Genomic DNA, 56,842 nt, shown 5'->3' with positions numbered 1-56,842 from the left:
GCTGCCCGAGTACCGCGAATATGAGCGCGGCATCGCCACCTGGCTCAACAGTTGGCTCGGCCCGCTGGTGTCCGACTATCTGGGCCGGCTCAGCGCACGAACGGCGCCGGCACCGCTCACCATCATGCAGTCATCGGGCGGTACCGTCGCCGCCGAGCAGGCCCGGCAGCGCGCCGTCAACCTGCTGCTGTCGGGTCCGGCCGGCGGCATGGCGGCGGCACGCCATCTGGCCGACACCCTCGGCGAACGGCAGTTGATCACCTTCGACATGGGCGGCACCTCGACCGATGTCGGCCTGCTCAGCGGGGGCGAGCTGACGCTGACCAATGAGGGGCGGATCGGCCCCTATCCGGTCGCGGTGCCGATGGTCGATCTGCACACCATCGGTGCCGGCGGCGGATCCATCGCCTTTCTCGATGATGGAGGCGGACTCTGGGTCGGACCGCGCTCGGCCGGCGCACTGCCGGGCCCGGCCTGTTATGGACGCGGCGGCCGCGAACCGACCGTCACCGATGCCAACCTGCTGCTGGGCCGGCTGCGGCCGGAACGGTTTCTCGGCGGCGCCATGCCGCTCGATGTCGCGGCGGCGCAGCGCGCCATCGCCACGCTGGCCGATCCGCTGGGACTGTCGCTCGAAGAGACCGCCGCCGGCATCATCGAGATTGCCAATGAGCAGATGATTCGCGCATTGCGGCTGATCTCGGTGGAGCGCGGCCACGATCCGCGCCAGTTCCGGCTCTGCTGCTTCGGCGGCGCCGGCGGTCTGCACCTGTGCCGGCTGGCCGAGGCGCTCGGCATCCGCCGCGCTCTGGTGCCGCTCGATGGCGGCGTCTTCTCGGCGTTCGGCATGTTGGTGGCACCGCAGGCGCGGCAACTGTCACGCAGCTGCATCCAGCCATTCGACGACGCCAGCGGCACCGCCATCGATGCGCTGCTGGCACGGCTCGATGCCAGCGGTGTGGCCGATCTGCGCGCACAGCGGGTCGATCCGGCCACGCTGCAACGGCTGGCCTCGGTCGATCTGCGCTACCGCGGGCAATCCTTCACGCTCAACCTGCCGTGGCAAGGCGTCGATGCGACCGGCAGCGCCTTTCATGCGCTGCATGAGCAGCGCTATGGCCACCGGCTGGAGATGCCGATCGAACTGGTGAATGTCCGGCTGCTGCTGCGCGCGCCGGCCCGACCCTGGCCGCTGCCACCCTGGCAGCCGACCGCCACGCCATCAGCGCAGTCGGCGCCGCTCGCCGGCTTTGCGCAGCCGGTGCCCATCCGCCAGCGGGAGTCGTTGCGGGTGCATGAAGCGATCGAGGGGCCACTGCTGCTCACCGAGCGCACCTCGACCACCCTGCTGCTGGCCGGCTGGCGGGGAGAGCTCGATCTTCAGGGGCATCTGCTGCTGAACCGGGAGTGACCTCCCGGCAGCAGGCATCAGAGGTCAGCCGTGGGCGGCGTTGTGGTCGCTCGGGCTGTGGTAGTAGAGGCTCTCTTCGGCCAGCTCGCGGACCAGCTTCAGCAGCGTCTGCAGCCGCAGTTCGGCGGTCGCCACCGGTGCGCAGTCATCACAGTCACGGTCGGGGCAGGGTTGGCGCGAAAAGAGCCAGTAGTGGATCGCCCCCGACAGCGTGCCATCGGCAATCTCCCACAGATCTGCATCGATCTGCCGCTCCGCCAGCTCATTGGCCAGATCGATCGACCGCTGGGCGGCCTGCTCAAAGGCATTGGATTCGTTGTGCATGAGGAACTCCCGCTGGCGCAGTCTGGTTGCAGCGGCGCAAGCATAGCAAGAATCGACCAGCAACGATAACGCAACCGCCTTGGCGAAGGGGCTTCCACCGGCACGATCGCAGCCGACGGGTGCCCCTCCTCGGTTCCTGACAGATCCTTCCGAACCTTCAGCGCCCACCAAGGATTGCAGCGGATCTTGTGCAGGGTGAAACAGCCTGCTACCGTTATGCACATATCTGCATAACGGTAGCAGGGCGATGCGCAAACAGCGGGCGAACAACAAAACGGTCGAGCCCGTTTCACCTCAGTGGAGCCTCCCTGACGACCGTCGAATGCAGTTGCTGGAGCAGATCGAGCAGACCGGCTCGATCACCCAGGCCGCCAAAAGCCTGAGCATGAGTTACCGCGCTGCCTGGAACGCGGTCGATGCGCTGCGCAATCTGGCCGGCGAGGCGCTGTTGGTGACGCAAAGCGGCGGCAGCGATGGCGGCGGCACGCGGCTGACGCCGGCTGGCAAACGGCTGCTGCACACCCACCGCGCGGTGCAGGAACAGCAGCGCCGCTTCATGAGCGGGCTGCATGCACAGCTCGACCACCCCGACATCCTGCCACTGCTGCGGAGGTTCGCCGTGAAAACCAGTGCCCGCAATCAGTTCTTCGGCACTGTGACCGGCATCCGCCTCGGTGCGGTGAATGCCGAGGTGACCGTCGCCCTGAACGACCGCGATCGTCTGGTCGCCACCGTCACGATGGAGAGTCTGGGTGAACTTCAGCTCGGCCCTGGCAGCGAGGTGTGGACGCTGGTCACGGCGCCCTCGGTGATGGTCATGCTCGACGACCCAGCCATCAAACTATCAGCCCGCAACCGTCTGTGCGGCACCGTCTCGCGCATCACCCGCGGCGCGGTCAACAGCGACGTCGTCATCGATCTGCCGGGCGGCAGCGCGGTCAGCGCCATCATCACCAACGACAGCCTCGACAGCCTGGCGCTCGCCGTTGGCACGCCGGCCTGCGCGGTGTTCAAGGCCGGCAGCGTGATCCTGGGCGTCAACGCCTGAGCCCCCCGACCAATCCACATATCCCGGGGAAGACACCATGCCACGCCCGACCCTCATCGCCGCAACGCTGGCGGCGATCTTCGCATTCAGCCAGGCACAGGCTGCCGATGCATCGGCCAACATCGAGTCCATGCAGCAGCGGCTCGACCAGCTCGAACGGCTGGTCGGCCAACTGCAATCCCAGCTCGATGCCGAGCGCCAGGCACGGCAAAAGGTCGAATCGGCCGCCGTGATCCGCCCGGTCACCGATGGCAAGAGCCTGAAATTCCAGTCGCCGAGCGGCGACTTCAGCTTCCAGGCCGGCGGCCGGATCGATGTCGACACCGCGCATTACGACCAGGACAAGCAGGATCTGGGCAACGGCACCGATTTCCGCCGCGCGCGCATGTACATGCGCGGCACGCTGGCGCGCGATTTCGACTACCTGTTCGAGTATGAATTCGTCGACTCCGCCGCGCGCAACAAGGGCATCACCGATGCCTGGCTGCGCTACAAGGGCTTCGCCCCGGCATTGCTCACGGTGGGCAACTTCAAGATGCCCTTCGGCATGGAGCAGCTCACGAGCGACAACACGACGATCTTCCTGGAGCGCGGCGTCAACGACATCCTGACACCCGGCCGCGGCATCGGCGCCGAATTGCGCAGCGCCGGCAGCAACTGGAGTCTGGCGGGTGGTCTGTTCGGCGAAAAGCCCGACGGCGACGTCGACAAGGAAGGCGACGAAGGCAGGGATGTCGCGGCCCGCACCACCTACGCGCCCATCCTGAAGCCCGATGCGGTGCTGCACCTCGGCGCCGGCGTTCGCCGACACGATCCGAACGACTCCAGCAACGCGCTGCGCTTTCGCAGTCGACCGGAGTCGAACCTGACCGGCGTCTATCTGGTCGACACCGGCATCCTCGCCAACACCGATGACTTCGTCTCCACCAATGCGGAACTGGCGAGCCGGTGGGGCCCGGTGACCTTCCAGTCCGAATACATGCACACGGCACTCGAACGCGACGACACTGCGGGGGACGCGGACTTCTCGGGCTGGTACGCGCAGGCGGCATGGTTGATGACCGGCGAACGTCGCCCCTACAAAGTATCCGAAGGCGTGTTCGATCGCGTCACGCCGAACGGCAGCATCGGTCTTGGTGGCTTCGGCGCCTGGGAGCTCGCCGCCCGCCTCAGCGAGGTGGATCTGAACGACAGCGGCATCGTTGGTGGCCAGGAACGCAATTTGACGCTGGCAGTCAACGGCTACCTCACCTCCAACATCCGCGTCATGTTCAATTACATCCGCGTGCTGGAGCTCGACCGGCCCGGCAACGCGGCCAACCACGACGAGCCGTCGATCCTCGGCACGCGTCTGCACATCGATTTCTGACCCACACGACTCATCGAGGAGCTGCACCATGCCCTGTTCGATCCCGCGCCGCGTCGCGCTCACCGCCGTGCTGCTGCTCGCCCTGCCCGCCGCCTGCGCCGAGGAGGTCGTCGCCGCGGTGGCCGCCAACTTCGCCGCAGCGATGGCACGCATCGAACCCGCCTTCGAGCAGGCCAGCGGCCATCAGCTCACCGTGGTGCTGGGCTCGTCCGGCAAGTTCCTGCAGCAGATTCAGCAGGGCGCACCGTTCGACGTGCTGCTGTCGGCGGACGCCGAGCGGCCCGAAGCGCTCGCCAAGTCGGGTCTCGGCGTGCCGGTGTCGCGCTTCACCTACGCGATTGGGCGCCTCGTGCTGTGGAGTCCGCAGCCGGGCGCCTTCGGCGACGGCGAGGCGTACCTGAAAGCCGGCGCGTTCCGGCATCTGGCCATCGCCAACCCGGCGGTCGCGCCCTACGGCGCGGCGGCGCAACGCACCCTCGAGCAGCTTGGCCTGTGGGCCGGCCTGCAGGAGAAGATCGTCCGCGCCGAGGACATCGGTCAGGTGTACGCCATGATCGGCAGCGGCGCCGCCGAGGTGGCGTTCGTGGCCTACTCGTCGGTGCTCGCCGGCAACAAGCCGGGCAGCCAGTGGCTAGTACCGCAAACTCTCTATCCGCCCCTCAGGCAGGACGCCATCCTGATCACGCGTGCCAAGAGCAACCCGGCCGCCAAGGCGCTGCTCGACTACCTCAAGACGCCCGCGGCGCGAGAAGTGATCGAATCGCTCGGCTACGACCTGCCACCCCCTTGAACCTTGCCCCTTGAAATGATCGACCTCGCCCCGGTCTGGCTCACGCTGCGCCTGGCGGCGGTGACGGTGGCGCTGCTGCTCATCGTCGGCACGCCGCTCGCCTGGTGGCTGGCGCACACCCGCACACGGGTGAAGCCGCTCGTCGAGGCCGTCACGGCGCTGCCGCTGGTGCTGCCGCCGACGGTGCTCGGGTTTTATCTGTTGGTGCTGTTCGCACCGGGCGGCGCGCTCGGCGCGCCGTGGCTCGCGCTGACCGGAGAAACGCTCACCTTCTCGTTCAGCGGCCTCGTGCTGGCGTCGATGCTCTACTCACTGCCGTTCGTGGTGCAGCCGCTCCAGGCCGCGTTCGAGGCGGTCGGCCGCGGGCCGCTGGAAGCCGCCGCGGTGCTCGGCGCCCGCCCGCTCGATGCCTTCTTCACGGTGGCGAGTCCGCTTGCGGCGCGCGGCTATCTCACCGCCATCGTGCTCGGCTTCGCCCACACGCTCGGCGAGTTCGGCGTGGTGCTGATGGTGGGCGGCAACATCCCCGGCCGCACGCGGGTGATCTCGATCGCCATCTACGAGCAGGTCGAGACGCTCAACTTCGCCGCCGCGCATGTGCTCTCGGCCGGCCTCCTGGCGTTCTCGTTCGCGGTGCTGGTGCTGGTGTATGTGTTGAACCGCCGCTACCCGGTACACGCCGCATGAGGCTCGACGTCGCCCTCGCGCTGCACCGCGCCGGCTTTGCGCTGGAGCTGGACGAAACGCTGGAGCTGACCGGCATCACCGCCGTGATGGGCGCGTCGGGCAGCGGCAAGAGCACGCTGCTGCGCGCGCTGGCGGGTCTGGAGACGCCGCAGCGCGCGCGCATCGCGCTCGGCGGCGCGCTGCTCGCCGACAGCGCGGCCGGCGTGAATCTGCTGCCATACCGGCGCGGCATCGGCTACGTGTTCCAGGACGCGCGCTTGTTCGCGCACCGCCGCGTGCGCGGCAACCTGCGCTTCGCGCAACAGCGCGCCCGGCCGGCCAACGGCGGCGCGCCGGCACCGGCGCTGGACGAGGTGATGTCTGCGCTCGATCTGATGCCGCTGCTGGAGCGGCGCACGGCCGGCCTGTCCGGCGGCGAGCGCCAGCGCGTGGCCATCGCCCGCGCGCTGCTCGCCAACCCGCGCCTGCTGCTGCTGGACGAGCCACTGTCGGCGCTGGACCTAAAACGCAAGGCCGAGCTGCTGCCCTACATCCGCGCCCTGCCCGCTCGCTTCGGCATACCACTGATCTACGTCTCGCACGCCGTGGAGGAAGTCGCCCAGCTCGCCGACGAGGTACTCATCCTCACCAATGGGCGCGTGGTGGCGCGCGGCGAGGTGCACAGCGTGCTGGAGCGCCCGGAGGCCGAGGCCGTGTCCGGCCACTTCGAGGCCGGCGCCCTGCTCGACGCCACCGTGCAGCGGCAAGTGGCCGACTACGCGCTGACCGAACTCGACCTGTCCGGCCAGCACCTGACGCTGCCGCAAATCGACGCCGCGCCCGGCACACGGGTGCGCCTGCGCGTGCGGGCGCGGGATGTCGCCATCGCGCTCGCCCGCGTCGAGGGCGTCAGCATCCGCAACCAACTGCAGGCGCACGTGCTGCGTATCGATGCCGCTCCGGCCGACGCCTACGCCGAGGTGCTGCTCGAACTCGCCGGCACCCCGGCCCAGCACGTGCGCGCGCGCATCACCCGCGAGGCGGTGGCGAGTCTGGGGCTGTCCGTCGGCATGCCCGTGTGGGCGTTGGTGAAGGGCGTGTCGTTCGATCGGCGGGAGTCGGGTGGAATCTGAACCCGCTCAACAGTGGCCGCGCCACGACTGATTCGTGGCACACGACATCAAGGCGTGATCACGTGCTGCCGCGGCCCCATACTTTTATATTGAATCTATACCGCCTCCCATCACACCGATCCTGCGTGCTCGAAGTCATCGATTCATCTCACTTGAGTCTTGAACGGGCAGCAGATAATGTTTACATTCCCATACATATGAATATTTTTTGTAAACCTCATCAACCACACTCTCAGGTTTGAAAAAACGGTCATGTTCAGCATTCGGCTGCATCGGGCTCGAAAAGCGGCTGGGCTATCCCTGCGTGATCTAGGGGAACGCGTCGGGGTGTCGCACGCGGCCATCAAAAAATATGAAGACGGCATCGCCATGCCATCGAGCGATATCCTGATCGGGCTGTCGCGGGCGCTTCAGGTGCGTACCGAATATTTCTTCCGCCCAGAAACGGTCGATCTTGACGGCATTGAGTACCGTAAACGTAGCTCCTTGCCCAAAAAACGGCTGGACACGATTACTCACGAAGTGATCGATCAAATCGAACGCCGCGTCGAATTGGAGAACCTTTTTCCACAGTCTCCCGTAAAGGCCTTCGACACGATCGAGGTGCCGGACCTCCTCATCACTGCGATGAATCAGATCGAGGAGGAGGCCGACCGTGTCCGCGAGGCATGGGAGTTGGGTTTTGATCCCATCCCTGATTTGATCGACGTTTTGGAGACTCACGGCATTCGAGTTTTCATGATCGACGCCGATGCCGACATTAAATTTGATGGGCTCGCGGCCCGAGTGGCCGGCATGCCCATTGTAGTCGTCGGGCGTCATTGGCCAGGAGATCGTCAGCGTTTCACGCTGGCACACGAGCTCGGACATCTCATACTCGAAGGCCGTCTTGGCGATACTCTGAGTGAAGAAAAGGCGTGCAACCGCTTTGCCGGCGCCTTCCTGTTTCCGCGTGCGTCTGCACTAGAAAAACTCGGAAATCCACGCAATGCCATTGAATTCAAAGAGTTGGCGTTACTTAAGGAAGAGTTCGGTCTGTCGATGGCCGGAATTCTGTATCGAGCCCTAGATCTCGAAATCATCTCGCCCGCCTATCGCAATAACCTGACCAAGCTATTTCGGTCCAAAGGCTGGCACATCAAGGAGCCCGGTCGGGGCTATCCCGCCGAGAAAACGCACATCTTCGAGCAACTGGTGTTCCACGCGCTGGCTGAAGAATACATCGGCGAGTCGAAGGCCGCTGAGCTGATGAACATGCCACTGCAACAGTTCCGGCGCGTCCGCTCGATGGAAAGCGGCGATGCTGCTGTTGATCAGTGATGCCAATATCCTGCTGGATATGGAAGTGGGCGATCTGGTCGCGCCAATGTTCAGCCTTGGGTATCAGTTCGCAGTGCCTGACGTTCTTTACTTCGAAGAACTGCAAGAGCAGCACGCCCATTGGCTGGATATGGGCCTGCAGACCCGCACGTTGTCGGCCAGGAGTGTCGAGCGTGTTCAGGCGCTGAGCCAGATCCATACCAAGCCGGGGAGGAATGACCTGTTCGCACTGGCATTGGCCGAGGTCGAGAAATGTCCCTTGCTGACAGGTGATGCCGCGTTGAGGCAAGCGGCAGAAGCAGAACAGGTCGAGGTCAAGGGCACGATCTGGCTGATCGTGGAGATGGTGCGCGAGCAGTGCATCACCGTGGCGGCGGCTAGGGCGGCCCTGGATAGCATGAGAGCGAACGGACGGCGACTGCCGTGGAAAGTCGCAGAAGAAATGCTTGATGGCATTGAATAACAGGGTAAATGCAATTTTCTGCCACTGTTTCATGATGTGACGGCTCGCTCGGGCAGACACACGTCCAGCGCATGCAGGAAACTGTGACCTGTCCCCAAGACTGCCCAGTCCTGTTCCCGGTGCATGCCGCAGATGTAAGATGACAAAACGTGACTCCAAGCTCCCCAATTCTGCTGGCGTCAATCGAGGAGGAACAATGAGAAAGTATCTCTACGAACTTGCAGAGGCCGCCAAAGGGGCCGCTGCCACTGCTGTTGAGGTTACCGAGGCTGCTACTGCTACCGCCACCGAGGCCACCAAAGCTGTTATTACCACTGCCACTGAGATCGCTATATCTGCGGCTGATTGCGTAAAGAATTCAGCCGAAACCGTGATCACCACCGTCTTGGATCAGGACGGTGACGGGAAGCTTGATCAGGAAGACCTTCGTATCCTCACTCAAAAGGGCACCGAGATCGGCAAGGTCATGGGTACGAAGGCAGCTCTCCTGGCATCCGAGGCAGCTAAATCAGAGATTGTGAAAGACGCTGTCGCTGCAGCGGCGGTGGGCGCTGCGATTGGCGTGGCTTTGCCGCTTGTTGGTCCTGCGGCAGGCGCAGTTGTAGGTGCGACGCTTGGCGCCCACAAGAATCTCACCAAGAAATGAAGCTTCCTCTTGGCAGGAAAAATGAAGAGGAACAGCATTGAGGGCCACGGTTTTACGAAGCTGATCCAAGCGATCTTTTTTCTCTATCACGGATGGCTGCTCCAACAAAAGTGCGCCTCGCCCGCACCGCGCTCAACTCCACCGAGCAATATGGCCCCAGCCAGCCGCTGTCGCGCTCGATCAGCGTGGTGGAACAGATGTCACTTGCCGATGCAAAACGATGAAAAAATTCTTGAAAGCAGTGCCTCGCTGCCGAAGCGGCCGGTGATCTCATCGAGCTGCTGCTGGGCTTCGCGCAGATCTTCCGCCAACAGCTCACCCTGACCCGTTGCGGCAAAGGCCCGTTGGCCCTGTTCGAGCAGCGCCTGCGCCCGCAACAGGGCATCGAGGTGGCGTCGGCGCGCCAGAAAGCCGCCCTCTTCGCTGGGCCGGAACTGGATGCGCTCCAGCAGGTGCTGTTTGAGCAGGTCGATGCCGGCTGCCGTCTTGGCCGAGAGGGCGATGACCGGCAATATGAGTGATCGCTCACCTTCGGCAAAAAAAGCTTCTCGCGTCATCTTTGGCACTTCATCCAGCAGATCGATCTTGTTGCGCACGAGGGTGAGCCGCTGCCAGAGCGGGTCGTTGCGATCGGCGTCGATCGGCTCGAGCCAGTGGCTGCGGTCGGCGGTGGCATCGACCAGCAGCAGGACGCAATCGGCTTGGTCGGCCTGCTGGCGGGCGCGGCGGATTCCCTCCTGCTCGATCGGGTCGCTGGCCTGCCGCAGTCCGGCGGTGTCGGTGAGATGCAGCGGCACCCCTTGCAGCGTGATCTCTTCGTGCAGCAGGTCGCGGGTGGTACCGGGGATGTCGGTGACGATGGCGCGGTCATGCTCGGCGAGTTGGTTGAGCAGGCTCGACTTGCCGGCATTGGGCCGACCGATGATGACGACCGACATGCCATCACGCAGCCGCTGGCCATCCTTCGCCTTGCTGAGGATGGCGCGAAAGTGATTGCTCACATCAAGAAGCTGCTGGCCGATCTGCGGGTCGGCCAGCAGGTCGAGCTCTTCATCGGGGAAGTCGATCGAGGCTTCGATGTAGACCCGCAGCCGGATCAGCCGTTCGACCAGTTGGTTGATCTGCCGTGAGAACTCGCCCTGCAGCGATTGCAGCGCCGAGCGTGCCGCTGCCACTGAGCTGCTGTCGATCAGGTCGGCAATCGCCTCGGCCTGCAGCAGGTCGATCTTGTCGTTTAAAAAGGCGCGTTCGCTGAACTCGCCAGGCCGGGCCAGGCGGGCGCCGAGCCGAAGCACGCGTTGCAGCAGCAGGTCGAGCACCACCGGGCCGCCATGGCCCTGCAGCTCCAGCACCTCTTCGCCGGTGAAGGAGTGGGGAGCGGGAAAGTAGAGGGCAATGCCCTGGTCGATGAGCCGACCCTGCTCATCGAGAAAATCGGCCAAGTGGGCATGGCGGGCGGTTGGCCTCTTGCCGAGAATTGCCTCGGCGATGCTCAGACTGAGCGGGCCGGAGCAGCGCAGGATGCCGATGCCACCCCGACCGGGCGGGGTGGCGATGGCCACGATGGTGTCGCGATCGATGCTGCCGATGACCGACATGGCGCGACCGAGCCCTCAGTTGGCGGCAGCCTCGATCTGCCGGGTGATGAACCACTGCTGGGCGATCGAGAGCAGGTTGTTGACCAGCCAGTAGAGCACCAGCCCCGAGGGGAACCAGAGGAAGAAGAAGGTGAACATGACCGGCATCAGTCGCATCACCTTGGCCTGCATCGGGTCGGGCGGCGCCGGGCTCAGCAGTTGCTGGATGAACATCGTGACGCCCATGACGATCGGCAGGACGAAGTAGGGATCCATCACCGACAGGTCATTCAGCCACAGGAAGCTGGCATGGCGCAGCTCGACACTCTCCAGCAGGGTCCAGTAGAGGGCGATGAAGACCGGCATCTGCACCAGAATCGGCAGACAGCCCCCGAGTGGATTGACCTTCTCCTTGCGATAGAGCTCCATGGTGGCCTGCGAGAGCTGCTGGCGGTCGTTGCCATGGCGGTCGCGCAGCTCCAACATCTTGGGTTGCAGATTGCGCATCTTGGCCATCGAGCGGTAGCTGGTGGCCGAGAGGTGAAAGAAGGCCGCCTTGACCAGCACGGTCAGCAGGATGATCGCCACACCCCAGTTCTGCACCAACCCATGAATCCAGTCCAGAATCCAGAACAGCGGCTGGGCAATGAACCAGAGCCAGCCATAGTCGACGGTCAGATCAAGGCCGGGCGCGATGGTTTTCAGACTTTTCTGGATCTTGGGACCGATGTAGAGGCGTGCACCAGCGCTGGCACTCTGCCCTGGCGCCACGCTCAGTTCGGTCGGCTGCTTGAAGCCGATGATGTACTGCTCCTTGCCGCCCAGCTTGCGGGTCTCGTAAAGAAAGCTGCTGTCGGGATCGGCCACCCAGGCAGAGATGAAGTAGTGCTGCACCATCGAGACCCAGCCACCCTTGATTTCGAGCGAGAGCGGCTCCTTGGCGATCTGGTCGAACGGAACCTTGGTGTAGGGCTTGTCGGGCGTATACAGGGCAGTGCCGAGGTAGGGGTTGACACCGAAACCCTGATTCCCGGCCGATGGATCGGGGCTGTTGTCACGCTTCAGTTGCGCGAAGAAGTTGCCCTGCCAGGGCTGCTGCGACGAATTGTCGATCAGGTAACGAACATCGATCAGGTAACTGCCCCGCGTCAGCGTGAAGCGTTTGGTGATGACGACACCGCTGGCGCTTTGGTGACGCAGATCGAAGATCAATTGATCCTGCCCTTCGGCCAGTTGATAGCTGCTGTGCTCGCTGCTGTAGAGCGGCCGGCCCTCCGGGCTGGCATCGGGCCCATCGGGGCCGATCAGGCCACTCTGCGCGACATAGGTGCGGCCATTGCGCGCCAGCAGGCTGAATGGCACATCGGGTGTTTCGATCCGCGCCGGGTAACGGTTGAGTGCCGCGGCAACGATGTCACCGCCAGTGGGGTCGATCTTCAGCGTCAGCAGGTCGCTCTTCACCTCGATCAGACCGCTGTTCTTGCCATTTTTCTCCGGGACGGTGGCCAGCGGGACGGCCGCCTTGGGCACGCTCTGTGGCAATTCCGCATTGGCGACCTTGCTGGTCGGTTGCTCCACCGCGCCGACATCCGTGCCTTGATTCTGTGGCTGTGTTATCTCGGGCACGGAAGCGGCTGGTTGCACATAGTCATTGCGCCAGGCATTGAGCAGCAGGTAACCGACAACGGCGAGCGCGGCGAGAATCAGATAGCGCGGGAGGTTGTTCATGACGTTCGGGATCTGTTCGAGGGGTCAAGGGAGTGGGGCACAGGGTCATGCCCACCGACGTGCCAGGGATGGCAGCGGCCGATTCGCTTCAGGGCGAGCCAGCCGCCGCGCAGCGGACCAAAGCGGGTGATCGCCTCTTCGGCGTAGCTGGAACAGCTGGGGTGAAAACGACAGTTGGGACCGAGCAGCGGACTGATGCAGTAGCGGTAAAGCCGGATCAGGCCCAAGATCACTGTTTGCATGTCAGCGATCGAGTTCCGGTGACGAATGCAGGCGCTTCAAGAGCCTCAGCCATTGCTGCTCCGCAAACCGATGATGCTGCTCTGACGGGAGTTCCTGAAAGGGAGCCCGCACCAGCGCGACAATGTCATGGCTGCCCAGCGCATGTTGTTGCTGCCTGAAGGTTTCGCGAAGAACTCTTTTTAGACGATTTCGGTCGACAGAACGGCGAACCTGCCGCTTGGCCACCACCAGACCCAGCCGCGGATGGCCCAGGTCATTGGGCCGCGCCAGCAGCAGAAGCTCCCGGCTCGAGGCCCGCTGGACATTGTGCTTGAATACCGCGTCAAACTCACCTGCCTTCAACAGGCGCAGCGGGCGAGAAAAACCGAACGCTCGCTCTGCAGCGGGTGGTTGATCAGGCACTCAGACGCTTGCGCCCCTTGGCACGGCGACGCTGGATGACCTGCCGCCCGTTCTTGGTGGCCATTCTGGCGCGAAATCCATGGGTGCGCTTGCGCTTCAATACGCTGGGTTGAAAGGTTCTCTTCATGACCTTGACCTGGAGATGACGTTGGACGATGTCAAGCGTGACTTCGCAAGGAGGGCGGCATTCTAGGCGAGTATCCACCCCATGGCAATTGCATGGCGGGTTCGCGGCGATGCAGACCACTCCAGCAGACGGCATCGCCACACCCGCCGCCCGGCACAGCGGCACTCACTCCCTTCAACCCGCACTGTCTTGATGAAAAAGACTTTCTAGCGGTTCCGGTAAAACGCATTCCATTTGTTGCCATCGAGATCACGGAAATAACCGCAATGAAAACTGTCCCCGCGCGGGCCCGGCGCGCCCTCATCACTGCCGCCCAACGCCAGTGCCTTGGCATGCAGCGCTGCGACCTGCTCCGGTGAGTCAGCACTCAGTGCCACCATGGTGCCATTCCCCGCCGTGGCCGGCTTGCCGTCGAATGGCTTCATGATCATCAGCATCGGCGCGCCCTTGGGCCCAACCCAACCGACCGAGCGCTCACTGGTCATGGCGCGTTTGCCACCGACCAGCGCCAGCAGTTCATCGTAAAACTTCGCTGCCCGCTCCAGGTCATTCGTGCCCAAGGTAATGTAATTGATCATCGGATCATCCTCCGCAGTCTGTTCTTGTTGACCGTTGATGGCCTTGTTATATCCAGCGACTCGCTCGGATGGCGGCGAGCATAGAGGCGTGGCCGGCAACAGCACAAGTCGGTGACCGCACACTGGCGAAAGAAATGATGGAAAACTGCTGCCTGTGCTGAAAAAAATCGCCGCTCGGCAACAAAGCGCTCACGGCTGATGCGGCCTGCCGCAAACAGCAAAGCGGGTCATGCAACTGAAATGAACAAGTTATCAACAGGTTGTGAAGCTGCTCTGTGAATCCACGCAAAAAGATTTTGGCGAGCCCGCTTGAATATTCTAATTCACTGAATAACAAAGTTTTTATTTCTCATGCTCGCATGGATTTTTGTGGATTAACGGTGGTGGTCTGACTAAAATGGGCCGCTCCCGCAGCAACATCAGAACACAGAACAGGGGGCCAGGTGGTTGCAGCATGGACCAGATGTGCCGACCAACTCCAGCGGGAGTTGAGTGCGCAACAGTACAACACCTGGATCAGGCCATTGCAGGCATGCGGTCGGGACGAGGCAAGAGAACTCTGCCTGCTGGCGCCCAACCGGTTCGTGCTTGATTGGGTGAGCGAGAAGTTCCTCGATCGGATTCGTGAACTGCTGCGCGAAGGTTGCGGCGGCACCGCCTGGCAGGTGGTGCTGGAGATTGGCAGCAGCGAAAAGCCGCCCCAGACCGCCATGAATGGGCAGCACCAGAGCATTGCTCCATCGCAGACTGCAACAGCAATCACGACATCGCCGCGCGCCAGACGTGGTGATGTCATTCAAGCCGAAGGGGCGGTGCACCACGAAAGTGGCCTGAATGCCGATTTCACCTTCGACACCTTCATCGAGGGCAAATCCAATCAGATGGCTCGTGCGGCCGCGCTGCAACTGGCGGTCAGCGGCGGCGGGATGGATGCCTACAATCCGCTCTTCATCTATGGCGGAGTCGGACTGGGCAAGACCCATCTGATGCATGCGGTTGGCATCGCACTGCTGCAGAAGAATCCCTCCGCACGCGTGGTTTACCTGCATTCCGAGCGCTTTGTCGCCGACATGGTGAAGGCGCTCAGACTCAACGCAATCAATGAGTTCAAACGCTTCTATCGGTCGGTGGATGCCCTGCTGATCGATGACATTCAGTTTTTTGCCGGCAAGGACCGTTCGCAGGAGGAGTTCTTTCACACCTTCAACGCGCTGCTGGAGGGAAGAAAACAGATGATTCTCTCCTGCGACCGCTATCCGAAAGAGATCACCGGCCTGGAGGATCGACTGAAATCACGTTTCGGCTGGGGGTTGACGGTCTGCATCGAACCGCCCGAACTGGAAACGCGGGTGGCCATCCTGCTGAAGAAGGCAGAGCAGATGGGCGTCCAGGTCGGTCATGATGTCGCTTTTTTCATCGCGCAGCGCATCCGTTCCAATGTCCGGGAGCTCGAAGGCTGCCTCAAACGGGTGGTCGCCAGCGCACGCTTCACCGGCAGGCCGATCGACCTGGAGCTGGTGAAGGAGGCGCTGAAAGATCTGCTGGCCCTACAGGAGCGACAGATCAGCATCGACAATATCCAGAGCACGGTGGCCGAGTACTACAAGATCAAGCGCTCCGACCTGCTGTCGAAACGGCGCAACCGCTCGGTGGCGCGTCCTCGGCAGGTGGCCATGGCACTGGCCAAGGAGCTGACCAACCGCAGCCTGCCGGAAATTGGCGAGGCCTTTGGCGGACGCGACCACACCACGGTGCTGCATGGTTGCCGCAAGATCAAGGAGCTGTGCAACAGCAGTGCCGATATCGCTGAAGATTACAAAAACCTGCTACGATTGCTCACCGTTTGAAACCAGCCATTCCGCCAGGGGATCACTGGCTGCACAACCCATAAAACCGAGGAAGATCATGAAGTTCGCGATAACGCGGGAAGCTCTGCTGCAGCCACTTCAACAGGTCATTGGCGTGGTCGAGCGGCGGCAGACGCTGCCGATTCTGGCCAATGTGATGCTGGAGGTGAACAGCGGCCTTCTCGCGGTCACGGCTACCGATCTCGAGGTGGAGCTGATTGGCAAGATCGCGCTGGAGCAGCCCCACGAAGAGGGAGTGACCACGGTCCCGGCACGCAAGTTGCTGGACATCTGCCGCTCGCTGCCCGATGGCGCGAGCATCGAGATTGAAACCGCAGAAGGCCGGCTCCATCTGCGTGCCGGGCGCAGCCGTTATCGCCTGGCGACGCTGGCGGCCGAAGAGTTCCCCAATGTCGATGAGGGACAGGCGCCTGCGCTGGCCGCCTTTGCAGTGGCACAGAGCATCCTCAAGCGGCTGATCGAGAAGACCAGCTTTGCGATGGCACAACAGGATGTCCGCTTCTATCTCTGCGGCATGCTGCTGGAGATCAGCGGCGGTGCGGGACAATTGCGGGGGGTGGCAACCGATGGCCATCGGTTGGCGATGTACACAGTGGAGAACATCGAATCGGTGGCTACGGGGCTGTTGTCGAACCGGGTGCAGGCCATCATTCCGCGCAAGGGCACTCTCGAAATCGCCCGGCTGCTCAAAGAGAGCGAGGAGCCGGTGCGAGTGCAACTGACCCAGCACCATCTGCGCATCGAGAGCAGCGATGTCGTGATCATCTCCAAACTGGTCGATGGCAAGTTTCCCGACTACGAAAAGGTCATTCCACGCGGTGGAGACAAGGTGCTACTGGGTGAGCGGCTGGCGCTGCGCGATGCATTCAACCGTGCGGCGATTCTGTCGAACGAAAAATATCGCGGCGTGCGCATGCAACTCGACCGCGACACGTTGCGGTTGATTGCCAGCAATCCGGAACAGGAGCAGGCCGAAGAGGAGCTTTCGGTCCATTACCAGGGCCCACAGATGGAGATTGGCTTCAACGTCGGCTACCTGACCGACGCCTTGGCTGCACTCGATCAGAATGAAGCCCGCTTCACCTTCAGCTCCGCGGAGAGCAGCGTTCTGATCGATGTGCCGAACGATGCCAGCGGCTGCTATGTCGTGATGCCGATGAAGCTGTGAGCGGATGCCGTCCTCCCTCTTCTGGATCTGGCGATGCAAGTCCCGGTACTTGAGGCATAACCACCCGTTTCGGCCACCTTTTTTCGCCGGATGGCGGCTGCTCCTGGCCTGATGCCATGTTGCTGACCCGGCTCCAGGTGACCCATCTGCGCAACCTCACCAATTTGGAGCTTGAGCCTGCCGCCGGCTTCAATTTGATCATCGGTGACAACGGCAGTGGCAAGAGCTCCTTGCTCGAGGCCATTCACCTTCTCGGCGCTGGACGCAGCTTCCGTCACACCAGCAGCAAGGCCAATCTCACGGGCCTGATCCAGCATGGCACAGAGCAGGCCCTCTGCGTCGGACGCTTTCTGGCCCCTTCAGATGATGTCGACAACATGTCGAATCTCCATCCTTTTTCCATTGGTGTAGCGCTGCATCGGCGCACTGGTATCACCGCCAAGGCGGCAGGCGAGCGGGTTGCAGTGGCTTCACACCTTGCGCGAACGCTGCCATTGATGGTGATCAACTCCTGGACGTTTCAACTGATCGAAGGGCCCAGCCAATTGCGCAGGCAATACCTCGACTGGGGTCTGTTTCACGTGAAACAGGATTACCTTGCCACTCTGCAAGGCTGGCGCCGCTGCCTGCGGCAACGCAATCAGTTATTGCGGGCACGGCATGGTAAAATTGCGGGCGAACTGACGCTGTGGAGCCGAGAGCTGGCGCGCCATGCCGAGGCGGTGGACGCCGCGCGGCGAGACTACACCGCCGCGCTGACACCCTGGGTGACCAGCCTCTCCGAACGGCTCGGAGCGGTGCCTGACCTTGAGTTGACCTATCAGCCAGGCTGGGACAACGCCATTCCGCTGCTTGAACAGATGGAGCGTGATCTGGAGAGCGACCGTGCGCGCGGTTTCACCACCCACGGACCGCACCGCGCCGATTTGCGACTCAAATGGAACGGGATCGCGGTGGCGGAACGACTCTCCAGGGGGCAGATCAAGAGCGTGGTGCTGACGCTCAAGCTGGCGCAGGAGCGGATGGTGCGCAGCAGCGGCAGCAAGCGGCCCGTTTTTTTGATCGACGACCTGGCAGCAGAGCTCGACAGCAGCCACCGGCAGCTGTTTTGTGAACTGCTGGCAGAGGAACGACCGCAGGCATTTTTGACCGCCCTGGAACGGGACAGTATCGATCTGAGCTGGTTCGGTCAGGCAGGGTCTCGCCTGTTCCACGTGGAACAGGGCCGACTTCGTGAATGCAGTGTGATTGACCGCGAACGGTAGAAACCTCTTTTTGGAGAAGATGATGAGCGATCAAGCGGAAGAGAATGTCTATGACTCTTCCAGTATCAAGGTGTTGAAAGGGTTGGACGCCGTCCGCAAGCGGCCCGGCATGTACATCGGCGATACCGACGATGGCAGTGGTCTGCATCACATGGTGTTCGAACTGGTCGACAACTCGATCGATGAGGCGCTCGCCGGCCACTGTTCGCAGGTCGATGTGATCATCCATCCCGACGAATCGATCACGGTGATCGACGATGGTCGCGGGATGCCGGTCGATATCCATGAGGAGGAGGGGGTGTCGGCTGCCGAGGTGATCATGACCGTACTGCATGCGGGCGGCAAGTTTGACAGCAACAGCTACAAGGTTTCGGGCGGTCTGCATGGCGTGGGCGTTTCGGTGGTCAATGCGCTCTCATCGACCTTTCGGCTGCGCGTTCGCCGCGATGGCAAGGTCCATGAGCAGATCTACCACGACGGTGCGCCCGAAGCACCGCTGCATGTGATTGGCGACACCGACCGCACCGGAACCGAGTGTCACTTTGCCGCTTCCAGCGAGATCTTCACCAATATCCACTTCTCCTATGACATTCTGGCCCGACGGCTGCGCGAGCTGTCGTTTCTGAACTCCGGCGTGTCGATCCGGCTGAAGGATGAGCGCAGCGGAAACTCCGAGGAGTTCTGTTATGAAGGGGGTTTGAATGCCTTCCTGACCTACCTGAACCAGCACAAAAGCGTGCTGAACCGCCCGCTCTACTTCTGCAAGCAGCGCGATGATGGCATCGGCGTCGAGGTGGCGCTGCAGTGGAACGACAGCTTTCAGGAGAACATCCTCTGCTACACCAACAACATTCCGCAGCGCGATGGCGGCACCCACCTGGCCGGTTTCCGCAGCGCCCTGACCCGCACGCTCAACCAGTTCATCGAACAGGAGGGGCTGGCGAAGAAGAGCAAGGTGACCACGGTGGGTGACGATGTCCGTGAAGGGCTGACCGCGATCATCTCGGTCAAGGTGCCAGATCCCAAGTTCTCATCGCAAACCAAGGAGAAGCTGGTCTCCTCTGAGGTGAAAGCTGCGGTCGAGCAGGAGATGGCCCGCTACCTGACCGACTACCTGCTGGAGCATCCGCAGGATGCCCGGTCGATCGTGCAGAAGATCATCGATGCCGCGCGGGCGCGAGAGGCCGCACGCAAGGCGCGCGAGATGACCCGCCGCAAGGGGCCGCTGGACATCGCTGGCCTGCCCGGAAAGCTGGCGGACTGTCAGGAGAAGGATCCGGCGCTCTCTGAACTCTTTCTGGTCGAGGGCGATTCCGCCGGAGGGTCAGCCAAACAGGGGCGCGACCGCAGGTTCCAGGCGATTCTGCCGCTGAAAGGCAAGATCCTCAATGTCGAGCGGGCCCGCTTTGACAAAATGCTCTCTTCTCAAGAGGTTGGAACCCTGATCACGGCGCTTGGATGCAGCATTGGCGCCGATGAATTCAACCCGGAGAAGTTGCGCTACCACCGCATCATCATCATGACCGATGCCGATGTGGATGGTTCGCACATCCGCACCCTGCTGCTGACTTTCTTCTTCCGGCAGATGCGCGAACTGGTCGAGCGCGGCCATGTCTACATCGCCCAGCCACCGCTGTACAAGATCAAGAAGGGCAAGCAGGAGAGCTATCTGAAGGATGAGCAGGCGCTCGATGGCTACCTGACCCAGGGCGCGCTGGACGAGGCACTGCTGGTGCCGGCAACCGGTATACCACCGATTCAGGGCGTGGCGCTCGAGCAACTGGTCAATGAGTACCAGAGCGTCAAGCGGACCATCGAGCGGTTGTCACGGCTCTACCCGCCCACGCTGCTGTGGGCGCTGCTCGAAGTGCCGCTGCTGCCGCTCTCCGCATTGCCTGCGGCAGATCAGGTGCAGACATGGGTCGAGCAGTTGCAGGGCCTGTTGCTCCACAAGGGTGGCGAAAGCCGCAACGAGCGTTGGGCGTGCCAGATCGCTGAAGACCGTGAGCGGCATCTCTTCTGCCCGCAGATCGACCTGACCGTGCATGGCACCACCCAGCGCTATCTGCTCGACCACGACTTTCTGGCGTCGGGCGAGTACCGCGCGATCAGTGCATTGCAGGTGAAACTGCATGGCCTGTTCAGCGATGGCGGCCATGTGCAGCGCGGCGAGCGCAAACAGGCGGTCACCGATTTCGGTCAGGCCCTGGAGTGGCTGATTGCCGAGTCACGGCGCGGTGCAACCATCCAGCGTTACAAGGGACTCGGCGAGATGAACCCGGAGCAGCTGTGGGAGACCACGATGGATCCGGCCGCGCGCCGGCTGCTGCAGGTGACGATCGAGGATGCGATTGCCTGTGACCTGATGTTCAACACGCTGATGGGGGATGAGGTCGAGCCACGCCGGCTCTTCATCGAGACCAACGCACTCAAGGTGTCAAACCTGGATGTGTAGATAATTTATTGAAAAATAATATATTTTTCAATTTTCCTCTCCAGGAAAGCCCGAATCCAAAACCCGGATTCGGGCTTTCCTGCAAACGGCAAGGTCGTATCGGCAGCCTCTGCCTGAATTGTCGCTTGCATTCTTTCGGATGAATTGGAACACCGCGCTCATGCAACGCTGAGAAATCCTGAAACTCTCGTCTCAACCGCCGAGAGGATAGATTTTAAACAGTCAAAGGCTCTCGAACCCGCGCCGGATGATGCCCGCCATCAGACGCCGCCGCGCAATGAGGAATTCAGAGTAGCCGAGCGTTTCCCAGTTCTCAGGTAGGGCGTGCAGCTCATGCATCCGCTGCCACTCTCCGGGGCTGAACCGCGGTCGGATCGTCGGGACGTAGTCACTCGGCGGGTCGTCGCTGATGCCGATGTTCTGCGGCCATTCAAGCAGCGCGAAGTTCGCCATCTGGTTGATGACCTTGAGGTCGGTTTCGCCCTGCGCTTCCTGCCAGGCGCGCGGGAACAGGTGGTGCCGTTCCAGTGGCTTCTTTTTCGTCTTCAACGCCGGGTCGATGAGATCGCTCACCTTCTTGTGCGAAAACAGCACCGGAGCGCCGAGACGGTTCTGGGCCGCCACGTAGGCGAAAAGTTCCGGATTGCGCGCTGACGAGCTTTCGAGCGCAGCCGGCAGCGTGATCATCCAAAAATCGTTCGTGAGGGCGCTGGCCATCAGCTCTTCGAGCACCGCGACGAAGGGCTGTGCCTCGCCGATGCCCCGAACCCGATTCAGGTCGCCGTCCATCACGGTTTCCGGTGAGCTGGTGTAGCGGCCGGTGAGGCTCGCAAAAAAGAACCAGCGCCCGATCAACCGTTGCAGTTGGTGCTCCGGCACGCCGCAGCGGATGCGGCCGATCAGGTAGAAGGCATAGGCATACAACAGCGCGTTCTGCGAAGAGATCATCTCGCCACTGCGGTAGCCCGCGCCGATTAAGGCGCTCAGGAATTGGTGCCAGTGCTTGAGGTCGAGCACCTGGCTTTGCGCTTTCTTCAACACGGCGAACTGCTGATCGCGCCGCTCCGGCGAGAAGACCCCGGTTTCCAGGTCTTTGCCACGGAGCACCTGGTAGACGCTCTTGAGCCGGCCTCGGTCGAAGCCGAACGCGACCGACACGCGCAGCAACTGGTCGGGATCGGGCTCGATGAAATGATTGAACGGCGATGCCCCCGAGCCAGCCGCAAGCGGCTGCCGTGATGATCGGCAGAAATCCTCAAGCGCTCTGCGTCCCTCGTCCCAGAACACCGACAGCAGCGTCAGGATGAAATCCGCCTGATTGAGCTTTACCCCCTCGCTGTTGATGCGGACAAAGATGTCCGCCACCTGCTCCTCATCGACCGACGAGGCGATTTCGAGCGCGGTGAAGGGATACTTCTGGAGATCGAACAGCCGATCGAGGTTGTGGCTGATCTGTTCCTCTTCTTCATCGGTCACGGTCACCCGGGTTTTCAGACCAGTGAGGAAGCCCTTGACCATCTGGTAGCTCGACTTGCCGGACGCCCACAGCTCCGAGATGTTCGCGATCCACTCGGGATCCTTGCGGATCGCTGCGTCGGCCACCTCGAACTTACCGTCACGAGGGCGGAAGGCGATCTCGATCTGGCGCTCACTGTAGTTCTCGTCCAGTACACGCTTTCCCCGAAACACCGCATACAACGACGTGAGGCGCTGCTGGCCGTCGACGATCAACCGCGACGACACTGGATGCTGCTTCGCGCCGACGCCGATCTGCTTGGCGCCGTTGGGCTGGGCGTTCTCCCAGAGCAGCAGGTAGCCGACCGGGAAGCCCCGATACATCGAGTCGAACAGGTCGCGAACCTTGGCGTTCTTCCAAACGAACGGGCGCTGGATGTCCGGCAGGCCGATGTCGCCGATGTCCAGGTAGTGCATTAAACCCGCGAGGTCGTAGTCGACGCGCTTGAAGCAGGTCTTGAGTTCACTCATGTAGCGGTGCCCCAATGGTTTTTCCGTTTTTCCGTTTTTACACGGATTTCTCCCAAAATCAGTTGCCGCAGCAGCCCGACCCCAACGCAGCGGCCAAACCCTCCATGCTCGCACTGTTCGGGCTGGGTCTGGCGGGCGTAGGCATCACACGCCCTCGACGCGGCTGATCCGCTCGACCGTCGACTCGATCCACTCGCGGGCCTGTTCGGTCAGTTGAGCGCTGCTGACATCGCTGCTCGGCAGCGCCGGGCCAATGACCACCCGGATGGTCCCGGGGTATTTCAAAAAGCCATGCGCCGGCCAGCAGAGGCCGGCGTTGAGCGCCACCGGCAGCACTGGCACCCCCATGCTGCAGGCGATGCTGGCGCCGCTCTTGGCATATTTGCCCTGCTGACCGGGCTCGATGCGGGTGCCCTCGGGAAAGACCAGAATCGACACCCCGGCGGCGAGCCGCTCCTTGCCCGCTTCCATCACCTGACGCAGCGCCTCGCGCGGCTTGTCGCGGTCGATCGGGATCGGGCGGATCAGCGCCAGCGCCCAGCCGAAGAAGGGAATGGACAGCAGTTCACGCTTGAGCACGGTGGAGAGCGGGCCGAACGGCAGTTGCAGGTAGATGGTGTCCCATGGGCTCTGGTGCTTGCTGAGCACCACGAAGGGCGCTGGAGGGATGTTCTCCAACCCCTCCACCTGGGTTTTGATGCCGCAGCAGATGCGCAGCCAGCAGAGGATCACCCGGTTCCAGTTGCGCAGGTAGTAGAAGCGGGTCAGCGGCGGCAGCAGCGGGACGAACAGCAGCGCAGTGCCGCAAAAGAGCACGGTGAAGAGGCTGTAGCCGAGGTAAAAGAGCCCACTGCGCAGTGCGGTGAGCCAGGTCGGTGGACGGCGCATGGGCGCTCTCCTCAGGCAGGGGTGTTGAGCAGGTCGTCGACCGCGGCGGCCAGGTCGGCGAACACCGGCAGCGTGGCCGCCAGTTCTGGATGTTGCATCAGTGTGCGCTCGCCCTTGCCGGTGCGCACCAGCATCGGCCGGCAGTTGACCGCGCGGGCGGCCTCGACATCCTTGAGCGTGTCGCCGATGAAGGGGACGCCGTCGAGCGGGAGGCCGAGCAGCCGGCCAATCTCCAGCAGCAGACCGGGCGCCGGCTTGCGGCAGTCGCAACCGGCATCGGGACCGTGGGCGCAGTAACGGATGGCCGCCAGCGTGCCGCCCTCGGCCGCGATCAACCGGCGCATCTTGGCGTGCATTGCATCGAGTGCCGCCTGATCGAACAGGCCACGACCGAGGCCAGACTGGTTGCTGGCCACCGCCACCTGGTAGCCATGCCGGCAGAGGCGGCCGATGGCCTCGATGCTGCCGGCAATCGGCTGCCACTCGTCGGCGGACTTCACATAGCTGTCGGAGTCATGGTTGATGACGCCGTCGCGATCGAGAATGACCAGCTTCGGTCTCATTTGCCGCCGCTGCGCAGTTCGGAGATGTCGGCGATCTGCACGAAGAGCGCGCGCAGCGCCGCCAACAGCCGCAGTCGGTTGTTGCGCAGCGCTTCATCCTCGACCATCACCATCACCTGATCGAAAAAGGCATCGATCTGCGGACGCAGGCCGGCCAGCAGTGTCAGCGCCTGGCTGTAGTCGCGTGCCGTCAGCAGCGGGGTGAGCGCGGCCGACTTGGTCGCCATTGCCGCAGCCAGTTGCTGTTCGGCGGCATCGACCAGCAGTGCGCTGTCGATGGCCCCTTCGGTCTGACCTTCCTGTTTGTTGAGCAGGTTGGCGACCCGCTTGTTGGCGGAAGCCAGCGCGGCCGCCGACTCCAGGGTGACGAAGTGGTTGACCGCCAGCAGCCGCAGATGGATGTCGTGCGGATTGGCATTGGGCCGCGCCAGCACTGCGCTGATCACATCGCTGCCGATGCCTTCATCCTGATACCAGGCGCGGAACCGCTCCAGCAGGTAACGGTAGAGCTCGGGCACGACGGTGGCGTGCTGCGGCAGTGTCGGATAGCCATCGCGGGCCGCTTCGAGCAGTGCCGGCAGGTCGAGGTCATGGCGGCCTTCGACCAGGATGCGCAGCGTGCCGAGGGCGGCACGGCGCAGCGCGAAGGGGTCGCGGGTGCCGGTGGGCGGCTGGCCGATGCCGAAAAGCCCGACCAGGGTATCGAGCTTTTCGGCCAGCGCCAGTGCGCTGCCAACCGGGGTGGTGGGCAGCGCATCGCCGGCAAAACGGGGGCGATACTGCTCCTCGAGGGCGATGGCCACCACCTCGGGTTCGCCGCTGTGGCGGGCATAGTAGCGGCCCATGGTGCCTTGCAGTTCGGGGAACTCGCCCACCATCGCGCTCAGCAGGTCGCATTTGGCCAGTTCACCGGCGCGACGCGCCAGGGCCGCATCGGCGCCCAGCGTGCCGGCGATGATCGCAGCCAACCGGGCGAGCCGCTCGCTCTTGTCATGCAGGGTGCCGAGCTGATTGTGGAAGATGATCTCGCGCTGCGGCGCACGCCAGCCATCGAGCGGCTGCTTGCGGTCGTTGTCGTAGAAGAAGCGGGCATCGGCCAGGCGCGGCCGGATCACCCGCTCGTTGCCGGCGATTACCTGGGCCGGATCACTGCTTTGCAGGTTGCTGAGGGTGATGAAGTGCGGCAGCAGTCGACCACTGCGATCGACCAGATGGAAATATTTCTGGTGCGCCTTCATCGAGGAGATCAGCACCTCCATCGGCACATCGAGAAAGAGCGGATCGAAGTTGCCCAGCAGCGCCACCGGCCACTCGACCAGGGCGGTCACCTCGTCGAGCAGCAGCGGGTCGATCTCGGCGCGGGCGCCGATGCGGGCGGCCTCGGCCTCGACCAGTTGGCGAATCCGCTCGCGTCGCTCGGCAAAATCGACGATCACCCATCCCTGCTGCCGCAGCAGGGCGGGATAGTGCTCGGGATGGGACAGCGCGATGGCGCCCGGTGCATGAAAACGGTGACCATGGCTGAGGTTGCCCGCTTCGACGCCGAGCAGGGTGCCCGGGACCACCTGGTCACCGAGCAGCATCACCACCCAGTGGACCGGCCGGACGAATTCGACCCGGCTGCTGCCCCAGCGCATCTTCTTCGGCACCGGCAGTTGTGCCAGCGCCTGGTTGAGCAGATCGGGCAGCAGCTCGGCAGTGGCGGCCCCCTCGATCTGCCGACGCTGCACCAGCCAGACCCCCTTGTCGGTTTCGAGCCGCTCCAGTTGTTCGACGGACACGCCGGCCGAACGGGCAAAGCCAAGTGCCGCCGGGGTGGCTGCGCCGCTGGCGTCGAAGGCGGCCGAGAGCGCCGGGCCGCGCCGCTCCTCGATGCGGTCGGGCTGGCGGGTGGCGAGCGCGCGCACCCGCACCGCCAGCCGGCGGGGGGTGGCGAAGGGTTCGATCTGGCCGTGGGAGAGGGCTGCCTGGCGCAATCCGGCGGCAACCAGATCGGCCAGCGCCTGCATCAGGGCCGGCAACGCCTTGGGTGGCAGCTCTTCGGTGCCAATCTCCAGCAGAAAATCGGCCTCAGCCATGGTGTGGCTCCTGTTCGGCGCGGTGCAGGGCCAGAATCTCCTGCCGCAGTGGTTCGGGCGCCAGCGGAAAACCGAGCGCCAGGCGACTGTGGAAGTAGCGCTCGGCCACGCCGCGGGCCAGGGTGCGCACGCGCAGGATGTACTGCTGCCGTTCGGTCACCGAGATGGCGCGGCGGGCATCGAGCAGGTTGAAGGTGTGCGAGGCCTTCAGCACCATCTCGTGCGCCGGCAGTGGCAGGTTGGCGTCGAGCAGCCGCTGGCAGGCCGCCTCGTGCTCGGCAAAGTGACGGAACAGCACCTCGGTGTTGGCCTGCTCGAAGTTGTAGGCCGACATCTCCACCTCGTTCTGGTGAAAGACATCGCCATAGGTGACCACCCCCTGCGGGCCGCGGGCCCAGACCAGGTCGAAGATGCTGTCGACCCCCTGCAGGTACATGGCGATGCGCTCCAGGCCATAGGTGATCTCGCCGCTGACCGGATGGCAGTCGAGTCCGCCGACCTGCTGGAAGTAGGTGAACTGGGTCACCTCCATGCCGTTCAGCCACACCTCCCAGCCCAGACCCCATGCGCCGAGGGTGGGAGACTCCCAGTTGTCCTCGACGAAGCGGATGTCATGCAGGGTGGGGTCGATGCCGAGCATCCGCAGGGAGTCGAGATAGCGCTCCTGAATGTCGAGCGGCGAGGGCTTCAGAATCACCTGGAACTGGTAGTAGTGCTGCAGGCGGTTGGGGTTCTCGCCATAGCGGCCATCGGTCGGACGTCGGCACGGCTGCACATAGGCGGTGTTCCAGCTCTCCGGGCCGATGGCGCGCAAAAAGGTGGCCCAGTGGAAAGTGCCGGCGCCCACTTCCAGATCGGTGGGCTGCATCACCACGCAGCCCTGGGCGGCCCAGTAGTGCTGCAGGGCGAGGATCAACCCCTGAAAGGTGGAGACATCAGCTTGAATGGCATTGACCAAGAGAGTGTCCTATGTCCTGATAAAGTGAGGAATTATACCCGCTCGCCCTGAAGGAGTGACATGAATCGGACCGAGGCGACCCCGCAACGCTGCCCCTGGTGCGGCGATGATCCACTCTATCTGCACTACCACGACCACGAATGGGGGGTGCCGCTGCATGATGACCAGCGGCTGTTCGAACTGCTGACGCTGGAGGGGGCGCAGGCCGGACTCTCCTGGATCACCGTGCTGCGCAAGCGCGAGCGTTACCGCCACTGCTTCGCCGGCTTCGATCCGCAGGCGGTGGCCCGGTTCGGTCCGACCGAGGTGGAGGCGCTGCTGGCTGATCCGGGCCTGATCCGCAACCGGCGCAAGATCGAATCGGCCATCCACAACGCCGGCAGGGTGCTGACGCTGCAGGCGCGACATGGCAGCCTGGCGGCCTTCCTGTGGGGGATGGTCGATGGCGTGCCGCAGGTCAACCGCTTTCGCACTGCGGCCGAGGTGCCGGCGACGACGCCATTGTCGGACCGGATGGCCAAGGCGCTGAAGCAGGCCGGCTTCAGCTTCGTCGGCAGCACCATCTGCTATGCCATGATGCAGTCGATCGGCATGGTGAACGACCACCTGGTCGACTGTTTTCGCCATCCCGACCACCAATGAACCGGCTCAGCGCTTTTCCAGCAGGGCGTAGTAGAAGCCATCGGGACCACCCGGCGTCGGCAGCAACTGGCAACCGATGGCGCTGGCGACCGAACCGGTGATCGGCAGCGGCGCTGTCCGCGCATCGGCATGGTCGGCCAGAAAATCCGCGACCACCGCTGCGTTTTCGGCCGGCAACACCGAACAGGTGGCATAGAGCAGCCGGCCGCCGCTGGCCAGCGTGGGCCAGAGCGCTTCGAGCAGTGCCCGCTGCCGGGCGGCCAGTGGCGCAATGTCACTCTCACGCCGCAGCAGCTTGATGTCGGGATGGCGACGGATCACGCCGGTGGCCGAACAGGGCGCATCGAGCAGGATGCGGTCGAAGGGGCGGCCATCCCACCAGCTGGCCAGATCGAGTGCATCGGCAGCCATCAGCGTGGCATCCAGCGCGCAGCGTTGCAGGGTGTCGCGCACCTGCTGCAACCGTGCCGCGTCGATGTCGATCGCCACCAGCTCCGCCAACCCCGGTTGCCGCTCCAGCAGCGCGGCACTTTTACCGCCAGGCGCCGCACAGGCGTCAAGTAAGCGCTCACCTGGTTGCGGGTCGAGCAGGATGGCGGCCAGTTGCGCCGCCTCATCCTGCACGCTGACCAGCCCCTGCTCGAAGCCCGGCAACTGGCTCACCGGACAGGCGCTTTGCAGCGTGATGGCGCTGTCGGCCAGCGTGCCGGGCACCCCTTCAAGACCCGCTTCGACCAGTCGCTGCAGGCACTGCGCACGGCTGATGCGTTGCAGGTTGACCCGCAATGTGAAGGGGGGATGGCCATTGTTGGCGGCAAGTAAGTGATCACTTGCATCGCCCCACGCTTCGCGCAGCAGCGCCAGCAGCCAGGCCGGATGGGCCGTGGCGGCCACCGGATCGTCATCGAGTTGCTGCAGCAATCGATCGCGGTGGCGGTCGAGGTTGCGCAGCACGCCGTTCACCAGCCCCTTGGCGTGAGGCTCACCCAGGCCAGTGACGGCCGCCACCGTCTCGTGAATCGCCGCATGGGGCGGAATGCGCAGGTTGAGTAGCTGATGAAAACCGACCAGCAGCAGCGCCTTCAACTTGGCCTGGCGCGGCTTCAGCGGCCGGTCGAGCAGCAGACCGAGCAGCCGGTCGAGGCGGGGATACCAGCGCAGCGTGCCATAGCTCAATTCGAGCAGCAGCGCCCGGTCGCGGGGCGCGCAGCGGGCCTCCAGTGGTGGCAACACGGTGCCGAGCGACTGCCCCTGCTGCACCACGCCGGCGACCGCCAGCGCGGCAAGCAGGCGGGGCGACTGTGCGCCCTTCATGACGACAGCGGCAGGCGCAACTGCCGTCCCGCAGCAAGTTGCTGGCGGCGGGCGTTCCAGATCTCGCCACTGGCGAGCGGCCGCCCACCCGGCCACTGCAACTGGGTGATGGCATAGCGGCCCTGGCCGCAGGCCACCTCCAGCCCCTGTTCACTGTGGCCGAGCAGCGTGCCGGGCAGCGCATCGGCCGAATGCTCCAGCGGCCGACCGGCCCAGACATTGAGGCGAATCTGATCCAGATGGGTGAAGGCGATCGGCGCAGGGTTGAAGGCGCGCACCTGGCGATCGATCGACCTGGCCGGCTCGCGCCAGTCGATCTCGGCCTCCTGCTTGCCGATCTTGGCAGCGTAGTTGGCACTTGCTTCGTCCTGAGGCTCGAACCGTGCGTCACCGGACTCCAGCAGATCGAGGGCGGCCAGCAGCGCCTCGGCACCGAGGTCGGCCAGCCGCTGGCTCAGGCTGGCGCTGCTGTCGTCGGCCTGGATCGGACAGCTCCGCCGCAGCAGCATCGGGCCGGTGTCGAGGCCGCGCTCCATCTGCATGATGGTGACGCCACTTTGCTGATCGCCAGCCAGAATGGCACGCTGGATCGGCGCGGCGCCGCGCCAGCGGGGCAGCAGCGAGCCATGCACATTGAGGCAACCGAGGCGCGGCAGCCCGAGCACCGGCTCCGGCAGCAGCAGGCCATAGGCGACCACCACCATCAGATCGGCCTCGAACTGGGCCAGATCGGCGACGACCACCGAATCGCGCAGCGTCTCGGGCTGGCGCAGCGCGATGCCGGCGCTGAGCGCCACCTGCTTGACCGCGCTCGGCTGCGGCTTGCGGCCACGGCCTGCGGGCCGATCGGGCTGGGTGAGAACGCCAACGACCGAATGGCGACTGGCAAGCAGCGCCCGCAGGCTGACGGCGGCAAATTCGGGGGTTCCGGCGAACAGGATGCGCAAAACGGAGCTCTCTGGATTGGGCAGGCGTCGATCTCGGCCGACAGGCAATGACGCAGTTCAGCGTCAAGAACCGCAGCCAACCGACTGTCTGGCATCGACAAAAGGTGACGCGCTTCAGACGCAGGGGTGGGGCAGCTTAGCCGATTCCGCTACAAAAGGCAGCGCGACGGTGCCGACAGACCGCAGGGTGGTTATTTGGGCAGCAATCCCAGCTTTTCGCGCTGCTGCAAGTGGTTGACGGGGCGTTCGCGCGGCGAGAAGTAGTCACGCGGGAACCAGACCAGCTTGACCTGAACCTCGTTGCGGCTGGCGTCGACGCGGTCGAGCACCAGCGAAAAACGCACGCCATCGGCCAGCAAGGTGTTATCGGTAAAGGGAAAATCGAACCAGGTGAGGGTGAAATCCTGTTCGGCCGAAACACGCTTGACCTGCTGACCCGTGCTGTTTCGGCCGGAGATGTACATCAGGGCATCGAAGGTCTGCTCCTGCCAGTTTTTCGGTGGTCGAAGAGTGAAGGCGAGGCTGTAGGCGCCATCGGGTGATTCAAGGCTGATCAGATCGCCGAAAAACTGATTGATCGGCTGGTCGGTGCAGGCTGGCGTGGGCGGCGCGACGGCAGTCTGGGCGGCCCGCTGCGCCGGGGCCAGTTTCAACCGATAGGTGTAGATGCAGCTCTTCTGCTCGGCCGGGGCATGGTCACCAATGGCGGTCAGTTGCGCCAACTGCCGCTGGGTGACGCGGCGGGCCACCGAGCGCAGCGATTCGCGTGCATCGATGCTCGGTTGCTGCCCGTTCGGTGCGGACTGCTCGCGCGCCAGACGGCCGTCGACATGCAGCATCAGCGGCTTCAGTTCGAAATGCTCGTTGAAGTTGAGTGCCAGCAGTTCGACCAGCAGTTGCTCCTGATCGAGCGGCATCTTGCCGAGATCCTTGCCCGAGGCGGTGATCGGATTGATCAGGTCACGCAACATGCCGGCACGCAGGGCACTGTCGGCCTGCTCGCGCTGGTTGAGCAGGTTGGCAGCGCTGTTGGCGGCCTGAAACTGGTTGGCAACGATGGCCGCGACCACCACGGCGGCCGCCGGCACCAGCTTGCTGATGACATCGAGCAGCAGCGTGACCCGGCTGCTGCCGTTTTTCTCAGGCGTGGCCTTGGCCTCCATGCGGCGGTTCCCGGTGTGCGAGGGTCTGGATCAGGCCTTGACCCAGGTGCCGTCGGCGGTACAGATGAAGCCGTCGATCACGGTGCCGGTCGGGTAGGCCTTGCCATCCTTGTAGCAGTCGGCCAGCGCGATGTTGCTGAAGAGGGTCAGCAGCAGCAGAAAGCGGGAAAGTTTCTTCACCTGGGCTTCTCCTGATGGTCGAAGAGTGCCGCCACCGCTGCCGGTGTGGCCGTGGGCTGACGGTCGGATCAATCGAACCACTTTATCGAACCGGGCACAAGCACGGCAGCACAATTGTCACCGCTGGCGGTCAGGCTTGGCGGTCACTACAATCCCCGGCTTTATCCTGCGAGGTCGAACGATGTACAGCCTGCTGAAGATGACCCACCTGTTGATGGTGGCACTGACCATTGGACTCTTTCTGGTGCGTGCTCGCTGGATGCTGTTCGATCCGCAGCGGTTGCAGACCCGCTGGGTGAAGGTGCTTCCCCACATCATCGACACCCTGCTGCTGGCCAGCGCCATTGGCCTCTGTGTGGTGATCGGCCAATATCCGCTGATCGATGGCTGGCTGACCGCCAAATTCCTTGCCCTGCTGCTCTACATCGTGCTGGGCACCATCGCCCTGAAGCGCGGCAAGACCCGGACGATCCGCACGGCGGCGCTGGTGGCATCACTGGTGACGCTCGGCTATCTGCTCTGGGTGGCCCGCACCCATCAGCCCTTTCCATGGCTGACACTGGCAGCCTCCTGAGGCTGCCGGAACCGGATGGCCGTTCGGCCGGCCCTTTTCATCCTTCCTTATTCAACGCAGGTGAAGCATGAGTGACATCCTGAGCGGGCTGCTGCTCGGCATCGTCGAGGGGCTGACCGAATTCCTGCCGGTGTCGAGCACCGGCCACCTGATCATCGTCGGCGACCTGCTCGACTTCAATGACGAGCGCGGCAAGCTGTTCGAGGTGGTGATCCAGCTCGGGGCCATCCTCGCGGTCTGCTGGGAGTACCGCCAGCGGCTCACCTCGACCCTCGGTCAACTGCACCGCGATCCGCAAGCGCAGCGCTTCGTGCTGAACCTGCTGCTGGCCTTTCTGCCGGCCGCGCTGCTCGGCTTTCTGTTCATCAAGCAGATCAAGCTCTATCTGTTCAATCCGCTGTCGGTGGCGCTGGCGCTGGTGGTCGGTGGCGTCTTCATTCTCTGGACCGAGCGGCGCGCCTTGCCATCGCACATCGATACTGTCGATGAACTGAAACCGCTGGATGCCTTCAAGGTCGGCTGCGCGCAGATGCTGGCGCTGGTGCCAGGCGTCTCCCGCGCCGGGGCCACCATCATCGGCGGACTCTGGTTTGGACTGTCACGCAAGGCCGCCACCGAATTTTCATTCTTTCTGGCGATTCCGGTGATGTTTGCCGCCACCGCCTACGACCTCTACAAACATGGCGCTGCCCTGCAGTTCAGCGACTGGCCGCTGTTTGCCACCGGCTTTCTCTGCGCCTTCTTCAGCGCCTTCGTCGCCGTGCGTGGCCTGCTGCGCTATGTCTCCAACCATGATTTCACCCTCTTCGCCTGGTATCGCATCGGTTTCGGGGCATTGATCCTGCTGACGGCGCAACTGGGCTGGGTCGACTGGTCGAGTGGCTGAGATGGGTGATGCAACCGAACCCTTCACTCTGATGCCGCTGTTGGTGTGATGAATCGTAAAGAGATCACGACTTCAGACAACGCAGTCGGTCAGATCGATCCGCCCCGGAGGCGGCCACCGCTGGTGCCCCCGCTGCTGTCGCGCCTGAAGCCGCACCTCTTCTCGCTGATCTCGCTGGGACTCTTCATCGCGGCCCTGTGGGCCATCCACCACATGCTGGCAGGCATCACCTCCGCCCATCTGCTGGAGGAGATCGGCAGCCTCAACCGGCAGCAGATTGGTCTGGCACTGTTCTTTGCCCTGGCCAGCTTCGTGGCGCTGATGGGCTATGACTGGTCGGCGCTCAACTACATTGGCCAGCGCCTGCCGGCTTCAACCGTCGCCTTTGCCTCATTCTGCGGCTATGCCTTCTCCAACACCCTGGGTCTGAGCCTGCTGTCGGGTGGTTCGGTGCGCTACCGCATCTATGTGGTCAAGGGGCTGGATGCGGCGGATGTCGGGCGGGTGACCCTGTTCAACATGCTCGCCTTCGGCATTGGCATCCACATCGTCGGTGCCGCGGCGCTGACGGTGCGGCCAGAGTTGCTGGTGACGCTCTCTGGCGTTTCGGCACCCTGGCTGCGCGCGATGGGTGCCGCAGTGCTCATTGCGGTGGCCCTGCTGCTGTCATGGGCCCATGGGCGCACCGCACCGGTACGGCTGGCACGCTGGTCGTTTCGACTGCCGAAGACGCGGCTCACCCTGTTTCAACTGGCCGTTTCCGTCGTGGATGTGCTCTGTTGCGGCGCCTGCCTCTATGTCTTGATTCCGTCGAGCGACCTGCACTTCGTCGAATTCATGGTGGTCTATGCGTTGGCGGTCATGGCCGGCATCACCAGCCATGTGCCGGGCGGGCTTGGGGTGTTCGAGGGCATCATGCTGTTGGCGCTCTCGGGCAAGGTCTCCGCCGAGGGATTGGGTGCGGGCCTGCTGATGTACCGCATCATCTACCATCTGGGCCCGCTGTTGCTGGCGATGCTGCTGCTGGCGCTCAAGGAACTCCGTGACCGGGCGTCGCCGACCTGAAGTGCCGTGCTCGACCATCTGCAGTCGCTGGGTGGCCGGTCTGTGCCCTATCTGGCTTCGGTGATGGTCTTCGCCAGCGGTCTGGTGCTGCTGCTCTCGTCGGCCACGCCAGCAACCCCCGAGCGGCTGGCGCTGATCAGGGTGTTTGTCGCACTGCCGCTGGTCGAGATCTCCCACCTGCTCTCTTCGGTCGTCGGTCTCGGGTTGCTGATCGTCGCGCATGGACTGTACCGCAAGCTCAATGGCGCCTATCTGTTGGCCCTGCTGCTCTGTCTGAGCGGGGCGCTGTTTTCGCTGATCAAGGGCATCGACTATGAAGAGGGGCTGGTGCTCTTCGCCACCGCGCTGACGCTGCTGCTGTGCCGACACGAGTTCTACCGCCACACCACACTGCTCGACTCGCCCTTCACCACCACCTCGCTGATGGCGATTCTGGGGGCTGTTGGTGCCATGGTGTGGATGATCTTCTTCAGTTACCAGCATGTCGAATATGCCAACCACCTCTGGTGGAAGTTTGCCTACGGCGCCGATGCCTCCCGTTCGCTGCGCTCGGCCTTCGGCGTCACGGTCACGCTGTTCGCGCTCGGCCTCTACTGGCTGCTGCGCCCACCCAGGCAGCCCGCCCAACACCCCTCGGCCGAAGCACTGGAGCAGGCCGAAGCGATCATTCAGCAGCAGGACAACACCACCGCCCAGCTGGCCCTGATGGGCGACAAGCGGCTGCTGTTCACCGAAACCTGTGATGCCTTCTTGATGTATGGCATCCGTGGCGCAAGCTGGATTGCGCTGGGTGATCCGGTCGGATCGATGGATACGGCCGAAGAGCTGGCCTGGCGACTGCGTGAAATGGCCGACAGCGCCGGGGGCCGGATCGCATTCTACCAGGCGCGGCCCGCCCTGCTGCCGATCTACCTCGACATGGGGCTGACGCCGATGAAGCTGGGCGAGGAGGGCGTGGTGCTGCTCGATCGCTTTTCGCTCGAGGGCTCCAGCAACAAGCATCTGCGCTATGCCTGCAACCGCGGCGAACGCGATGGCCTGGTCATGGAGGTGATCGACAAGGCGCAGGTGCCGCAGATGCTGCCAGACCTCGAAGAGATCTCCACCGCCTGGCTCACCTCCCGCAACACCGAAGAGAAAGGTTTTTCGCTGGGGGCATTCATTCCCGACTACATCTGCCGCAACGGTGTCGCCATCGTTCGTCAACAGGGTCGACCGATCGCCTTTGCCACCCTGATGACCACCGCCACCCATGCCGAGGCGTCGCTCGACCTGATGCGCCACCGACCCGATGCACCGTCCTTGACGATGGAGTTCCTGTTCATCCGGCTGATGCAGCACTTCAAGCAGCAGGGTTTTTGTCGCTTCAATCTGGGCATGGCGCCGCTGTCGGGGCTGGAAGCACACCCCCTGGCCCCGCTCTGGTACCGCTTTGGCGATCTGATTTACAACCGGGGGGCGCGCTTCTACAACTTTCAGGGTCTGCGCCAGTTCAAGGAGAAGTTCGATCCGATCTGGGAACCGCGCTACCTGGTTTCAGAAGGCGGCCTCAGCGCGTTGCTGGCGATCACCGACACCGCCGCGTTGATTGCCGGCAGTTACAAAGGGATCGTCATGAAGTGAAGCGGTTCTTTTCCTTTGCCATGCTCTGGCTGCTCTGCCTGAGCGGCGGATCAACCCTTGCCTTCGCAGCCGAACCGCTGCTGACACTCGAAGCCAGCGAACTGGGCAGCGTCGCGGTCCATGGTCAGAAGGGGCAGACGCAGCAGTTGGCGATTCTCTTTTCATCCGAAGAGGGCCTGGCCGATGTCGACCTGCAGGCGATCGATGACCTGGTGGCACAGGGGCTGACCGTGGCAGTGATCGACACCCGGCTGGCGCTGCAACGGCTACAGGGCTTCAATCAGGATTGCCTCTACCTGCCGGGCCCACTGGAGTGGATCAGCCACTCCGTCCAGCAGCAGCTGGGCTTCACCCATTACAGCAAGCCGTTGCTGCTGGGCCGTGGCGAGGGGGGCGTGCTGGTCTACGCCAGTCTGGTGCAGGCGCCGGCGCTGGCCTTCGCCGGCGGTGTCAGTGTCGATGTCGCATCATTCAGGCTCGGTTTCGGCAAGCCGCTCTGCAACCTCGATCGCAACCGTCTCGAACCACATGACCAACGGTTCGATCCGGGTTATGCGCTGGGAGGATGGTGGCAGGTCGGCACGACCACCGCACTCAAGAACGGGGTCGGCCAGTTCGTCAAGGCTGCCGATGAGGCCAGCCAGAACCTGGTCACCCTGCTGGAGCAGCCAGCCCCCTTGTCGCGCAGCTATGGCGAAGCCGCCCAACAAGTGCTGAAGAGCCCCAGCCAGAGCGAACTGGCGCAGACGCTGGAGGACCTGCCGCTGGTCGAAGTCTCGTCGCAATCGACGACCAGAACACTGGTGATCATCTACTCCGGTGACGGCGGCTGGCGCGATCTCGACCAATCGCTCGGCGAACTGCTCAAGCAGAAGGATCTGGCGGTGCTGGGGATCGATGCGCTGCGCTACTTCTGGTCGAAACGGACGGCCGAAGAGAGCGCCCTCGACCTGGCGCGCATCCTCATCCACTACCGCAAGGCGTGGCAGATCGAGAACGTGGTGCTGGTCGGATACTCCTTTGGCGCCGACATCCTGCCGGCCATCTACAACCACCTGCCGGCGCCGTTGCAGTCCTCGGTGCGGCTGATCTCGCTGCTGGTACCGGCCTTCAAGGCCGACTTCAGCATCCAGGTCAGCGGCTGGTTCGGCGCCGACGCCAGCGACGAAGCCATGCCGCTGGCGCCCGAGATCGCCCGCATCGATCGCACCAAATTGCAATGCTTCTACGGCACCGACGAAGCCGACGAATCACTCTGCCTCGACCCCGTCATGCAAGGCAGCGAAATCATCGCCCGCCCCGGCGGCCACCACTTCGATGAAAACTACGACATCATCGCCGAACAGATCAGCAGCGCCATTCAGCGCCGGCTGGCAGCAAAGCGCTGAAGAGGAGCGTTGGGGACCACGGTTTTCCTCAAGCACATCCTGCGCGTGATCGCGATTGGATCCGGTTCTACAACCACCGCCAGCCGCACCAGGCGCTCGGCGTGCCCCCGCCGAGGCCCATGCTTCAGCGGCCCGACCCGTGCAGAAACCGCCGGGCCATTGCGCAAACGCGTGACCGGCGTTCTGAACCCCGATGGCGCTTCGCCGGCAGGCTGCGCCTCTTCCTTGCGGATGACTGCCCCAAATGAAAACGGCTGCTTCACCAGGCTGACACAAACCTGTGACAACGTTGCTGCGTTTCTGGCACTCACTCATGGCAAAAATAACCGGGAGATTTTCGATGCAACGCTACGCAGCCACCCTGCTCGCCGCTTCTTTCGGCATGTTGTTCGCTTCCACCACCCAGGCAGCGCTGGTCGTGACCGAGGTCGCGCCGCAGACCGTCGCGGGCACCTGTCTGCAATCAATGGAGACTCTGTGGAACTGACCAACTTCGGCGCTGTCGGCGTCAATCTGCTGGGCTACAGGGGCCGATATCGAAGACGTGCGCGCTGCCCGGCATCGACAGCAACCTTTCGTGATCAACTCCCCGGTGAGTCGATCATCATTCTGGAAGAAGCCCGCATCGAGCAAAGATGCGTGGCGAACCAATTGGGGCATTGCGCCTCGGTGCGGGATTCTCGCACTGATGAAATGGTCGACGACCCGGACACCGGAGGGCGACACCTGGGCTGGGCAGCGCTGACGACGGCGTAGAATATTCTTTTACGGTCCGAACGGCGAATTCGTTGAGCAGCTATACCTACGCATCGACCGTGCGCGGCAAATTCCCGCCCGAGCAAAGCGGTGCAGGAGTGAATCTCGGACCCAGCCTGGTCGAAAAACGGGGCCCCCGGCCGCAAACAACAATATTGGTCGCCCGGCGTCGCTGTCGCGCCTAAAGCGGTGCCAGGACTCGGCATCGGTTTCGATAGCCACGACCGCTGTTTCCTGCAGCCGTCGCCGTCGCATCGCCACCCGAGTCCTGGAAGTCGGGAATTGGGAGGAATGAAAAGAAGGTCGGCGCTTCCGGCGCCGCCGACCCCTTTTGTCTTCACAACCTGCGGCGTGGTCGGTCTCTGCCATAGCCTCCGCACCAGCCTGTCGCTGTCGATTCGGCCATCTAGATGATGGCCGATCCCTGTCGGGACCAGGGCGCCATCAGGCGCCGGTACAGTCGGCGGCGGCGCACGGAAATGGCCATTACCAACCAGCGCGCTACCGAACATCCACACGGCTTCGCCGGAACGGGAACCGGCGCCGGAGGAGTGAGCACGAACAGGCGGGAATTGGCGTACCTGAATCCGGCCACCAGATAAAATGCGCATTCGAAGCCATCGACCGTCACGCTTCGATGGCCTGCGTCGTAAGCGCCGTCAGACCGAAGGCTCAGCACCGTGCCGGTACTGTCGATCTCGACGATCTTTGCGGGAATCCAGACTGAGGATGAGCAGGTTACTTTGCCGCGGAAATGGCCGATGAGTGCATCGATGGGAGAGAGAGTCTGACATCGGAGAGGTTGTTCAGTCCGAACAGGTCAGCAGAACCTGAGAATAGGTTGCTGGTCGTCGCAGAGCCACCGCCCACCAGAAAATTCAGTGTGCTGACACGAAGTTGCGCCGGAGTGTCCTGCTTGACCGTAGAACTGTCCGTTGCGAGGATCGACACTGGATACCTTCGGTACCGACATTTCCACGCTCGCGGTGCTGCCGGTGATGGCCACGCTGGGTGTTATTGAGCGCGATAGTGCCATCTTTCGCGTAGGTGAACCTGTACGCGATTTGTGGCTGCCCATCGACGACGACCGTACTCACTGTTGCCGAGGTAAGCGAGACCTTCGGCATCGTTAGGCTCTTCGATCCGGTGCCGGTCCAGTCGAACGCCATGGTCCCTAAGGTCTGACCACACTGCGCGAAATTTCGACGACCCCCGGAGCCCTGTCGCCACAAAGAACAGGGCTGCCGCGGTCACGCGCGCGTAAGTGACGGCAGAGGCCTCGAGGCCCATGCCGTTCAGCGTGTGTCCAGCGTATATAGCTGCTGTTCAGCGTGTGTAGCCGCTGATTGATCGACGTGATCTGCGCGTGTGCGGAAGTCGTGCAGGCGGCGGCAACGAGCGCATGAGCAGGATTGCGGGTCTTCGCGGCGGGTTCTCCAGATGCGGGTGAACGGACGGTAAAATGCCCTGGCCTGTCGCGCAGCGCGCGCAACAGACGAGGTATCGCGCAGACTACGAATCGACTGTTTCAGCACGATGAATCCGCAGCAAGCCCATGCATCCGCGAATGGACGACGGGGCATTGCAAACGGCGCCTGGCACCGGTACCGGCGCCACACGGAACTGGCTGACGATGACGAGATCTCTCGCAAGATGATTCCGCAGAGATCTTCCGGCGAGCCTGGCCGCCGTGACCTGCTCGTCGGTGAAGTGCGTGATGCCGTAAGTCGTGACGAGCAGTGCACGGTTCAGCCAGGTTTTCATGAATGTGAGCGATCACTTCTATCGCCACCCATCACCCCTCTCGGCCAGGATTACAATCAGCATCCACCTGCTCAAACAGCACCAGTTTATGCATCCAGCTCCGGCCCAGCGGGCCTTTGCTGCAGGCGGTCATGGCGCACTGTGTTTGAGAAAGCACCATTCATGATGGAAACAGAAAGAGATCGAGTCCATTTTTTAAGAAAATGTTAAAAGTTCACCATGCGAGCCGGTCGCTCCATGGCGGCAGTGGCGACACTGCGATCATCAAACAGGAAGGGTCATCGCTATGAGCGAATCCTTGCGAAACACGACTCGACAGACTCCAATTTGCGGATCAGGAACAATCCGCCGGTCGTCGCTTCGCTGATCATCCTGGGATCGATTGTCACGTTCTGTCGACCTTCACCAATGCGGCAAAACCTTTGATCTGGTCAAGGATCGAAAACTCTGGCCCAACATCACGGTGAATGGAAGGCCGAGATCACTTTTATGACTCGGATCAATGCAAAGTATTTCAGATTCACCTTCGACGGCGAAGGAAGAGGTCCATGGAACGGTTTCATTTCTCTGCGCGAAAAGAGAATTCTCGAAGGCAAGGTGAGCGAAGCAAACCCGATTCATTGCGAAAACACGCGAGTCTGGAGACTGGAGCAACACCAAAGAGGTGGTGCACCGTTACCATGGAAAGGTCTCGGACGATGAAATCCGGTTTGTCATGCAATCCGAAGGTGCGGTTTTTCTGGAAAGCACGTACCCATCGAGTTTCCACCGCCCACAGAGTGCCTGGCACTCGCGATAGCCGCCACCTTGCGCGCATGACTGGTTTTGTTTCGGGGAATGTTACAACCGCGGTCTGTCCCCACCCGCAGGTGGTTCGGTTCCCCAATTCGCACGTAATCGTGGTTCGTCCCACCTGCACGCAGCAATGCGAGTCGGGCGCTGAATTAAGCCGACCGGCGAAGCCGGTTCGGCTTGAATTAATTGTTAGGGGGCTCGCCCATACTTTTGAAAGGCTATGTCCCTTTTAAATATTGTTATATTCTGACATCAATCGAATCAACAGGATAGGTGCAGGCATGAGAGCGGAAGCCTTTCGACGATTGACGGCGGAGCTTGAGAAGCTGACGCCGCGCCAGAAGCAGTTGCTGGCGGATCGCTTGCATGCGCAGAGCCAAGCCACCGAGGTGCATGGAGTGATCGAAAGCCGGTTGGGTTCTGCGCCGGTCTGTCCGCATTGTGCGCATCCTCGGGTTGTGCGCTGGGGCAAGGTTTCCGGGCTGCAACGCTATCGTTGCGGCGCGTGCCATAATTGATTAGGGACAGACCACGGTTTCCTGTTCCTGATCAAGGCGCTTTCCAAAACTTCGATATTGAACGAACCGTGGTCTGTCGCTGTTTTCGTGCTCCGATCTGTTGGAACTGCGCGGCACACGAAACAGGCGCTCTCCTGCACAACCCCCCTCAACCCAGCGCATCATCCTGCAGCAGTGACCAGCAGGAGACGAAGAGCGCGGCGATCAGCGGGCCGATCACGAAACCGTTCATGCCAACCAGCACGATACCGCCGATGGTGGAGAGCAGCACCAGATAGTCGGGCAGTTTGATGTCCTTGCCAACCAGAATCGGCCGCAGCAGGTTGTCGACCAGACCGATGACGAACAGGCCAAACAGAATCAGCACGATGCCGCGCCAAATCTCACCGCTCAGCAGCAGATAGAGTGAGGTCGGCAGCCAGATCAGGCCGGAGCCAACCGCCGGCACCAGCGACAGGAACGCCATCAGCACACCCCAGAGCACCGCAGCCTCGATGCCAAGGATCGAGAAGATGATCCCGCCCAGCAGGCCCTGGGTGGCGGCCACGATCAGGTTGCCCTTGATGGTGGCGCGCACCACGGTGGCAAACATGCCGAACAGCCGGCTCTTTTTGGTCTCTTCGAGTGGCAGTGCCTGCCGGATGCGTTCGAGGATCGTCACACCATCACGGATGAAGAAAAACAGCAGGTAGAGCATCAGGCCGATGCTCAGGATGAACTTGAAGGCATTCTGGCCGATGCTGAGCGCCTGGTTGGCGATGAACTGGCTGCTCTGCATCAGCGCCTCGGTGATCTTGCTCTTCAGGTCCAGATTGTTCTCGAGCCCGTAGCGCTCGATCAGTGGTCGCAACCCCGTGGGAATCAGTCCGCGCACCTTGTCGAGGTAGGCGCCGACATTCACATTGCCCGACTGCACCTTCTGGTAGAGCAGTTGCCCCTCATTGACCAGCGAGATCGAGATCAGCACCACCGGGATGATCGCCAGAAACAGGCAGATCAGCAGCGTCAGCAGCGCAGTGAGGTTCTGATGCCGGGGGTGGCGTCTGATCAACATCCGCTGAATCGGCTGGAAGATGATCGCCAGCACTGCGGCCCAGAACAGCGCTCCATAGAAAGGCAGCAGCATCACCGTGAAGGCCAGCGTGACCAGCAACAGCACCAGCAGAAAGCTCTTGTTCTTGATGTTGGCGTCGGCCTGGTCACTGTTGCGCATGATGAGCTCGGATGATGTTCGGATTCGGTTGTGGACAAGCTGGGTAAAGCGCGGCTGTTTCGTTGTGGGCAACCGTTGCATCGATCGGTCACAGCGGGCAGTGCCAGCGATGCGCTGCGGTTATCCCCAACTCACCCCCACTGCAAAGGCCACTTTACCAACAACAGCCCAAAAGAGAAAAATTACTTGAAATCATGGTGTTGAAAACTTGCTCACAGGCCAGGGCGAGCCTAACAACCACAACCATCTTTTAAATCAAAACAGAATAATATCTGTCAGTCCGGCAATTTCGCTTTGGCTTAGCGGAGTTCTATAATCGCTGCCCTTTTGCTTTTCTCAGGTCGATGCGCGCCATGCAACACCCCAGCCGGTTCGATGTCATTGTCGTGGGCGGCGGTCATGCCGGCACTGAGGCGGCGCTGGCAGCCGCCCGCATGGGCTGCCGGACCCTGTTGCTGACCCAGAACATCGAAACCCTGGGGCAGATGTCCTGCAATCCGGCCATTGGCGGCATTGGCAAGAGCCATCTGGTGAAGGAGATCGATGCGCTGGGGGGCGCCATGGCGCAGGCAACCGACCGCGCCGGCATCCAGTTTCGTGTGCTCAACAGCCGCAAAGGTGCTGCAGTGCGGGCCACCCGGGCGCAGGCCGACCGCGTGCTCTACCGTGCCGCCATTCGCCAGACCATCGAGAACCAGCCCAACCTGCTGCTGTTCCAGCAGGCGGTCGATGACCTGATTCTGAGCGGTGACCGGGTGAGTGGCGTCATCACCCAGATGGGCTTGCGCTTCAGCGCCAGCACGGTGGTGCTGACCGCTGGCACCTTTCTGGGCGGCGTCATTCACATCGGCCTGCAGCACCACCAGGGTGGACGCGCCGGCGATCCCGCTTCGACCACGCTGGCTGCACGGCTGCGTGAGTACCCACTTCCGGTGGGGCGGCTCAAGACCGGTACACCGCCGCGCATCGATGGGCGCACAGTCGACTTCTCGGTGATGCAGCCGCAGCCCGGTGACCAGCCGACACCGGTGATGTCCTACCTGGGTCGTGCGGCGCAGCATCCAGCGCAGGTCTGCTGCCACATCACCCATACCAATGCCCGTACCCACGACATCATCCGCGGCGGACTCGACCGCTCGCCGATGTACACCGGTGTGATCGAAGGAGTGGGTCCACGCTACTGCCCGTCGATCGAGGACAAGATCACCCGCTTTGCCGACAAAAGCAGCCACCAGATTTTCGTCGAGCCGGAGGGGCTGAATACCCATGAGCTCTATCCCAACGGCATCTCCACCAGCCTGCCGTTCGATGTGCAGCTGGAGCTGGTCCATTCGATCAAAGGCTTCGAGAATGCCCACATCAGCCGGCCCGGTTATGCGATCGAGTATGACTATTTCGACCCGCGCGGCCTGCATCCATCACTGGAGACCCGCACGATCGAGGGGTTGTTCTTTGCCGGGCAGATCAATGGCACCACCGGCTACGAGGAGGCTGCGGCCCAGGGGCTGCTGGCCGGCATCAATGCGGCACTCAAGGTCAGGGAGCAGCCGGCCTGGACACCACGCCGTGACCAGGCCTATCTGGGTGTGCTGGTCGATGACCTGATCACCCGCGGCACCATCGAGCCCTACCGGATGTTCACCAGCCGCGCCGAATACCGCCTGCTGCTGCGTGAGGACAACGCCGACATGCGTCTGACTGCGATCGGGCGCCAGCTTGGCCTGGTCGATGAAGAGCGCTGGCGCCACTTCAACGAAAAGTGCGAGGCGATCGAGTGTGAACGCAGCCGCCTCACCACAACCTGGATTCGCCCGAACACCGCCGAGGCCAGCGCCATCGAGGCGCTGATTGGCGAGCCGCTGTTGCGAGAATACAGCCTGGCGACCCTGCTGAAGCGGCCTGAACTGGGTTATCAGGCTCTGCTGACCGTGCTCGGCGAGACGCCGCAGTGGGATGCGGCCAGCGAGCAGGTCGAGATCGAGATCAAGTACGAGGGCTACATCAAGCGGCAGCAGCAGGAGATCGAGCGGTTGCAGCGGCAGGAGTCGATGGTGATTCCCGACGACCTCGACTTCAACCAGATCACCGGATTGTCGAATGAAGTGAAGCAGAAATTGACCCAGGCCCGGCCCGACAGCCTGTCACGTGCATCACGGATACCCGGCGTCACGCCGGCGGCGATCTCGCTGCTGCTGATCCATCTGAAAAAGCAGGCCCTGCGCCAGAGCGCTGCGGGTTCCCGCTGAGGGTGTGATGACCGAGGCGCAGAACGAACGGCAACTGCTGAGCGAGGGACTGACCCGGATTCAGGGTGAGCCCCCCTTGCCGGCGGTGGTCGACCTGCTGCTGCAGTATGCACAGCGTCTGCGGCTGTGGAACCGGCGCTTCAACCTGATCAGCCGCGGTGATGAAGAGAAGCTGGTCTCACGCCATCTGCTCGATTCACTGATCCTGTTGCCCTTCATCGATCGGCAGCCGATCATCGACCTGGGCAGCGGCGCCGGTCTGCCCGGCATTCCGCTGGCGATCTGCCGTCCCGAGCTGTCGATCACGCTGCTCGACAGCAACGGCAAGAAAACCCGTTTTCTGACCCAGGTCAAAACCGAGCTGCAGCTGGAACAGTTGCAGGTGGTTCATGCCAGAATGGAGCAGCATCGATCGCCGGTTGCGTTCAATCTGCTGATGAGCCGTGCCGTTAGTGACGTGGCGACCCTGATTGAACAGAGCAGCCAACTGGCGGCGTCGGCGGCCCGCTATCTGCTTTTGAAGGGAACCTATCCGCAGCATGAGCTGGAAAACATTCCGCCAACCCACCAGGTGGTCGCGGTCGAATCCCTGAAGGTGCCAGGATTGAGCGCAACCCGCCACCTGGTGATCGTGCAAAAAAGAGAATAAATAACAGAGGCAATCAGGCCAGCAGATGACGCGCATCATCGCAATCACCAACCAGAAAGGCGGGGTGGGCAAGACCACCACCAGCGTCAATCTGGCGGCTTCGCTTGCCGCGACCAGAAAGCGGGTGCTGCTGGTCGATCTCGATCCGCAGGGCAACAGCACCATGGGCAGCGGCGTCGAGAAGAATCAGCTCGCCAGCTCGATCTACGACCTGCTGATGCGTGAGCAGCCGTTCGACCGGGTGGTGCTGGGCAACCTGCAGGTGGGCTATGACCTGATTCCCTCCAACGAGGATGTCACCGCTGCCGAGGTCGAGCTGATCCAGCAGCCCGACCGTGAGCAGCGGCTGCGCGAGAGCCTGACCGCGGTCAGGGACCGCTACGACTTCATTCTGATCGACTGCCCCCCCTCGCTCAGCATGCTGACGGTGAATGCGCTGGCAGTGGCCGATGGGGTCATCATTCCGATGCAGTGCGAGTACTATGCGCTGGAGGGGCTCAGCTCGCTGCTCAACACGCTGGACCGGATACGGCAGAAGCTCAATCCGCCACTGCAGATCGATGGACTGCTGCGCACGATGTATGACCCCCGCAACAGCCTGACCCAGGAGGTCTCGCGCCAGTTGCATGAACATTTCGGCGACAGGCTGTTGAGAACGGTGATTCCACGCAATGTGCGGCTGGCCGAAGCGCCCAGCCATGGCCTGCCTGTGTTGCTGTACGACAAGAACTCCAAGGGTGCGACCGCCTATCTGGCCCTGGCCGGAGAGCTGCTGCGCCGACTGGACGACACCGGGGATTGATCGACGATGACGAGCAAGAAGAGGCAGGGGCTGGGCCGTGGGCTGGATGCGCTACTGGGCAAGAGCGCCAGTATTGCCAGCGAGGCGACCGGCCAACAGGGCGAGCTGCGCGAACTGCCGATCGACCAGCTTCAGCGCGGACGCTATCAGCCCCGGCGCGAGATGGACCCTGAGGCACTGGAAGAGCTGGCGCAGTCGATCCGCAGCCAGGGCATCATGCAGCCGATCATCGTCCGTCCACTGACCCATGACCAGCATGAGATCATCGCCGGCGAGCGGCGCTGGCGCGCGGCCCGGCTGGCCGGTCTCGACACTGTTCCGGTGCTGGTCCGGGAGATTCCCGATGAGGCCGCCGTCGCGATGGCGCTGATCGAAAACATCCAGCGCGAAGATCTCAATCCGCTTGAAGAGGCGCAGGCCCTGCATCGGCTCAGCAACGACTTTCAGCTCACCCACCAGGAGCTGGCCGCGCTGGTGGGCAAATCGCGCGCGACCGTCACCAATCTGCTGCGACTGCTGGCGCTGGCTGATGAGGTGAAGAGACTGCTCGAAAATGGCGACCTGGAGATGGGCCACGCCCGGGCACTGCTGTCGCTCGATGCGGCCAGACAGCGCGAAGCGGCGCGCCTGATCGTCGCCAAGGGGCTCTCGGTGCGCCAGACCGAAGATCTGGTGCGCAGCCTCACCGACAATGCCGGCAACCACCGTGGCAAAAAGCTGCCAGCAGCCCAGGTGCAGCCGGACATCCAGCGGCTCGAAGAGAACCTCTCCGAGCGCCTCGGTGCTGCGGTGTCGATTCAGCACCGTCAGAGTGGCAAAGGCAGTCTGGTCATCCGCTACAATACCCTGGACGAGCTGGATGGCATCCTGGCGCATCTGCAGTGATGCATTCTGCTTGGCCGCCGCCGAGCACGAAGAAACAGCTGCAATGGCTTGAATCGCCAATTTCTTCCTTGAATGGGTCTGCCAATCCCTCTATAATCGCGGCCGCCTGAGCAGGGCACGACGCGCAGAGTGGTTCGATCATGATTCATGGCCAGTTGCGAGGCCGACAAAGGCGCTCGCATGGAACATCCACGATCGGCAAACCGGCATTCCAGCGCGTGGTTCTTGCCCAGAGCGTTGCCACCCTGGTGGCTGGCCTCATCGGCGCCGGTGTGGATTGGATCTGGGCCTATTCGGCCCTGCTTGGCGGATTCACCGCGGTGATTCCCAATGGCTACTTTGCCTTCAGGGTGTTCGCGCATCAGGGCGCGCAGTCTGCGGCAAGGATCGTCCGCGCATTCTATTGGGGTGAAGCGGCGAAGCTCGGTTTGACCGCGGCAATGTTCTGTCTGGTTTTTGTACTGGTCAGGCCGCTGAGCGTGGCTGCGCTGTTTGGCGCATTCGTGGTTGTGCAGGCGGTGGGCTGGGCTGCATCGGCAAGGCTGGCTGCGGTTGCCCCTAAACGAGATGTATAAGGTAAGTCATGGCAGAAGGCGCTCTCACATCCTCTGAATACATCAAGCATCACCTGCAGAACCTGGCCTTCGGTCGCTTCCCCGATGGCCATTGGGGCTTGGCCCACTCCGCGCAGGAGGCCGCCGATTTCGGCTTCTGGGCGATCCATGTCGACACCATGGGTTGGTCGATCGGTCTGGGGCTGCTGTTCATCCTGTTCTTTCGATCGGTGGCCAAAAAGGCTTCATCAGGCGTGCCGGGCATGGCGCAGAACATCGTCGAAATGGCGGTCGAGTTTGTCGACACCAGCGTCAAGGAGAGCTTTCATGGTCAGAGCAAGCTGATCGCGCCGTTGGCGTTGACCATCTTCTGCTGGATTCTGATGATGAACTGCATGGACCTGCTGCCGGTCGACCTGCTGCCAAGGATCGCCGGCCTGCTGGGTGTGCACTACTTCAAGGTGGTGCCCACCACCGACCTCAATGCCACCTTGGGCATGTCGATCTCCGTATTTCTGCTGATTGTTTTTTACAGCATAAAAATCAAAGGGCTGGGTGGGTTTGTCGGTGAGCTGACATTGCAGCCCTTTGGCAAGTGGATGATGCCTTTCAACCTGCTGTTGGAAGGGGTGGGTCTGCTGGCCAAGCCGGTCAGCCTTGGTCTTCGACTCTTCGGAAACCTCTATGCCGGTGAGTTGATCTTCATCCTGATTGCGCTGCTGCCGCTTTTTGCACAGTGGCCGCTGTCGGTACCCTGGGCAATCTTCCACATCCTGATCGTGGTGCTGCAAGCATTCATCTTCATGATGTTGACCATTGTCTATCTGAGCATGGCGCACGAGCACCACTGACCTTTTCTTTGACCACAAACGGGAGAAACCATGGAGACTGTAATTGGCTTTACCGCTATCGCTGTCGCACTGCTGATCGGTATGGGTGCCCTGGGCACCGCGATCGGGTTCGGCATTCTGGGTGGCAAGTTCCTTGAGGGCGCGGCCCGCCAACCAGAGATGGCGCCGATGCTGCAGGTGAAGATGTTCATCGTTGCGGGTCTGCTCGACGCCGTGACCATGATCGGTGTGGGTATCGCCCTGTTCTTCACCTTCGCCAATCCTTTCGTTGGTCAATTGGCGGCTGGTTGATCTCGCGTCATCAGTTTTCCCCTCTGCCTGCTGAGGTGTCGGTGTGAATATCAATGCAACCCTGCTTGGGCAAATGATTGCCTTCGCCCTCTTTACCTGGTTCTGCATGAAGTACGTGTGGCCGCCGATGATGGCTGCGCTGACGGAACGGCAGAAGAAGATTGCCGAGGGGCTCGATGCCGCTTCCCGCGCCGAGCATGACCTGGAGCTGGCCAAGCAGCGGGTGGTTGAGCAGCTTCGCGAAGGCAAGGATCAGGCAGCCGCGATCATCGAGCAGGCCAACCGACGGGGTATTTCGATCATCGAAGAGGCCAAGGAGCAGGCACGCCGCGAAGTTGACCGAATCAAGGAGGGAGCCCGTGCCGAGATCGAGCAGGAGCTGATGCAGGCCAAGGAGGCATTGCGCACCCAGGTGGCGAAACTGGCGGTGGCCGGTGCCGAGCGGATTCTGCAAAAGGCGGTCAACGACGAAGTCGATGCAGAGTTGATCGACCGTCTGGCTGGCGAGCTGTAACCGGAGTCACCCAATGGCTGAGCTCACCACCCTTGCCCGTCCCTACGCCAGAGCCGCTTTCGAGAGTGCGCTGGCTGAAACAAGTCTGGCCGACTGGTCGCAGGTGCTCGCCTTTCTGGCGGTGGCCAGCAGCGATCCGAAGGTCGGGCAGCTTCTTGGGTCGCCACGGCTCACCGCTGGCAACCAGGTGGCCATGCTGGTCGATCTGGCCAGCGAGCAGGTCACCATCAGTCAGTCGGTCAAGAACTTTCTGGGTCTGCTGGCTGAGCAGAAACGCCTGCCATTGCTGCCGCAGATCGCTGTGCTGTTCGAGATTCTGCGGGCAGAGCAAGAGAAGTCGGTCGATGTCACCGTCACCAGCGCCCATCCGCTGAGCCAGGCGCAGCTTCAGAAAATCACCGAGGCGCTGTACCGGCGCTTCAACAAATCCATTCATATTCAAGCCCATCTGGATTCGGCGCTGATCGGCGGAGTGACGATACGCGCTGGTGATCTGGTCATTGATGGCTCGGTAAAAGGCAAGCTCAGTCGACTTGCCGAAGCGATGAACACCTGATTTGAGGAAAAGAGCATGCAGCAGCTGAACCCAGCCGAAATCAGCGAGATTATCAGGCAGCGGATCGCCAAGTTCGACATTGGCGCCGAGGCCCGCAACGAAGGCACCATCGTGTCGGTCTCCGATGGGGTCGTGCGCATCCATGGTCTGGCTGACGTGATGTACGGGGAGATGATCGAATTCCCCGGGGGGCTCTATGGCATGGCCCTCAACCTGGAGCGCGATTCGGTGGGTGCCGTGGTGCTGGGTGAGTACAAGGGGCTGACCGAAGGTCAGACCGCCCGCTGCACCGGCCGCATTCTCGAAGTGCCGGTGGGTCCGGAGCTGATCGGCCGCGTCGTCGATCCGCTCGGCAACCCGATCGACGGCAAGGGTCCACTCAACCACAAGATGACCGATGCGATCGAAAAGGTCGCGCCCGGGGTGATCAGCCGCAAATCGGTCGACCAACCGGTGCAGACTGGTCTCAAGGTGATCGATGCCATGGTGCCGATCGGACGTGGCCAGCGCGAACTGATCATCGGCGACCGCCAGGTCGGCAAGACGGCGATTGCGCTCGATGCCATCATCAACCAGAAGGGTACCGGCGTCATCTGCATCTACGTAGCGATCGGCCAGAAGCAGTCGACCATCGCCAATGCCGTGCGCAAACTCGAAGAGCATGGCGCGATGGATCACACCATCATCGTGGCCGCCGGTGCGGCCGACCCGGCCTCGACCCAGTACATCGCCCCTTACTCTGGTTGCACCATGGGCGAATACTTCCGCGACCGCGGCCAGGATGCCCTGATCATCTATGACGACCTGACCAAGCAGGCGTGGGCCTATCGGCAGATCTCCCTGCTGCTGCGCCGTCCGCCGGGCCGTGAAGCCTATCCGGGTGACGTCTTCTATCTGCACTCGCGCCTGCTCGAGCGGGCGGCACGGGTCAATGCCGAATATGTCGAGCAGTTCACCCAGGGCGAGATCAAAGGCCAGACCGGTTCACTGACCGCACTGCCGATCATCGAAACCCAGGGCGGTGACGTCTCGGCGTTCGTTCCGACCAACGTGATCTCGATCACCGATGGTCAGATCTATCTCGAGTCCGACCTCTTCAACGCCGGCATCCGTCCGGCGATGAATGCCGGCCTGTCGGTGTCGCGGGTGGGCAGCGCGGCCCAGACCAAGATCATCAAGAAGCTGGGCGGCAACATTCGTCTGTCTCTGGCGCAGTATCGCGAACTGGCGGCCTTCTCGCAGTTTGCGTCGGATCTCGACGATGCCACCCGTGAACAGCTGGAGCATGGCAAGCGCGTCACCGAGCTGATGAAGCAGAAGCAGTACTCGCCGATGAGCGTGGCCGAGATGGGGATCGTGCTCTATGCGGTCAACGAAGGGTTCCTGAAGGACATTCCGGTCGATCAGGTGGTGAACTTCGAGGCCGCCCTGCTCTCCTACCTGCGTGCCGAGCAGAGTGCGCTGCTGAGCCAGATCAACGAAAAGGGTGACTACAACGACCAGATCGCCGCCAGCATTCGCAGCGCGATCGAGACCTTCAAGAAGACCCAATCCTGGTAACCAGCCAGGGCGTCACCCTCCAGAGACAGCTCAGCGATGGCCAGTGGCAAAGAGATTCGGAAGCAGATTTCCAGCGTCAAGAGCACGCAGAAGATCACCAATGCGCAGCAGATGGTGGCGGTGAGCAAGATGCGCAAGGCCACCGATCGAATGGCGGCCGGCAAGCCCTATGCGACCCACATTCGTGCGGTGATTGGCCATCTGGCCAATTCGTCGGCCGAATACCGTCACACCTACCTCGAAGAGCGGGAGGTGAAGCGGGTCGGCTACATCGTCGTCACCAGCGACCGTGGTCTGTGCGGTGGGCTCAACATCAACCTGTTCAAGGCACTGACCCAGGAGATGGCGCAGTGGAGCCGTCAAGGGGTGGGCATCGACCTTTGCGTCATCGGCAACAAGGGTCAGGCCTACTTCAACAGCTACGGCGGCAACCTGCTGGCCAGTGTCAGCCGGCTTGGCGACACCCCGGTGATCGCTGATCTGGTGGGTCCGATCCGGGTGATGCTCGATGCCTACACCGCGGGGAAGGTCGACCGGGTCGTGCTGGCCGGCAACACCTTCATCAACACCATGACCCAGAAGCCGACGCTGAACCAGCTCCTGCCGCTGCAGGCCGAGGATGCGCAGCAGTACAAGCACCGCTGGGACTACATCTATGAACCCGATGCCAAGGAGCTGCTCGATGGGCTGCTGACCCGGTTCATCGAGTCGCAGGTCTATCAGGCGGTGGTCGAGAATTTCGCCTGCGAGCAGGCCGCGCGCATGGTGGCAATGAAGAGCGCCAGCGAGAATGCCGCCGAGCTCATCAACGAGCTGCAGCTGGCCTACAACAAGGTGCGTCAGGCCGGCATCACCCAGGAGCTGGCCGAAATCGTCGGTGGCGCAGCCGCCGTATGAGGCGGATGAATTATTCAGATTTGATTGAGGAAACAAGCACATGAGCAGCGGAAAAATCATCCAGATCATTGGCGCGGTGATCGACGTCGAGTTTCCCCGTGACCAGATCCCCAAGGTCTACGATGCACTCACCATCGATGGCACCGACACCACGCTCGAAGTGCAGCAGCAGCTGGGTGATGGCGTCGTGCGCACCATCGCCATGGGCAGCACCGAAGGGCTGCGGCGCGGACTGGATGTGACCGACACCGGCCAGCCGGTGCTGGTGCCGGTCGGCAAGGAGACCCTGGGGCGCATCATGGATGTGCTGGGTCGGCCGATCGACGAGGCCGGCGAAATCGGCGAAAAGGCGCGGATGCCGATTCACCGTACCGCTCCCGGTTTTGCCGATCAGGCGGCGACCAACGAGCTGCTCGAAACCGGCATCAAGGTGATCGACCTGATCTGCCCATTCGCCAAGGGCGGCAAGGTCGGTCTGTTCGGCGGCGCCGGCGTCGGCAAGACCGTCAACATGATGGAGCTGATCCGCAACATCGCCATCGAACACAGCGGCTACTCGGTCTTCACCGGTGTCGGCGAGCGCACCCGCGAGGGCAACGACTTCTACCACGAGATGAAGGAGTCGAACGTACTCGACAAGGTGGCGCTGGTCTATGGCCAGATGAACGAGCCGCCCGGCAACCGTCTGCGCGTGGCTTTCACCGGTCTGACGATGGCCGAAAGTTTCCGTGACGAGGGGCGCGACGTGCTGCTGTTCGTCGACAACATCTACCGCTACACGCTGGCCGGCACCGAGGTCTCCGCGCTGCTGGGGCGGATGCCCTCGGCGGTGGGCTACCAGCCGACGCTGGCCGAAGAGATGGGCGTGCTGCAGGAGCGCATCACTTCGACCAAGGTCGGCTCGATCACCTCGATCCAGGCGGTCTATGTGCCAGCGGATGACCTGACCGACCCGTCGCCTGCCACCACCTTTGCCCACCTCGATGCGACCGTGGTGCTGTCGCGGAAGATCGCCGAGCTCGGCATCTACCCGGCGATCGACCCGCTCGACTCCACCAGCCGTCAGCTCGATCCGCTGGTGGTCGGCGAAGAGCACTACGAAGTGGCGCGTGGCGTGCAAAACACCCTGCAACGCTACAAGGAGTTGAAGGACATCATCGCCATTCTGGGGATGGATGAGCTCTCCGAGACCGACAAGCTGACCGTCTCCCGGTCGAGAAAGATCGAGCGTTTCCTGTCGCAACCCTTCTTCGTCGCCGAGGTCTTCACCGGTTCACCCGGCAAGTATGTCCCGCTGAAGGAGACCATTCGTGGCTTCAAGGGCATTCTTTCCGGCGAATATGACCACCTTCCCGAGCAGGCCTTCTACATGGTTGGCAGCATCGAGGAGGCGATCGAGAAGGCGAAGAAGCTCTGAGCTGCATCGGATGACCGCGGATAACCTTTTGCGCGAGAGAAACAAGCCATGGCAATGACAATCCAGTGCGAAGTCGTCAGCGCTGAAGAGCGGATCTTTTCCGGACTGGTGGAGTCGGTGGTGGCAACCGCCGCGCTGGGCGAGCTGGGTGTCAACTATGGCCATGCCCCGCTGCTGTCGACGCTCAAGCCGGGTCCGGTGCGACTGCTGACACCCGCCGGCGAAGAGCAGTTCATCTATGTCTCGGGTGGTTTCATCGAAGTGCAGCCTGGCATGGTGACCATTCTGGCCGACAGCGCCGTGCGCGCGGCCGATCTGGATGAAGCTGCGGCCGAAGAGGCGCGCAGACAGGCCGAAGAGGCGCTGGGTGGACGTCACGTCGAGTTCGACTACGCCCTGGCTGAGCTGACCCAGGCGGTGGCGCAGCTGCGCACCTTGCGGCGGATGAAGAAAACACCGGGTGGTTGAATCTGGCTGAAGCCTCAGCAAGATTCGATTTATCTCGTAAACTTGAAAGGGTGGCCACGGCCACCCTTTTTCGTTTCAGAGGCTCCTGCATGACATTGAATGTCGTCATCCTGGCTGCGGGCCAGGGAACACGGATGCGCTCGGCCAAGCCCAAGGTGCTGCATCCACTGGCGGGTCGCCCGCTGCTGGCCCATGTACTGGCCGCTGCCGAGGCGTTGCCACAACCTAAAATTCATCTGGTGGTCGGCCATGGCGCTGACCAGGTGCGGGCGAGTCTGGCCAATGCGCGTGTCGACTGGGTCGAGCAGGCGCAGCAACTGGGCACGGGCCATGCGGTGATGCAGGCGCTGCCGCTGCTCGATCCCGACGCACAGACGCTGATTCTCTATGGTGATGTGCCGCTGATCACGCCGGCCACCTTGACCGCCCTGCTCCAACAGCTCACCGCTGACGCAGTGGCGCTGCTGACGGTCAGGCTGCCGAATCCGACCGGCTATGGGCGCATCCTGCGCAATCCGGCGGGTGAGGTGGTCGCCATCGTCGAAGAGAAGGACGCCACACCGGCCCAGCGCGCCATCGACGAGGTGAACACCGGCATCATGGCCCTGCCCACTGCCCTGCTCGCCCGCTGGCTGCCGCAACTGAGTACCGGCAATGCCCAGGGCGAGTACTACCTGACCGATCTGGTGGCGATGGCGGTGGCCGAGGGCAAGCCGATTGCCACACTGTATCCGGCCAGTTTCGATGAGGTGACCGGCGTCAACACCCGGCAGCAGCTGGCTGAACTGGAGCGCAGCTACCAGCGCCAGCAGGCCAATGCCTTGATGGCTGCCGGGGTGTCGATCATCGATCCGGCCCGTTTCGACCTGCGTGGTCGCTGCCAGGCGGGAGAGGATGTCACCCTCGATGTCAATGTGGTGCTCGAAGGAGACGTGACCCTCGGCGACGGTTGCACCATCGGCCCCAACTGCCTGATTCGCAACAGCGTGCTGGCGGCAGGCGTGGTGGTCGAGGCCAACAGCCTGATCGATGGTGCCGTGATCGGCCCTGAATGCACCATTGGCCCCTTTGCCCGCATTCGCCCCGGCACCCGGCTGGCGGCGAAGGTGCGGGTCGGCAACTTCGTAGAGACCAAGAATGCCGTGGTCGAACAGGGCAGCAAGATGAACCATCTGAGCTACATCGGCGATGCCACCATCGGTGCCGGCGTCAACATCGGTGCCGGCACCATCACCTGCAACTATGATGGCAAATCGAAGCATCGAACCACCATCGAGTCGGGCGTCTTCGTTGGCTCCAACACTGCGCTGGTGGCGCCGGTGACGATCGGCCGCGATGCCACGGTGGCGGCGGGATCGACCATCACCAAGGAGGTGCCTGCCGAGGCGCTCGGCATCGCCCGTGGTCAGCAGCGCAACGTCGACGGCTGGAAATCGCGTCGCTGAAGCAGTCACTCAACCCCTTAGTGGAACAGAACCATGTGTGGAATCGTTGGAGCCGTGGCCGAACGGCCGGTGTCGGAGATCCTGATGGAGGGGCTGCGTCGCCTCGAATACCGCGGCTATGACTCCGCCGGCATCGCGGTGATCGATCCAGCCTGCGAAGCGGTTGGCCGCCATCGGCGTCAGGGCAAGGTGCAGAACCTGGCCGAGGCGCTGGCGGCGATGCCGCTGGCCGGCGTGGTCGGCATCGCCCACACCCGCTGGGCGACCCATGGCCAGCCCAATGAGTCGAATGCCCATCCGCACATGTCGGGCGAGCGGCTGGCGCTGGTGCACAACGGCATCATCGAGAACCACCAGACGCTGCGCCGCGAACTGATCGCCGAGGGTTACCGCTTCGATTCCGAAACCGACACCGAAGTGGTGGTGCACCTGATCCATCAGGCCTACCAGCAGCAGCCCGATCTGCAACAGGCGGTGCGCAGCGCGGTGGCGCGGCTGGAGGGAGCCTTTGCACTCGGTGTGATCCACTGCGACCAGCCCCATCTGCTGGTGGGGGCGCGCAAGGGCAGTCCGCTGGTGGTCGGTGTCGGCATCGGTGAAAACTTCATCGCCTCCGATCCGCTGGCGCTGCGCCAGGTGACCGACCGCTTCATCTACCTCGAAGAGGGCGATCTGGTGACCATCGGCGCCCACCACCTGACCATTCTCGATGAGGCCGGCACCCCGGTCGAACGCCCGGTCGTGCAACTGGAACAGCCGAGCGCGGCGGCCGAGAAGGGCCACTTCCGCCACTTCATGCTGAAGGAGATCTACGAACAGCCGGCGGTGATCAAGGCCACCTTCGACGGCAGGATCACCGAAGAGCAGGTGCTGACCCAGCTGTTCGGCGTCATGGCCGAGCAGCTCTTTCCCCAGGTGCGGGCGGTGCAGATCGTCGCCTGCGGCACCAGTTTCCATGCCGGACTGGTGGCCAAGTACTGGATCGAGGCATTGGCCGGCCTCCCCTGTCAGGTCGAGGTGGCCAGCGAGTACCGCTACCGCAAGCAGGCGGTGCGTCCTGGTGCCCTGCTGGTGGCCATCTCCCAGTCGGGCGAGACCGCCGACACCCTGGCGGCCCTGCGCATGGCGCGGCAGCTCGACTACCTGGCCACGCTGGCGATCTGCAACGTGCCGGCCAGTTCACTGGTCCGCGAGGCCGACCTGGTGTTCATGACCCAGGCCGGACCCGAGATCGGCGTCGCCTCGACCAAGGCCTTCACCACCCAGCTGGTCGGGCTGATGCTGCTGACACTGGTGCTGGCCAAGCACAACGGCCTGGAGCGGGCGCAGGAGCGCGAGGTGGTGCAGGAGCTGTGGCGGCTGCCGATGCTGGTCGAGGCCGCGCTCAACCTGGATGACGAGATCAAGGCGACCGCCGAGCACTTCGCCGACAAGCGCCATGCCCTCTTCCTTGGCCGTGGCCATCAATATCCGGTGGCGATGGAGGGGGCGCTCAAGCTCAAGGAGATCTCCTACATCCACGCCGAGGCCTATCCGGCCGGCGAACTCAAGCATGGCCCGCTGGCGCTGGTCGACAGCGAGATGCCGGTCATCACCGTGGCGCCCAACAACGAGCTGCTGGAGAAGCTGAAGTCCAACCTGCAGGAGGTGAAGGCGCGCGGAGGCGAACTCTACGTCTTTGCCGACCGCGCGGCGCGCGCCTTCGACGAAGAGAACTGCCACGTGGTCGCCGTGCCGGAGGTGAGCGACCTGCTGGCGCCGATCATCTACACCATCCCGCTGCAACTGCTGGCCTACCATGTGGCCGTGCTCAAGGGCACCGATG

General features: G+C 62.8%; 55 protein-coding genes (2 of these 55 only partly in view). 37 read left to right on the top strand and 18 right to left on the bottom strand.

What is annotated here, in order from left to right; genetic code table 11:
• Window positions 1-1,411: the 3' portion of a hydantoinase/oxoprolinase family protein gene (locus H7A13_00545; GenBank protein ID MCP5331840.1), read on the top strand. The gene continues 560 nt to the left of window position 1, outside the view; 1,411 of the gene's 1,971 nt are visible here — the last part of the coding sequence; its start codon lies off the left edge, out of view; it ends in the stop codon at window positions 1,409-1,411.
• A 24-nt stretch (window positions 1,412-1,435) separates the two neighbouring features.
• Here H7A13_00545 and H7A13_00540 read toward each other — a convergent pair whose 3' ends face one another.
• Entirely contained in the window at window positions 1,436-1,735 is a 300-nt protein-coding gene (locus H7A13_00540) for a hypothetical protein (protein ID MCP5331839.1), read from the bottom strand.
• Window positions 1,736-1,982: 247 nt separating this feature from the next.
• On the opposite strand from H7A13_00540, the gene H7A13_00535 reads away from it, so the two are divergent.
• The 8 genes from H7A13_00535 to H7A13_00500 all read left to right on the top strand — a co-directional run bounded on the left by H7A13_00535 (window position 1,983) and on the right by H7A13_00500 (window position 9,170).
• Complete coding sequence (locus tag H7A13_00535; protein MCP5331838.1) at window positions 1,983-2,783, top strand: TOBE domain-containing protein; 801 nt, start codon at window positions 1,983-1,985, stop codon at window positions 2,781-2,783.
• Window positions 2,784-2,820: 37 nt separating this feature from the next.
• Complete coding sequence (locus tag H7A13_00530) at window positions 2,821-4,152, top strand: hypothetical protein (protein ID MCP5331837.1); 1,332 nt, start codon at window positions 2,821-2,823, stop codon at window positions 4,150-4,152.
• 28 nt (window positions 4,153-4,180) lie between these two features.
• Complete coding sequence (gene modA / locus H7A13_00525) at window positions 4,181-4,942, top strand: molybdate ABC transporter substrate-binding protein (protein ID MCP5331836.1); 762 nt, start codon at window positions 4,181-4,183, stop codon at window positions 4,940-4,942.
• Between the two features lie 15 nt (window positions 4,943-4,957).
• Complete coding sequence (modB, locus tag H7A13_00520; GenBank protein ID MCP5331835.1) at window positions 4,958-5,629, top strand: molybdate ABC transporter permease subunit; 672 nt, start codon at window positions 4,958-4,960, stop codon at window positions 5,627-5,629.
• Window positions 5,626-6,741, top strand: coding sequence for a molybdenum ABC transporter ATP-binding protein (modC, locus tag H7A13_00515; protein MCP5331834.1), 1,116 nt, complete (start codon window positions 5,626-5,628; stop codon window positions 6,739-6,741). The genes modB and modC overlap by 4 nt, the downstream gene beginning before the upstream one ends.
• A 252-nt stretch (window positions 6,742-6,993) precedes the next feature.
• Window positions 6,994-8,061 carry an ImmA/IrrE family metallo-endopeptidase gene (locus H7A13_00510; protein ID MCP5331833.1) on the top strand — a complete coding sequence of 356 codons (1,068 nt, stop codon included), beginning with the start codon at window positions 6,994-6,996 and terminating at the stop codon, window positions 8,059-8,061.
• The gene (locus tag H7A13_00505) at window positions 8,042-8,524 is read left to right on the top strand and encodes a DUF3368 domain-containing protein (GenBank protein MCP5331832.1); all 483 of its coding nucleotides are present in this window, start codon (window positions 8,042-8,044) and stop codon (window positions 8,522-8,524) included. Before H7A13_00510 ends, H7A13_00505 begins: the two co-directional genes overlap by 20 nt.
• Before the next feature lie 139 nt (window positions 8,525-8,663).
• Window positions 8,664-9,170 (top strand): hypothetical protein, encoded by a 507-nt coding sequence (locus H7A13_00500; GenBank protein ID MCP5331831.1) that lies wholly within the window; start codon window positions 8,664-8,666, stop codon window positions 9,168-9,170.
• 200 nt (window positions 9,171-9,370) lie between these two features.
• Here H7A13_00500 and mnmE read toward each other — a convergent pair whose 3' ends face one another.
• The 6 genes from mnmE to H7A13_00470 form a co-directional block, all read right to left on the bottom strand.
• Entirely contained in the window at window positions 9,371-10,768 is a 1,398-nt protein-coding gene (gene mnmE / locus H7A13_00495) for a tRNA uridine-5-carboxymethylaminomethyl(34) synthesis GTPase MnmE (protein MCP5331830.1), read from the bottom strand.
• Window positions 10,769-10,783: 15 nt separating this feature from the next.
• Window positions 10,784-12,475: a membrane protein insertase YidC gene (gene yidC / locus H7A13_00490; protein MCP5331829.1), complete on the bottom strand. Its 1,692-nt coding sequence runs from the start codon at window positions 12,473-12,475 to the stop codon at window positions 10,784-10,786.
• Window positions 12,472-12,717: a membrane protein insertion efficiency factor YidD gene (gene yidD, locus H7A13_00485; GenBank protein MCP5331828.1), complete on the bottom strand. Its 246-nt coding sequence runs from the start codon at window positions 12,715-12,717 to the stop codon at window positions 12,472-12,474. Before yidD ends, yidC begins: the two co-directional genes overlap by 4 nt.
• Window position 12,718: 1 nt before the next feature.
• Window positions 12,719-13,120 (bottom strand): ribonuclease P protein component, encoded by a 402-nt coding sequence (gene rnpA / locus H7A13_00480; protein MCP5331827.1) that lies wholly within the window; start codon window positions 13,118-13,120, stop codon window positions 12,719-12,721.
• A complete protein-coding gene (gene rpmH, locus H7A13_00475; protein ID MCP5331826.1) occupies window positions 13,113-13,247 on the bottom strand; it encodes a 50S ribosomal protein L34 in 135 nt (44 codons plus the stop codon). Before rpmH ends, rnpA begins: the two co-directional genes overlap by 8 nt.
• 206 nt (window positions 13,248-13,453) lie before the next feature.
• A complete protein-coding gene (locus tag H7A13_00470; GenBank protein MCP5331825.1) occupies window positions 13,454-13,825 on the bottom strand; it encodes a VOC family protein in 372 nt (123 codons plus the stop codon).
• A gap of 443 nt (window positions 13,826-14,268) precedes the next feature.
• Here H7A13_00470 and dnaA point away from each other — a divergent pair, with 443 nt between their 5' ends.
• The 4 genes from dnaA (at window position 14,269) to gyrB (ending at window position 20,581) form a co-directional block, all read left to right on the top strand.
• Window positions 14,269-15,672 carry a chromosomal replication initiator protein DnaA gene (gene dnaA, locus H7A13_00465; GenBank protein ID MCP5331824.1) on the top strand — a complete coding sequence of 468 codons (1,404 nt, stop codon included), beginning with the start codon at window positions 14,269-14,271 and terminating at the stop codon, window positions 15,670-15,672.
• Window positions 15,673-15,730: 58 nt separating this feature from the next.
• On the top strand, window positions 15,731-16,861 hold the full coding sequence (gene dnaN, locus H7A13_00460; GenBank protein ID MCP5331823.1) for a DNA polymerase III subunit beta: 1,131 nt from the start codon (window positions 15,731-15,733) through the stop codon (window positions 16,859-16,861).
• 116 nt (window positions 16,862-16,977) lie between these two features.
• Entirely contained in the window at window positions 16,978-18,126 is a 1,149-nt protein-coding gene (recF, locus tag H7A13_00455; GenBank protein ID MCP5331822.1) for a DNA replication/repair protein RecF, read from the top strand.
• Between the two features lie 22 nt (window positions 18,127-18,148).
• Window positions 18,149-20,581 (top strand): DNA topoisomerase (ATP-hydrolyzing) subunit B, encoded by a 2,433-nt coding sequence (gyrB, locus tag H7A13_00450; GenBank protein ID MCP5331821.1) that lies wholly within the window; start codon window positions 18,149-18,151, stop codon window positions 20,579-20,581.
• Window positions 20,582-20,803: 222 nt separating this feature from the next.
• Here the strand turns inward: gyrB and H7A13_00445 are convergent, their stop codons facing one another.
• The 5 genes from H7A13_00445 to glyQ all read right to left on the bottom strand — a co-directional run bounded on the left by H7A13_00445 (window position 20,804) and on the right by glyQ (window position 27,054).
• Complete coding sequence (locus H7A13_00445) at window positions 20,804-22,567, bottom strand: DUF262 domain-containing protein (GenBank protein MCP5331820.1); 1,764 nt, start codon at window positions 22,565-22,567, stop codon at window positions 20,804-20,806.
• Window positions 22,568-22,711: 144 nt separating this feature from the next.
• Window positions 22,712-23,455: a 1-acyl-sn-glycerol-3-phosphate acyltransferase gene (locus H7A13_00440; protein MCP5331819.1), complete on the bottom strand. Its 744-nt coding sequence runs from the start codon at window positions 23,453-23,455 to the stop codon at window positions 22,712-22,714.
• A gap of 11 nt (window positions 23,456-23,466) precedes the next feature.
• Window positions 23,467-24,018, bottom strand: coding sequence for a D-glycero-beta-D-manno-heptose 1,7-bisphosphate 7-phosphatase (gene gmhB / locus H7A13_00435; protein ID MCP5331818.1), 552 nt, complete (start codon window positions 24,016-24,018; stop codon window positions 23,467-23,469).
• Window positions 24,015-26,096 (bottom strand): glycine--tRNA ligase subunit beta, encoded by a 2,082-nt coding sequence (locus H7A13_00430; GenBank protein MCP5331817.1) that lies wholly within the window; start codon window positions 26,094-26,096, stop codon window positions 24,015-24,017. Before H7A13_00430 ends, gmhB begins: the two co-directional genes overlap by 4 nt.
• Window positions 26,089-27,054, bottom strand: a complete 966-nt coding sequence (gene glyQ, locus H7A13_00425; protein ID MCP5331816.1) for a glycine--tRNA ligase subunit alpha — start codon at window positions 27,052-27,054, stop codon at window positions 26,089-26,091. The genes H7A13_00430 and glyQ overlap by 8 nt, the downstream gene beginning before the upstream one ends.
• A 60-nt stretch (window positions 27,055-27,114) precedes the next feature.
• Between glyQ and H7A13_00420 the strand changes: the two genes are divergently transcribed.
• Window positions 27,115-27,696, top strand: a complete 582-nt coding sequence (locus H7A13_00420; protein ID MCP5331815.1) for a DNA-3-methyladenine glycosylase I — start codon at window positions 27,115-27,117, stop codon at window positions 27,694-27,696.
• A 6-nt stretch (window positions 27,697-27,702) separates the two neighbouring features.
• On the opposite strand, the gene rsmB is transcribed toward H7A13_00420, so the two are convergent.
• The 4 genes from rsmB to H7A13_00400 form a co-directional block, all read right to left on the bottom strand.
• On the bottom strand, window positions 27,703-29,010 hold the full coding sequence (rsmB, locus tag H7A13_00415; GenBank protein ID MCP5331814.1) for a 16S rRNA (cytosine(967)-C(5))-methyltransferase RsmB: 1,308 nt from the start codon (window positions 29,008-29,010) through the stop codon (window positions 27,703-27,705).
• Window positions 29,007-29,981 (bottom strand): methionyl-tRNA formyltransferase, encoded by a 975-nt coding sequence (locus tag H7A13_00410; protein MCP5331813.1) that lies wholly within the window; start codon window positions 29,979-29,981, stop codon window positions 29,007-29,009. The genes rsmB and H7A13_00410 overlap by 4 nt, the downstream gene beginning before the upstream one ends.
• Before the next feature lie 167 nt (window positions 29,982-30,148).
• Window positions 30,149-31,120 carry a hypothetical protein gene (locus tag H7A13_00405; GenBank protein ID MCP5331812.1) on the bottom strand — a complete coding sequence of 324 codons (972 nt, stop codon included), beginning with the start codon at window positions 31,118-31,120 and terminating at the stop codon, window positions 30,149-30,151.
• A gap of 30 nt (window positions 31,121-31,150) precedes the next feature.
• Window positions 31,151-31,300 (bottom strand): hypothetical protein, encoded by a 150-nt coding sequence (locus H7A13_00400; protein ID MCP5331811.1) that lies wholly within the window; start codon window positions 31,298-31,300, stop codon window positions 31,151-31,153.
• A 181-nt stretch (window positions 31,301-31,481) separates the two neighbouring features.
• Here H7A13_00400 and H7A13_00395 point away from each other — a divergent pair, with 181 nt between their 5' ends.
• From H7A13_00395 to H7A13_00365, 7 genes are all read left to right on the top strand, one after another.
• Entirely contained in the window at window positions 31,482-31,874 is a 393-nt protein-coding gene (locus tag H7A13_00395; GenBank protein ID MCP5331810.1) for a SirB2 family protein, read from the top strand.
• 67 nt (window positions 31,875-31,941) lie between these two features.
• Window positions 31,942-32,760, top strand: a complete 819-nt coding sequence (locus H7A13_00390; protein ID MCP5331809.1) for an undecaprenyl-diphosphate phosphatase — start codon at window positions 31,942-31,944, stop codon at window positions 32,758-32,760.
• Between the two features lie 48 nt (window positions 32,761-32,808).
• Window positions 32,809-33,825, top strand: coding sequence for a UPF0104 family protein (locus H7A13_00385; GenBank protein ID MCP5331808.1), 1,017 nt, complete (start codon window positions 32,809-32,811; stop codon window positions 33,823-33,825).
• A gap of 6 nt (window positions 33,826-33,831) precedes the next feature.
• Entirely contained in the window at window positions 33,832-35,448 is a 1,617-nt protein-coding gene (gene mprF / locus H7A13_00380) for a bifunctional lysylphosphatidylglycerol flippase/synthetase MprF (GenBank protein MCP5331807.1), read from the top strand.
• Window positions 35,445-36,836: a virulence factor family protein gene (locus H7A13_00375; protein ID MCP5331806.1), complete on the top strand. Its 1,392-nt coding sequence runs from the start codon at window positions 35,445-35,447 to the stop codon at window positions 36,834-36,836. Before mprF ends, H7A13_00375 begins: the two co-directional genes overlap by 4 nt.
• A 340-nt stretch (window positions 36,837-37,176) precedes the next feature.
• Complete coding sequence (locus H7A13_00370; GenBank protein ID MCP5331805.1) at window positions 37,177-37,323, top strand: hypothetical protein; 147 nt, start codon at window positions 37,177-37,179, stop codon at window positions 37,321-37,323.
• Entirely contained in the window at window positions 37,314-37,592 is a 279-nt protein-coding gene (locus H7A13_00365) for a hypothetical protein (protein ID MCP5331804.1), read from the top strand. Before H7A13_00370 ends, H7A13_00365 begins: the two co-directional genes overlap by 10 nt.
• A 1,512-nt stretch (window positions 37,593-39,104) precedes the next feature.
• On the opposite strand, the gene H7A13_00360 is transcribed toward H7A13_00365, so the two are convergent.
• Complete coding sequence (locus H7A13_00360; protein ID MCP5331803.1) at window positions 39,105-39,356, bottom strand: hypothetical protein; 252 nt, start codon at window positions 39,354-39,356, stop codon at window positions 39,105-39,107.
• 1,076 nt (window positions 39,357-40,432) lie between these two features.
• Between H7A13_00360 and H7A13_00355 the strand changes: the two genes are divergently transcribed.
• Window positions 40,433-40,669 carry an IS1 family transposase gene (locus tag H7A13_00355; GenBank protein ID MCP5331802.1) on the top strand — a complete coding sequence of 79 codons (237 nt, stop codon included), beginning with the start codon at window positions 40,433-40,435 and terminating at the stop codon, window positions 40,667-40,669.
• Window positions 40,670-40,817: 148 nt separating this feature from the next.
• On the opposite strand, the gene H7A13_00350 is transcribed toward H7A13_00355, so the two are convergent.
• A complete protein-coding gene (locus H7A13_00350) occupies window positions 40,818-41,882 on the bottom strand; it encodes an AI-2E family transporter (protein MCP5331801.1) in 1,065 nt (354 codons plus the stop codon).
• Window positions 41,883-42,235: 353 nt separating this feature from the next.
• On the opposite strand from H7A13_00350, the gene mnmG reads away from it, so the two are divergent.
• The 15 genes from mnmG to glmS all read left to right on the top strand — a co-directional run.
• Complete coding sequence (gene mnmG / locus H7A13_00345; GenBank protein MCP5331800.1) at window positions 42,236-44,128, top strand: tRNA uridine-5-carboxymethylaminomethyl(34) synthesis enzyme MnmG; 1,893 nt, start codon at window positions 42,236-42,238, stop codon at window positions 44,126-44,128.
• Between the two features lie 7 nt (window positions 44,129-44,135).
• A complete protein-coding gene (gene rsmG, locus H7A13_00340; protein ID MCP5331799.1) occupies window positions 44,136-44,777 on the top strand; it encodes a 16S rRNA (guanine(527)-N(7))-methyltransferase RsmG in 642 nt (213 codons plus the stop codon).
• Between the two features lie 25 nt (window positions 44,778-44,802).
• Window positions 44,803-45,579, top strand: a complete 777-nt coding sequence (locus H7A13_00335) for a ParA family protein (GenBank protein ID MCP5331798.1) — start codon at window positions 44,803-44,805, stop codon at window positions 45,577-45,579.
• A 6-nt stretch (window positions 45,580-45,585) separates the two neighbouring features.
• Window positions 45,586-46,464, top strand: a complete 879-nt coding sequence (locus tag H7A13_00330) for a ParB/RepB/Spo0J family partition protein (GenBank protein MCP5331797.1) — start codon at window positions 45,586-45,588, stop codon at window positions 46,462-46,464.
• Between the two features lie 140 nt (window positions 46,465-46,604).
• Window positions 46,605-47,039 carry an ATP synthase subunit I gene (locus tag H7A13_00325; protein MCP5331796.1) on the top strand — a complete coding sequence of 145 codons (435 nt, stop codon included), beginning with the start codon at window positions 46,605-46,607 and terminating at the stop codon, window positions 47,037-47,039.
• An 8-nt stretch (window positions 47,040-47,047) separates the two neighbouring features.
• On the top strand, window positions 47,048-47,869 hold the full coding sequence (atpB, locus tag H7A13_00320) for a F0F1 ATP synthase subunit A (protein MCP5331795.1): 822 nt from the start codon (window positions 47,048-47,050) through the stop codon (window positions 47,867-47,869).
• A 30-nt stretch (window positions 47,870-47,899) separates the two neighbouring features.
• On the top strand, window positions 47,900-48,160 hold the full coding sequence (gene atpE, locus H7A13_00315) for a F0F1 ATP synthase subunit C (GenBank protein ID MCP5331794.1): 261 nt from the start codon (window positions 47,900-47,902) through the stop codon (window positions 48,158-48,160).
• Window positions 48,161-48,203: 43 nt separating this feature from the next.
• A complete protein-coding gene (locus H7A13_00310) occupies window positions 48,204-48,674 on the top strand; it encodes a F0F1 ATP synthase subunit B (GenBank protein MCP5331793.1) in 471 nt (156 codons plus the stop codon).
• A gap of 13 nt (window positions 48,675-48,687) precedes the next feature.
• Window positions 48,688-49,230, top strand: a complete 543-nt coding sequence (locus H7A13_00305) for a F0F1 ATP synthase subunit delta (GenBank protein ID MCP5331792.1) — start codon at window positions 48,688-48,690, stop codon at window positions 49,228-49,230.
• Between the two features lie 15 nt (window positions 49,231-49,245).
• Complete coding sequence (locus H7A13_00300) at window positions 49,246-50,790, top strand: F0F1 ATP synthase subunit alpha (GenBank protein ID MCP5331791.1); 1,545 nt, start codon at window positions 49,246-49,248, stop codon at window positions 50,788-50,790.
• Window positions 50,791-50,826: 36 nt separating this feature from the next.
• Window positions 50,827-51,687, top strand: a complete 861-nt coding sequence (atpG, locus tag H7A13_00295) for a F0F1 ATP synthase subunit gamma (protein MCP5331790.1) — start codon at window positions 50,827-50,829, stop codon at window positions 51,685-51,687.
• A 40-nt stretch (window positions 51,688-51,727) separates the two neighbouring features.
• Window positions 51,728-53,104, top strand: coding sequence for a F0F1 ATP synthase subunit beta (atpD, locus tag H7A13_00290; protein MCP5331789.1), 1,377 nt, complete (start codon window positions 51,728-51,730; stop codon window positions 53,102-53,104).
• A 48-nt stretch (window positions 53,105-53,152) separates the two neighbouring features.
• The gene (locus tag H7A13_00285) at window positions 53,153-53,572 is read left to right on the top strand and encodes a F0F1 ATP synthase subunit epsilon (protein ID MCP5331788.1); all 420 of its coding nucleotides are present in this window, start codon (window positions 53,153-53,155) and stop codon (window positions 53,570-53,572) included.
• An 89-nt stretch (window positions 53,573-53,661) separates the two neighbouring features.
• Window positions 53,662-55,017, top strand: a complete 1,356-nt coding sequence (gene glmU / locus H7A13_00280; GenBank protein ID MCP5331787.1) for a bifunctional UDP-N-acetylglucosamine diphosphorylase/glucosamine-1-phosphate N-acetyltransferase GlmU — start codon at window positions 53,662-53,664, stop codon at window positions 55,015-55,017.
• Window positions 55,018-55,050: 33 nt separating this feature from the next.
• On the top strand, window positions 55,051-56,842 hold the 5' portion of the coding sequence (glmS, locus tag H7A13_00275) for a glutamine--fructose-6-phosphate transaminase (isomerizing) (protein MCP5331786.1). Its footprint extends 44 nt past the window's final position; 1,792 of the gene's 1,836 nt are visible here — the first part of the coding sequence; it begins with the start codon at window positions 55,051-55,053; its stop codon lies beyond the right edge, outside the window.

The organism is Pseudomonadales bacterium, from assembly GCA_024234215.1.
Classification (GTDB): Bacteria; Pseudomonadota; Gammaproteobacteria; order Pseudomonadales; family UBA5862; genus JACKOQ01.
Note: the sequence above shows the minus strand (reverse complement) of the source record. Positions and strands in the feature narration are given on the sequence as shown.

Coding starts and splice junctions, on each gene's coding strand:
- H7A13_00540 (MCP5331839.1), bottom strand. CDS start 1,735: ATGCACAACGAATCCAATGCCTTTGAGCAGGCCGCCCAGCGGTCGATC.
- H7A13_00535 (MCP5331838.1), top strand. CDS start 1,983: ATGCGCAAACAGCGGGCGAACAACAAAACGGTCGAGCCCGTTTCACCT.
- H7A13_00530 (MCP5331837.1), top strand. CDS start 2,821: ATGCCACGCCCGACCCTCATCGCCGCAACGCTGGCGGCGATCTTCGCA.
- modA (MCP5331836.1), top strand. CDS start 4,181: ATGCCCTGTTCGATCCCGCGCCGCGTCGCGCTCACCGCCGTGCTGCTG.
- modB (MCP5331835.1), top strand. CDS start 4,958: ATGATCGACCTCGCCCCGGTCTGGCTCACGCTGCGCCTGGCGGCGGTG.
- modC (MCP5331834.1), top strand. CDS start 5,626: ATGAGGCTCGACGTCGCCCTCGCGCTGCACCGCGCCGGCTTTGCGCTG.
- H7A13_00510 (MCP5331833.1), top strand. CDS start 6,994: ATGTTCAGCATTCGGCTGCATCGGGCTCGAAAAGCGGCTGGGCTATCC.
- H7A13_00505 (MCP5331832.1), top strand. CDS start 8,042: ATGCTGCTGTTGATCAGTGATGCCAATATCCTGCTGGATATGGAAGTG.
- H7A13_00500 (MCP5331831.1), top strand. CDS start 8,664: ATGACAAAACGTGACTCCAAGCTCCCCAATTCTGCTGGCGTCAATCGA.
- mnmE (MCP5331830.1), bottom strand. CDS start 10,768: ATGTCGGTCATCGGCAGCATCGATCGCGACACCATCGTGGCCATCGCC.
- yidC (MCP5331829.1), bottom strand. CDS start 12,475: ATGAACAACCTCCCGCGCTATCTGATTCTCGCCGCGCTCGCCGTTGTC.
- yidD (MCP5331828.1), bottom strand. CDS start 12,717: ATGCAAACAGTGATCTTGGGCCTGATCCGGCTTTACCGCTACTGCATC.
- rpmH (MCP5331826.1), bottom strand. CDS start 13,247: ATGAAGAGAACCTTTCAACCCAGCGTATTGAAGCGCAAGCGCACCCAT.
- H7A13_00470 (MCP5331825.1), bottom strand. CDS start 13,825: ATGATCAATTACATTACCTTGGGCACGAATGACCTGGAGCGGGCAGCG.
- dnaN (MCP5331823.1), top strand. CDS start 15,731: ATGAAGTTCGCGATAACGCGGGAAGCTCTGCTGCAGCCACTTCAACAG.
- recF (MCP5331822.1), top strand. CDS start 16,978: ATGTTGCTGACCCGGCTCCAGGTGACCCATCTGCGCAACCTCACCAAT.
- gyrB (MCP5331821.1), top strand. CDS start 18,149: ATGAGCGATCAAGCGGAAGAGAATGTCTATGACTCTTCCAGTATCAAG.
- H7A13_00445 (MCP5331820.1), bottom strand. CDS start 22,567: ATGAGTGAACTCAAGACCTGCTTCAAGCGCGTCGACTACGACCTCGCG.
- H7A13_00440 (MCP5331819.1), bottom strand. CDS start 23,455: ATGCGCCGTCCACCGACCTGGCTCACCGCACTGCGCAGTGGGCTCTTT.
- gmhB (MCP5331818.1), bottom strand. CDS start 24,018: ATGAGACCGAAGCTGGTCATTCTCGATCGCGACGGCGTCATCAACCAT.
- H7A13_00430 (MCP5331817.1), bottom strand. CDS start 26,096: ATGGCTGAGGCCGATTTTCTGCTGGAGATTGGCACCGAAGAGCTGCCA.
- H7A13_00420 (MCP5331815.1), top strand. CDS start 27,115: ATGAATCGGACCGAGGCGACCCCGCAACGCTGCCCCTGGTGCGGCGAT.
- rsmB (MCP5331814.1), bottom strand. CDS start 29,010: ATGAAGGGCGCACAGTCGCCCCGCCTGCTTGCCGCGCTGGCGGTCGCC.
- H7A13_00405 (MCP5331812.1), bottom strand. CDS start 31,120: ATGGAGGCCAAGGCCACGCCTGAGAAAAACGGCAGCAGCCGGGTCACG.
- H7A13_00395 (MCP5331810.1), top strand. CDS start 31,482: ATGTACAGCCTGCTGAAGATGACCCACCTGTTGATGGTGGCACTGACC.
- H7A13_00390 (MCP5331809.1), top strand. CDS start 31,942: ATGAGTGACATCCTGAGCGGGCTGCTGCTCGGCATCGTCGAGGGGCTG.
- H7A13_00385 (MCP5331808.1), top strand. CDS start 32,809: ATGAATCGTAAAGAGATCACGACTTCAGACAACGCAGTCGGTCAGATC.
- H7A13_00370 (MCP5331805.1), top strand. CDS start 37,177: ATGCAACGCTACGCAGCCACCCTGCTCGCCGCTTCTTTCGGCATGTTG.
- H7A13_00360 (MCP5331803.1), bottom strand. CDS start 39,356: ATGAAAACCTGGCTGAACCGTGCACTGCTCGTCACGACTTACGGCATC.
- H7A13_00355 (MCP5331802.1), top strand. CDS start 40,433: ATGAGAGCGGAAGCCTTTCGACGATTGACGGCGGAGCTTGAGAAGCTG.
- H7A13_00350 (MCP5331801.1), bottom strand. CDS start 41,882: ATGCGCAACAGTGACCAGGCCGACGCCAACATCAAGAACAAGAGCTTT.
- mnmG (MCP5331800.1), top strand. CDS start 42,236: ATGCAACACCCCAGCCGGTTCGATGTCATTGTCGTGGGCGGCGGTCAT.
- rsmG (MCP5331799.1), top strand. CDS start 44,136: ATGACCGAGGCGCAGAACGAACGGCAACTGCTGAGCGAGGGACTGACC.
- H7A13_00335 (MCP5331798.1), top strand. CDS start 44,803: ATGACGCGCATCATCGCAATCACCAACCAGAAAGGCGGGGTGGGCAAG.
- H7A13_00330 (MCP5331797.1), top strand. CDS start 45,586: ATGACGAGCAAGAAGAGGCAGGGGCTGGGCCGTGGGCTGGATGCGCTA.
- H7A13_00325 (MCP5331796.1), top strand. CDS start 46,605: ATGATTCATGGCCAGTTGCGAGGCCGACAAAGGCGCTCGCATGGAACA.
- atpB (MCP5331795.1), top strand. CDS start 47,048: ATGGCAGAAGGCGCTCTCACATCCTCTGAATACATCAAGCATCACCTG.
- atpE (MCP5331794.1), top strand. CDS start 47,900: ATGGAGACTGTAATTGGCTTTACCGCTATCGCTGTCGCACTGCTGATC.
- H7A13_00305 (MCP5331792.1), top strand. CDS start 48,688: ATGGCTGAGCTCACCACCCTTGCCCGTCCCTACGCCAGAGCCGCTTTC.
- H7A13_00300 (MCP5331791.1), top strand. CDS start 49,246: ATGCAGCAGCTGAACCCAGCCGAAATCAGCGAGATTATCAGGCAGCGG.
- atpG (MCP5331790.1), top strand. CDS start 50,827: ATGGCCAGTGGCAAAGAGATTCGGAAGCAGATTTCCAGCGTCAAGAGC.
- atpD (MCP5331789.1), top strand. CDS start 51,728: ATGAGCAGCGGAAAAATCATCCAGATCATTGGCGCGGTGATCGACGTC.
- H7A13_00285 (MCP5331788.1), top strand. CDS start 53,153: ATGGCAATGACAATCCAGTGCGAAGTCGTCAGCGCTGAAGAGCGGATC.
- glmU (MCP5331787.1), top strand. CDS start 53,662: ATGACATTGAATGTCGTCATCCTGGCTGCGGGCCAGGGAACACGGATG.